At 59.6% G+C, this 57,671-nt stretch carries 48 protein-coding genes and 2 pseudogenes (1 of these 50 running past the window's edge); 32 read left to right on the top strand and 18 right to left on the bottom strand.

What is annotated here, in order from left to right; translation table 11 throughout:
* The 7 genes from SB753_RS31860 to SB753_RS31830 all read left to right on the top strand — a co-directional run.
* Positions 1-1,031: the 3' portion of a porin gene (locus SB753_RS31860; RefSeq protein WP_410803828.1), read on the top strand. The gene continues 76 nt to the left of window position 1, outside the view; the window shows 1,031 of its 1,107 coding nt (coding positions 77-1,107); the start codon falls outside the window, past its left edge; its stop codon occupies positions 1,029-1,031.
* A gap of 134 nt (positions 1,032-1,165) precedes the next feature.
* The gene (locus SB753_RS31855; RefSeq protein ID WP_410803827.1) at positions 1,166-1,543 is read left to right on the top strand and encodes a carboxymuconolactone decarboxylase family protein; all 378 of its coding nucleotides are present in this window, start codon (positions 1,166-1,168) and stop codon (positions 1,541-1,543) included.
* A gap of 122 nt (positions 1,544-1,665) precedes the next feature.
* Positions 1,666-2,592 (top strand): NAD(P)-dependent oxidoreductase, encoded by a 927-nt coding sequence (locus tag SB753_RS31850; RefSeq protein WP_410803825.1) that lies wholly within the window; start codon positions 1,666-1,668, stop codon positions 2,590-2,592.
* Positions 2,593-2,960: 368 nt separating this feature from the next.
* Entirely contained in the window at positions 2,961-3,875 is a 915-nt protein-coding gene (locus SB753_RS31845; RefSeq protein WP_410803823.1) for an SMP-30/gluconolactonase/LRE family protein, read from the top strand.
* A 57-nt stretch (positions 3,876-3,932) separates the two neighbouring features.
* The gene (locus SB753_RS31840) at positions 3,933-5,315 is read left to right on the top strand and encodes an MFS transporter (RefSeq protein ID WP_410803821.1); all 1,383 of its coding nucleotides are present in this window, start codon (positions 3,933-3,935) and stop codon (positions 5,313-5,315) included.
* A 146-nt stretch (positions 5,316-5,461) separates the two neighbouring features.
* Positions 5,462-5,749, top strand: coding sequence for a DUF4148 domain-containing protein (locus tag SB753_RS31835; protein ID WP_410803920.1), 288 nt, complete (start codon positions 5,462-5,464; stop codon positions 5,747-5,749).
* A 145-nt stretch (positions 5,750-5,894) separates the two neighbouring features.
* Positions 5,895-7,010 (top strand): amidohydrolase family protein, encoded by a 1,116-nt coding sequence (locus SB753_RS31830; protein ID WP_410803820.1) that lies wholly within the window; start codon positions 5,895-5,897, stop codon positions 7,008-7,010.
* A 107-nt stretch (positions 7,011-7,117) separates the two neighbouring features.
* Here the strand turns inward: SB753_RS31830 and SB753_RS31825 are convergent, their stop codons facing one another.
* From SB753_RS31825 to SB753_RS31760, 14 genes are all read right to left on the bottom strand, one after another.
* Positions 7,118-8,092, bottom strand: coding sequence for an SMP-30/gluconolactonase/LRE family protein (locus SB753_RS31825; protein ID WP_410803818.1), 975 nt, complete (start codon positions 8,090-8,092; stop codon positions 7,118-7,120).
* A gap of 134 nt (positions 8,093-8,226) precedes the next feature.
* Positions 8,227-9,357: a zinc-binding dehydrogenase gene (locus tag SB753_RS31820; protein WP_410803816.1), complete on the bottom strand. Its 1,131-nt coding sequence runs from the start codon at positions 9,355-9,357 to the stop codon at positions 8,227-8,229.
* A 23-nt stretch (positions 9,358-9,380) separates the two neighbouring features.
* Positions 9,381-10,820 carry an aldehyde dehydrogenase family protein gene (locus SB753_RS31815; protein ID WP_410803814.1) on the bottom strand — a complete coding sequence of 480 codons (1,440 nt, stop codon included), beginning with the start codon at positions 10,818-10,820 and terminating at the stop codon, positions 9,381-9,383.
* Between the two features lie 39 nt (positions 10,821-10,859).
* Entirely contained in the window at positions 10,860-11,996 is a 1,137-nt protein-coding gene (locus SB753_RS31810; protein ID WP_410803812.1) for an alcohol dehydrogenase catalytic domain-containing protein, read from the bottom strand.
* A 197-nt stretch (positions 11,997-12,193) separates the two neighbouring features.
* A complete protein-coding gene (locus SB753_RS31805; protein ID WP_410803811.1) occupies positions 12,194-13,549 on the bottom strand; it encodes an MFS transporter in 1,356 nt (451 codons plus the stop codon).
* A 148-nt stretch (positions 13,550-13,697) separates the two neighbouring features.
* A complete protein-coding gene (locus SB753_RS31800) occupies positions 13,698-15,131 on the bottom strand; it encodes an MmgE/PrpD family protein (protein WP_410803810.1) in 1,434 nt (477 codons plus the stop codon).
* A gap of 42 nt (positions 15,132-15,173) precedes the next feature.
* A complete protein-coding gene (locus SB753_RS31795; protein ID WP_410803808.1) occupies positions 15,174-15,965 on the bottom strand; it encodes a crotonase/enoyl-CoA hydratase family protein in 792 nt (263 codons plus the stop codon).
* A 126-nt stretch (positions 15,966-16,091) separates the two neighbouring features.
* Positions 16,092-16,802, bottom strand: a complete 711-nt coding sequence (locus SB753_RS31790; RefSeq protein WP_410803806.1) for an ABC transporter ATP-binding protein — start codon at positions 16,800-16,802, stop codon at positions 16,092-16,094.
* Positions 16,789-17,556 carry an ABC transporter ATP-binding protein gene (locus tag SB753_RS31785; protein ID WP_410803804.1) on the bottom strand — a complete coding sequence of 256 codons (768 nt, stop codon included), beginning with the start codon at positions 17,554-17,556 and terminating at the stop codon, positions 16,789-16,791. Before SB753_RS31785 ends, SB753_RS31790 begins: the two co-directional genes overlap by 14 nt.
* Entirely contained in the window at positions 17,543-18,598 is a 1,056-nt protein-coding gene (locus SB753_RS31780; protein WP_410803802.1) for a branched-chain amino acid ABC transporter permease, read from the bottom strand. The genes SB753_RS31785 and SB753_RS31780 overlap by 14 nt, the downstream gene beginning before the upstream one ends.
* Positions 18,595-19,458 (bottom strand): branched-chain amino acid ABC transporter permease, encoded by an 864-nt coding sequence (locus SB753_RS31775; RefSeq protein WP_410803800.1) that lies wholly within the window; start codon positions 19,456-19,458, stop codon positions 18,595-18,597. Before SB753_RS31775 ends, SB753_RS31780 begins: the two co-directional genes overlap by 4 nt.
* A gap of 66 nt (positions 19,459-19,524) precedes the next feature.
* Positions 19,525-20,694, bottom strand: coding sequence for an ABC transporter substrate-binding protein (locus SB753_RS31770; RefSeq protein WP_410803799.1), 1,170 nt, complete (start codon positions 20,692-20,694; stop codon positions 19,525-19,527).
* 482 nt (positions 20,695-21,176) lie between these two features.
* A complete protein-coding gene (locus tag SB753_RS31765) occupies positions 21,177-22,064 on the bottom strand; it encodes an IclR family transcriptional regulator (protein ID WP_410803797.1) in 888 nt (295 codons plus the stop codon).
* A 133-nt stretch (positions 22,065-22,197) separates the two neighbouring features.
* Positions 22,198-22,806, bottom strand: a complete 609-nt coding sequence (locus SB753_RS31760) for a DUF2889 domain-containing protein (protein WP_410803795.1) — start codon at positions 22,804-22,806, stop codon at positions 22,198-22,200.
* A 527-nt stretch (positions 22,807-23,333) separates the two neighbouring features.
* Here SB753_RS31760 and SB753_RS31755 point away from each other — a divergent pair.
* From SB753_RS31755 to SB753_RS31685, 15 genes are all read left to right on the top strand, one after another.
* Positions 23,334-24,503, top strand: a complete 1,170-nt coding sequence (locus tag SB753_RS31755) for a MaoC family dehydratase N-terminal domain-containing protein (RefSeq protein WP_410803793.1) — start codon at positions 23,334-23,336, stop codon at positions 24,501-24,503.
* Entirely contained in the window at positions 24,425-25,798 is a 1,374-nt protein-coding gene (locus SB753_RS31750; RefSeq protein ID WP_410803791.1) for a CaiB/BaiF CoA transferase family protein, read from the top strand. The genes SB753_RS31755 and SB753_RS31750 overlap by 79 nt, the downstream gene beginning before the upstream one ends.
* 86 nt (positions 25,799-25,884) lie before the next feature.
* Positions 25,885-27,504, top strand: coding sequence for a class I adenylate-forming enzyme family protein (locus SB753_RS31745; RefSeq protein WP_410803789.1), 1,620 nt, complete (start codon positions 25,885-25,887; stop codon positions 27,502-27,504).
* Between the two features lie 2 nt (positions 27,505-27,506).
* On the top strand, positions 27,507-28,670 hold the full coding sequence (locus SB753_RS31740; protein ID WP_410803918.1) for an iron-containing alcohol dehydrogenase family protein: 1,164 nt from the start codon (positions 27,507-27,509) through the stop codon (positions 28,668-28,670).
* A gap of 11 nt (positions 28,671-28,681) precedes the next feature.
* Positions 28,682-30,097 (top strand): aldehyde dehydrogenase family protein, encoded by a 1,416-nt coding sequence (locus SB753_RS31735; protein WP_410803787.1) that lies wholly within the window; start codon positions 28,682-28,684, stop codon positions 30,095-30,097.
* Between the two features lie 52 nt (positions 30,098-30,149).
* On the top strand, positions 30,150-31,199 hold the full coding sequence (locus tag SB753_RS31730) for an NAD(P)-dependent alcohol dehydrogenase (protein WP_410803785.1): 1,050 nt from the start codon (positions 30,150-30,152) through the stop codon (positions 31,197-31,199).
* A gap of 578 nt (positions 31,200-31,777) precedes the next feature.
* On the top strand, positions 31,778-33,568 hold the full coding sequence (locus SB753_RS31725; protein WP_410803784.1) for an acyl-CoA dehydrogenase: 1,791 nt from the start codon (positions 31,778-31,780) through the stop codon (positions 33,566-33,568).
* Between the two features lie 16 nt (positions 33,569-33,584).
* Positions 33,585-35,279 (top strand): electron transfer flavoprotein-ubiquinone oxidoreductase, encoded by a 1,695-nt coding sequence (locus SB753_RS31720; RefSeq protein ID WP_410803782.1) that lies wholly within the window; start codon positions 33,585-33,587, stop codon positions 35,277-35,279.
* Positions 35,280-35,331: 52 nt separating this feature from the next.
* Entirely contained in the window at positions 35,332-36,519 is a 1,188-nt protein-coding gene (locus SB753_RS31715) for an acetyl-CoA C-acyltransferase family protein (RefSeq protein WP_410803780.1), read from the top strand.
* 39 nt (positions 36,520-36,558) lie between these two features.
* Positions 36,559-37,416 (top strand): 3-hydroxybutyryl-CoA dehydrogenase, encoded by an 858-nt coding sequence (locus tag SB753_RS31710; RefSeq protein ID WP_410803778.1) that lies wholly within the window; start codon positions 36,559-36,561, stop codon positions 37,414-37,416.
* Between the two features lie 419 nt (positions 37,417-37,835).
* Positions 37,836-38,927, top strand: a complete 1,092-nt coding sequence (locus tag SB753_RS31705) for an alpha/beta hydrolase (protein WP_410803777.1) — start codon at positions 37,836-37,838, stop codon at positions 38,925-38,927.
* Positions 38,928-39,075: 148 nt separating this feature from the next.
* Positions 39,076-40,080, top strand: a complete 1,005-nt coding sequence (locus SB753_RS31700) for an alpha/beta hydrolase (RefSeq protein WP_410803775.1) — start codon at positions 39,076-39,078, stop codon at positions 40,078-40,080.
* A gap of 52 nt (positions 40,081-40,132) precedes the next feature.
* Entirely contained in the window at positions 40,133-40,963 is an 831-nt protein-coding gene (locus tag SB753_RS31695; RefSeq protein WP_410803774.1) for an SDR family oxidoreductase, read from the top strand.
* Between the two features lie 159 nt (positions 40,964-41,122).
* On the top strand, positions 41,123-41,614 hold the full coding sequence (locus tag SB753_RS31690) for a carboxymuconolactone decarboxylase family protein (protein ID WP_410803772.1): 492 nt from the start codon (positions 41,123-41,125) through the stop codon (positions 41,612-41,614).
* Complete coding sequence (locus tag SB753_RS31685) at positions 41,611-42,096, top strand: cupin domain-containing protein (protein WP_410803770.1); 486 nt, start codon at positions 41,611-41,613, stop codon at positions 42,094-42,096. The genes SB753_RS31690 and SB753_RS31685 overlap by 4 nt, the downstream gene beginning before the upstream one ends.
* Here SB753_RS31685 and SB753_RS31680 read toward each other — a convergent pair.
* Positions 42,084-42,977 (bottom strand): LysR family transcriptional regulator, encoded by an 894-nt coding sequence (locus tag SB753_RS31680; protein ID WP_410803768.1) that lies wholly within the window; start codon positions 42,975-42,977, stop codon positions 42,084-42,086. The genes SB753_RS31685 and SB753_RS31680 overlap by 13 nt on opposite strands.
* 637 nt (positions 42,978-43,614) lie before the next feature.
* On the opposite strand from SB753_RS31680, the gene SB753_RS31675 reads away from it, so the two are divergent.
* From SB753_RS31675 to SB753_RS31660, 4 genes and pseudogenes are all read left to right on the top strand, one after another.
* On the top strand, positions 43,615-44,466 hold the full coding sequence (locus SB753_RS31675) for an aldo/keto reductase (protein ID WP_410803766.1): 852 nt from the start codon (positions 43,615-43,617) through the stop codon (positions 44,464-44,466).
* Between the two features lie 157 nt (positions 44,467-44,623).
* Positions 44,624-45,052, top strand: a complete 429-nt coding sequence (locus SB753_RS31670) for a cupin domain-containing protein (RefSeq protein WP_410803764.1) — start codon at positions 44,624-44,626, stop codon at positions 45,050-45,052.
* Positions 45,053-45,667: 615 nt separating this feature from the next.
* Positions 45,668-47,047: an MFS transporter gene (locus SB753_RS31665; protein WP_410803917.1), complete on the top strand. Its 1,380-nt coding sequence runs from the start codon at positions 45,668-45,670 to the stop codon at positions 47,045-47,047.
* 488 nt (positions 47,048-47,535) lie between these two features.
* Positions 47,536-47,823, top strand: a pseudogene (locus tag SB753_RS31660) (DUF1016 N-terminal domain-containing protein); the annotation flags it as partial.
* Between the two features lie 435 nt (positions 47,824-48,258).
* On the opposite strand, the gene SB753_RS31655 reads toward SB753_RS31660, so the two are convergent.
* A complete protein-coding gene (locus SB753_RS31655) occupies positions 48,259-48,414 on the bottom strand; it encodes a hypothetical protein (RefSeq protein WP_153141799.1) in 156 nt (51 codons plus the stop codon).
* 463 nt (positions 48,415-48,877) lie between these two features.
* On the opposite strand from SB753_RS31655, the gene SB753_RS31650 reads away from it, so the two are divergent.
* From SB753_RS31650 to SB753_RS31625, 6 genes and pseudogenes are all read left to right on the top strand, one after another.
* Positions 48,878-49,306 (top strand): antitoxin Xre/MbcA/ParS toxin-binding domain-containing protein, encoded by a 429-nt coding sequence (locus tag SB753_RS31650; RefSeq protein ID WP_046565320.1) that lies wholly within the window; start codon positions 48,878-48,880, stop codon positions 49,304-49,306.
* Complete coding sequence (locus SB753_RS31645; RefSeq protein ID WP_408329068.1) at positions 49,303-49,776, top strand: RES family NAD+ phosphorylase; 474 nt, start codon at positions 49,303-49,305, stop codon at positions 49,774-49,776. The genes SB753_RS31650 and SB753_RS31645 overlap by 4 nt, the downstream gene beginning before the upstream one ends.
* A 634-nt stretch (positions 49,777-50,410) precedes the next feature.
* Positions 50,411-51,892, top strand: a pseudogene (locus tag SB753_RS31640) (ISNCY family transposase).
* Between the two features lie 379 nt (positions 51,893-52,271).
* Positions 52,272-52,556, top strand: a complete 285-nt coding sequence (locus SB753_RS31635; protein ID WP_408528561.1) for a type II toxin-antitoxin system Phd/YefM family antitoxin — start codon at positions 52,272-52,274, stop codon at positions 52,554-52,556.
* On the top strand, positions 52,556-52,897 hold the full coding sequence (locus tag SB753_RS31630) for a type II toxin-antitoxin system RelE/ParE family toxin (protein ID WP_410803760.1): 342 nt from the start codon (positions 52,556-52,558) through the stop codon (positions 52,895-52,897). Before SB753_RS31635 ends, SB753_RS31630 begins: the two co-directional genes overlap by 1 nt.
* A gap of 348 nt (positions 52,898-53,245) precedes the next feature.
* Complete coding sequence (locus SB753_RS31625) at positions 53,246-53,515, top strand: DUF1488 family protein (protein ID WP_410803758.1); 270 nt, start codon at positions 53,246-53,248, stop codon at positions 53,513-53,515.
* Between the two features lie 141 nt (positions 53,516-53,656).
* Here the strand turns inward: SB753_RS31625 and SB753_RS31620 are convergent, their stop codons facing one another.
* Both SB753_RS31620 and SB753_RS31615 read right to left on the bottom strand, forming a co-directional pair.
* Positions 53,657-54,703, bottom strand: a complete 1,047-nt coding sequence (locus SB753_RS31620) for a PDDEXK nuclease domain-containing protein (protein WP_410803756.1) — start codon at positions 54,701-54,703, stop codon at positions 53,657-53,659.
* Between the two features lie 299 nt (positions 54,704-55,002).
* On the bottom strand, positions 55,003-56,694 hold the full coding sequence (locus tag SB753_RS31615; RefSeq protein WP_410803754.1) for a phage integrase family protein: 1,692 nt from the start codon (positions 56,692-56,694) through the stop codon (positions 55,003-55,005).
* Positions 56,695-57,671: the final 977 nt, after the last annotated feature.

The following is a 57,671-nucleotide window of genomic DNA, read 5'->3' as shown; positions in this document are numbered from 1 at the left end:
CGCAGAGCAGCGTGACCCTCTACGGCATCGTTGACGCCGTCATTGACATTTCGAATCAGGGGAAAGGAACGCTGGTCAGGGAGATGAGCGGCGCTCCGCTTGGCTCCCGGTTCGGGCTTAAAGGCTCGGAAGATCTGGGCGGCGGGTACAAGTCGATCTTCACTCTGGAAGACGGTTTTGGCGTGAACAACGGTGCGATCCAGCAGGGCGGGCTTTTCTGGGGACGGCAGGCGTGGCTGGGTATCTCCGGACCGACTGGAACATTGACGTTCGGACGGCAATACTCACCGGAGTTCTGGGCGTTCGCCGGGAACGATCCGTTCGAATTGGGGTTGGCCGGGGGGCTTTCCGACATCTCGCGGACGCTGCCGAATGGTTCCGTCACCGGACTTCTGAATGGCTATATCGCCACCTCGAGAACCAGCAACTCGGCCGTGTACATGTCGCCCGAAATCCATGGTCTAACCGTCCGGCTGATGTATGGCTTTGGTGGCGTTCCCGGCAGCATGCGCGACGGATCGACAGTTTCTGCAGGCGTTTACTACACGACGGCTTCATTCGCCTTCAATGGTGGCTACGTGAGAAACGTGAAAACTGACGGAACAGGGGAGTACATCGCCTATACGATTGGCGGGACGTACACGGTCGGACCTGCTCGAATCTACGTGAACTATGCCAGGGACACTGATACAACCGCGAACACCGCGACGAAGGCCGGTCCTAAAGTGCAGTATGGGCTGGCGAGCGTCGGCCTGCGATACCAGATCAGGCCCGACATTCAGGCCGATGCACAGGTCGAGAAGATTATCGATACGTCTGAAGGACACAGTCCGAGCCAAAATGCGTATGTAGAGTCGCTCGCGCTTATTTATTCCCTATCGAAGCGCACGACGCTCTATACGTCCTACGGCCAGGTTCAAAGCAAGCATGCAGCGGCTTATTCATTGGGCGCAGCGCTCTACTTCGGGGGCGCGGCGACGCCAGGCTCGACGGGCCGGACATTCCAGCTTGGCATCAGAACCCTCTTCTGAATTCATCCGCGATGCGTGGCTTAGACGATCGACTGCCTAACGATCGCGAACCAATTGCGCCGTTCTCTAGCAATAGAAAGCACCTGTTTTGATTTGGTAACTGAAGCCTTTAGAAAAGGAAAGGAGCGTAGCAAATGCAGAACCTGGACCAAGGTCGTCGTGTCATGACGGAACTGCTCGGCGAGCAGTACATGGAAGCAAAGGACAAAGCCCAGAATGCCTTTAACGAGGCGATCAACAGTTACTCGCAGGAGGTCTGCTTCGGACGTACGTGGTCGCGCCCAGGGCTCGAACGAAAGTATCGCAGCATGCTGAATGTTGCAATGCTGACGGCGTTGAACCGACCGAATCAGCTGAGACTGCACGTCGGTGTAGCGATCGACAATGGCTGCACCGTCGATGAAATCAAAGAAATCCTGCTGCAGGCGACGGTCTATTGCGGCTTACCTTCCGGAGGTGAGGCGTTCAAGGTCGCGGAGGAGGTACTTAAATCGCGCGGCCTCGTTGGCTGACAGGCGTCGAACATTTGTTCTGCTCAGTGCGCGACGCGAGCGTTTCGAATGTACGCAATTAATGCGCGGTAGCTAGATACGAATCGTGTCCTTCCGCTTTTATCAATGCTTGGGAGAACCACATGAAGATTGGATTTATAGGACTCGGCAGGATGGGCTCGGGAATGGCTCAGAACCTGCTCAACGCCGGTTACGAGATGACGGTGTTTGATGTCCAGCCTGAAAACTGCAAACCGTTCGTTGCCCGAGGTGCACTGGCCGCGGCGTCCGTGAGCGAGCTGGCGCGCTGTGTCGACGTTGTGTTTACGTCGCTACCCGGGCCGAAAGAGATGCAGGACATTGCCATGCGCGAGGACGGGCTGTTTTGCAACATGCGTGAGGGTACGATCTGGTTCGACCTCACTACCAATTCGCCGACGGTTCTCAAGCAGATCGGCAAGCAGTTTGCCGAGCGGCATATCACGCTGCTCGATGCGCCGGTCAGCGGCGGACCGGGCGGAGCGAAGTCGGGAAAGCTTGCCATTTACGTTGGCGGCGACCGTGTGGCCTTTGAAAAGCATAAACCAGTACTCGACGCTATCGGTGATCAGGTCATGTTCGTTGGTGCACTCGGCACTGCTACTGCCGCCAAACTGGTGCACAACACGGCCAGCTTCGTGATGCGAATGGTCATTGCCGAGGTGTTCGCTCTGGGCGTGAAAGCAGGTGTAGAGCCACTTGAATTGTGGCATGCGATTCGGATGGGCGCGATCGGCCGAGCGCGGACATTCGACGTGATCGGTGACCACTACCTCCAGTCGAAATACGACCCCGCTTCGTTTGCACTACGTCTTGCGCATAAAGACCTGACGCTGGGCCTGGACCTCGCTCGCGATCTCAACGTACCGATGAAGTACACGCAGGCCGCTTTCGAGGACTATGAAGCTGCGCTTGAAAGGGGATGGCACGATCGCGATTCCCGCTCGCCAATGGAAATTGTAAATGAACGAGCCGGGGTTCACATAAAGGAGTCCGCCGAGGATGTCCAGCGGACGCTCGCGCGCGGCTAGACGCGCTTTGATTGCAGCCGGTTTGGCACACTCGGACCGGCGTGCCACTCATCACGCGAGCACGGACTGAATCAGAGGAAGTCTAGTCCACGCTTTCAGGCGAGAGAAGGGGCGAAGTTTGTTGCGACAAGTTCTTGCATAGATCCCCGGTAGAAACAACGGGGCCTCAGAGTCGGCATCCGGATGCGCAACGTTTCGCGCAGCAATCGAAGACCGCGGAGCCTCTTTTGGGATTCATTCATTGTGCGTTGAGTCGATTCGACCGCAAGTGTCGTCGCTGCAAGCGTGGCTAAGAGGGACAACGAAGCACGCCGCCCGACAAAAAAGAGGTTCGAGGGCCGAGCTACTAATTTGAGGGAGCGCTCATTGTGAAGGTAATTGCAGACGATCTCTGGTTCCCTGAGGGTCCCGTGTGGCTTGGAGACGGAAGTCTTCTCGTTGTGGAAATCAGGCGTCAGACGCTGACGCGCGTCTGGCTTGATGGTCGGAAGCAGATCATCGCTCATCTGGGCGGAGGACCAAACGGCGCGGCGCTGGGTCGTGACGGTTATTGCTACGTCGCGAACAATGGGGGCGTTCAGTTTATTCAGCGCGAGGATGGGTGCTGGATATCCGGTGGCGTCCCAGAAAGCTATGCCGGTGGGTCCATTCAGCGCGTAGACATCAGGACAGGAAAGTATGAGGTGCTGTACGACTCCGTCAGCGGCCGGCCTATCCTCGGAGCAAACGACATTGTGTTCGATCGCCACGACGGGTTCTGGTTCACCGATCCCGGAAAGTCGCGCAAGAGGGACAGCGATCACGGTAGCGTCTGTTACGCGAAGGCCGATGGATCTTCTGCCCGCGAAGTTATCTTCCCAATCCACAAGCCGAACGGGGTCGGCCTCTCAGGCGATGGTCGTACGCTTTATGTAGCTGAAACTGACACGGCAAAACTATGGGCCTGGAGTCTTAAAGCCCCAGGCGAACTCTCCGCCCCAGTCAGACCGTCGCCTGATTCGCCACACGGCGGGAGGCTTGTCTATGGCTGGCCGACGTATGCCCGTTTTGACTCTTTGGCGGTCGACGCTAACGGAAACATCAATGTCGCGACTCTCGACCGGGGAGGCATAACAGTCTGCGCGCCGACGGGTGGTTCAGCGAAGTTCGTTGCCGTGCAGGGCGATACTCACGTGACCAATCTTTGCTTTTCCGAACCTTCCCAGGACAAGGCATACGTGACTCAGTCATACGCGGGACGGCTCGTTGAAATAGATTGGCCGCCGTGCCAACTGACCGGCTAGAAAACACAAAGCGTTGTAGGCGGAGCTATTCCCCCACCGGCGCATCAGGAGACAGTGATGGACACGACTCAGCAAGTCGAACTGAAAGACCTTATCAATCAGCAAACCTTTGGGCGTTTCCTGTTCACGTTGGTCGCGCTCTGTTTCACCGGAATTATTCTCGACGGATTCGACATTTCGGTGATGGGGCTGGTCGCGCCGGCACTGCGTCAGGAATGGAACCTCTCGCACGAAACGCTCGGCTGGATTCTCAGCACTGCGTTGATTGGGCAAACAATCGGAGCCCTTATCGGTGGAATTCTCTCAGACCGATTTGGAAGAAAGCCGGTCATGGTCGCAAGCGTCTTTTGCATTGGAATCTGGACGCTGGCCACGGGGATGGCGGATCATGTTCCTTTCATGATTGCGAGCAGGTTTTTCACCGGCCTCGGGTTAGGGGCGATCATTCCCAGCACGACAGCGCTGGTCGCCGAGTACGCGCCTCGCAGGATGAAGGCTCTTCTGGTGACACTCACCTTGTGCGGCTTTACAGTGGGTGCGGCTGGTGGGGGGTTCCTCTCAGCGTTCATGCTTCCTGCACACGGCTGGCGCCCTATCCTGGTGATCGGTGGGGTAGTGCCCGTGTTACTCGGGATCGTGCTCATGAAGGCGCTACCGGAGTCGCTCAGTTACCTCCTGTCTCGCGGCAAGGCGAAGCAGTCTGTGACTGATATCGTTGAACGTATGTCCCGAGGGCATTCATCCGGGTTTCGTGAAGTGATCATCCGGCAAGACGAGGTGCGTCATAAAAGCGCTGTGAAGATTGTTCTCGCCTCGCAATACCGGACCGGTACGATGTTGTTGTGTCTGGCTGATTTTTGCGTGCTGTTCCTTATCTTTCTCTTCAATAGCTGGTTACCCACTCTCGTGAAGGAGAACGGTGGATACAGCCTGTCCCAGAGTGCAATTGCTACATCGATGTTCCAGCTTGGCGGCCCGGTAGGATCCTTAATCATCGGATGGGCGATGGATCGATGGCGGCCGAACGCAATTTTGACGCTAAATTTTATGTTGGCCGCGTTCAGCGTGGGCGCTATTGGGCAGGTGGCAAGTCATTACGCGATTATTTGTAGCCTTACGTTTGTCGCGGGCTTCTGTCTCGGCGGTGGAAGTGTAGGCCTCGCGGCGTTCGCAGCTGAGTTCTTTCCGACCGAAGCGCGGGCAACCGGTACAAGCTGGATGCTCGGTCTAGGACGGCTTGGGGCAATATTAAGTGCACTGACGGGCGCCGCGATGCTGACACTCGGTTGGAGTCTGTCGCAGATTTTTCTTGCGCTCGTCATTCCAGCGTTGATCGTTTCGCTCATCATGCTCGCGTTGAGATTGCCGCGACACCTGCAAGGCACCGGTGCGGCACCCGTGGTGGCGTCCAATGAGGCTAGGATCAAGTCAGCCAACTGACACCTCTTGGCTGACCTCAACACTTTGTCATCAGCCAAGGGTGAATTGCCCAACGAGTGAAGCAGGGCGCTCTTTCACGCGCAGCAGGGTTTTCCCGTATATTGACTCCTTTGCAAGCTGTCTTTGGCGTTCAAAACGCCAAAGACATGGTCAACAATCAGGAAAATCCCGTGAAATCGCTTATCTCTATGCTTCTCGTTGCCGCCAGCGTATCGGCGCCGAGTGCTTCGTTTGCTGACGCTCCACAGTCCATTAGTCGAGCTCGCGTGCGCGCTGAATTGGCGCAACTGGAAGGGGCCGGATACGACCCTGCGCATCCGTCTCCGGATTATCCGGCTGATCTACAGGCAGCAAATGCTCGCATTGCCGCTGGTCACGGTGCCGGAGCGGGCAGCGCGCGTGGGTCGTTCACGGCCGACCCAGCCCACGAATAGGCTGGCGACGCACCTAGGTTCGGAGCGTGCCGTTTCTCTGCACGCCCATCAAGGTAACCAACCTTGACAGTAGCACTGTCACAAGATTAGAGTTGGTCGTATATAGAATTAAATGTTCGTATATAGGAACAACACGGAGGAGACAATGAGCCTTGAGGCGTTCGGTGCGACTGCCTGTTTCACTGACTATACGGGCAATTTGCCAAGAAGTAACAAGGAGCTTGCCGACTGGCATCGTGGCGTGCCGCAGGACGCGGTGCTAGACCCGAGGATGCCAATAGTCGACGCGCATCACCATCTCTTTGGCTCATTACAGGACAGATTATTTTATCGTTTGGAGGATCTTCATCAAGACATAGATTGCGGACACCGCGTCATCGGCTCGGTTTATGTCGAGGCATACGAATCCGGCTGGCGAAGCGCAGGGCCCGAGTCTCTGCGGCCGGTTGGCGAAGTCGAAAAGATCGAACAGATCACTCGTTGGCCGGATGCGCCGTCGGATGACAGTTGTCGCGTTGCTGCGGGCATCGTTTCATATGCGGATCTTACCCTCGGGCATGCTGTAGGAGAGGTGCTGGACCAACAGATCGCGGCCGGTGAAGGGCGCCTGCGTGGTGTTCGCTACCGCACGGCTACCGACACCGGTACGGTAGGTAAACTGATTGATCACCCGCCGCGCCCGCGTCTTTTAGGAGAAACAGCTTTCAGGCAGGGCTTTTCCGAACTCGCTCCGCGAGGGCTCAGTTTCGATGCGTGGGTTTATCACACGCAGCTACGTGAGTTGCTTGAGCTTGCAGACACGTTCCCGCAGACAACGATCGTGCTGAACCATGTTGGTGGACCGATCGGCGTCGCCGAATACAGATCGAAACGCGACGAAGTACTTGGGCAGTGGACGCGAGGTATGCGCGATCTGGCGGCTCGGCCGAATATCCGCGTGAAAATAGGCGGTATGGGCATGGCTGTTTTCGGATTCGGATTCGAACGAAAAGATCGTCCCGCGAAGTCAAGTGAGCTTGTCGCGGCCTGGAGACCGAGTATCGAAACCTGTATTGGCCTCTTTGGAACCGAACGTTGTATGTTCGAGAGCAATTTCCCGGTTGATAAGCAGACCTGCAGTTACGCCGAATTATGGAATGCGTTCAAAGCTTGCACGCAGGGCCTCGCATTTGAGCACCGGCAGAACCTGTTTTATCGAACAGCCTGTCAAACCTACAGACTGACGGAGTTGGAGCAGCTAGGCAACAGGCTTTGCACCTGAATAAACCGCTGCTGCGGGCGATGCCGCGACTGCCGTGCGGTCTTGACGCATGACAGTCGTGAGAGGCACACCGTTGTGGAGTCAAACCTGCACCGCCTCATTCGATTTTACTGATGCGAAAACAGGCGTACGCCTTCGGCCAACGCTTGCGCCCGGAATATCATCGAGCCGCCGGTCCCGTTCTCGTCACGCGAAACGATCAGTACATCACGCGATCCCGGCACGAAAGCCAGGCTGGTACTTTTCAGGAACTGGTTGTCTTCCCGGCCCGGCAGCAGGATCTGGCCGATCGGCATGCCATACGGATTGAACGCGAGGATCCTTCCCTGCTGGTACATCGCGACATAGACATTGCCGTTCGCGTCCGTGCGCATTGAGTCCGGTGAACGGCCGATGAAATGATAAGGAACCGTCGAGCCGAAATGCCCGATCGTTGTCGGACTTGCCAGATCCATGCGGTGCAGGCGTCCCGCGCAGAACTCGGTGGCCCATAGAACCTTGCCGTCAGGACTCAGCGTCACGCCGTTTGCGGCGCACACATTCGGCAATACGGCGGTGATGGTCTCGAAGTCGGGAGAGACGTAATAAACGCCGCCTTCCGGCCGGGTCGCGCCACCCTTGAAGTCCGTAAAGTAGAACCCGCCGTCTTCATCGAAGACCAGATCATCCGGCACGAAGCCGGCGCTAGCGGGAACGATAGTGTGGCAATGGCTGCCATCCGGATCGATTGCGACTACTTTGCCGGCCGCGAAGTCTCCCACGCCGGCGACAAAAATACGGCCGTCTTTATGAATGGCGATCCCCGCAGGGCCCAAGGTCGTGTCGGTATAAAAGACGCTCAGTGTCTGACCGGTGCTAAGGCGAAGAATACGCCCGCTGTAGACGTCGACAAAGAAGAGATTGCCGTTCCGGTCGAATGCGGGACCTTCCAGCGCAATTGCCTCGTCGGCGACCTTGAAATAAGGCTCGGCGACCGCAGTGGGCAAATGCTGTTCGGCAAGCGGCACTGGAACGAAACTCCGGGTGGCGTCCGTGTACGACAGAACGCCCTCGGGACTGACCTGCAACGCATTCGTCAACATCCTGTATCTCCTTGATGGCAGCTCGCGGGCCTGGAACGGGTGCGGCCGCCAGTGTCTGTTATGGATCGCGCGGTCATGCGTGATGTCAGCAGAACTGCGCGGTTTCAAGCTTGCGTCGCAGGTGCGAATTGCAGCTAGCCGTTCGGCAGCAGCACCTGTCGCAGCACTTCGCCCCGATCTAGCAGATCAAGGTTTGCGTTCAGCTGATCGAATCCCATTGTCCCGCTCATCAGACGGTCGACGGCCATGCGCCCTTCCTGGTAGTAGCGCAAGTAGAGAGGAAGGTCACGCCGGGGCACGCAGCTTCCCATCAACGAGCCGCGGAAGACTTTTTCTTCCGAAACCAGCGCAGTATGCGCGTACTGATAGAGATCGGCGGATGCGCCGAGGCCGACGCAAACGACTTCGCCGCCTTTGCGCGTCACCGCGATCGCGGTCGTCATTGCCGCCTTGCTGCCGGATATCTCGAACGCGAAATCGACGCCGCCATGAGTCAGATCTCTCACCTTTTCGACGAGCGTTGGGTCGAGCGCCGACAGCGCGTGAGTGCACCCCAGTTCTGCCGCCAACGGCAGCTTGCTCTCATTCAGGTCGATGCCAATGATGGTGGACGCCCCAGCGATTTTCGCGGCCATCACCGAGTTGAGTCCGACTCCGCCTAATCCAAAGACGGCGACGCTTTGTCCGGGGCGCACCTGCGCGGCATTGAATACGCTGCCCGCGCCCGTCACCACCGCACAACCGAACATCGATGCGATCTCGAGCGGTACCGAAGGATCGATCTTCACCAGTGTGCCGGGCACCGTCACCGCATACTGCGCGAACGATGACACACCGCTATGGTGGAACAGCGCCTGACCGTTACGCCTCAACTTGCGCGCGCCATTGGTCAACACGCCTTTGCCGCGCGATGCAGCAACCGTATCGCACAGCACCGGGCGGCTGTTCACGCAGAACGAACAGTGTCCACAGCCCGAGCCCACGGTCATCACCACGTGGTCGCCCGCCCGGAATTCGGTCACACCGCGGCCCACTTCGCGCACGATACCCGCGCCCTCGTGACCCATCACAACGGGCACAGTGCGCTTGCGCAGCCCCGCAACCTGCGAAAGGTCGGAGTGACAGAGTCCCGCTGACTTGACCTCAACGAGCACCTCGCCCTCGCCGGGCCCTTCGAGCTCGACCTCTTCGATCTTCAGCGGACTGCTCTCGGCATACGGCGCGGGCAGCCCCTGTTCATACATGACGGCGGCAATCATTCGCATTGTTACGCTCCAGCTATTGCGGTTCAGTTGAGAACGAAGAGCCGCTCTTCGGTCATGTCGCGGATTGAGAACTTCGGCCCTTCGCGTCCGATTCCGCTATCTTTGACGCCACCGTAGGGCATCTGGTCGGAACGCCAGCGCGATGTGCCGTTGACGATCACACCGCCGGTACGCACAGTCCGGATAGTCTTCAACGCGAGATCCAGCGAGTTGGTGAATATGCCGCATTGAAGTCCGTAAGGGCTTTCGCTAATCGATTTGAAGATCGGGTCGATCTCGTCATAGGTCTGAATGGTCATCGCAGGTCCGAAGATTTCCTCGCAGACCACCTGCATATCGGGTTTGACGTTGGTGAGGATCGTGCCGTTCAACTGCGCGCCCTGGCGTTGCCACCCGCGAAGCGGCTGCGCGCCGGCCTCGATCGCTCGCTGGATCATGCCTTCGACGCGCACGGCAGCCTGCTCGTCGATCAGCGTGCCGACTTCGGTGGCCATATCCAGTGGATCGCCGAAGCGAATCACATCCATCTCGCGGCAGACCGCCTCGACAAACGCGTCGTGCGCATCGCGGTGAACGTACACGTTTTGCACCGACACGCAGCTCTGTCCGGCGAGCAATACCGCATTACGCGCGCAGGCCTTAGCGGCAGCCGCGAGGTCCGCATCGCGATGCACGAACGTCGGGCCGACGCCGCCCAGTTCGAGGGCAACCCGCTTCATACCCACCGAATCGCGGATCAGTTTGCCGACCTGGATGGATCCCGTGAAACTGACGAAGTCCACGCGCGGGTCGCGCACCAGTTGTGGCGCCACGTCGTCTCCGTAGATCGTATTGACCGCGCCGTCGGGCACGCCCGCGTCCATGACGGCCTCGATCAGCTTGTGCACGCACAGGGGGGCCTTGGGCGACGGCTTGATCACAAAGGCGTTACCCGCGGCAAGGGCGGGTCCGAGCTTGTGAGCGGTCAGACTGATAGGGCCGTTGAACGGCGTGATAGCCCCGACGACGCCGACCGGAAAACGCATCAGCATGGCGATTTTGCCCGCACCGATGGCGCTTGCGTCCATCGGAATATGTTCGCCCTGGATGCGTACGGCTTCCTCGGCGCAGAGGTGGAGCAGTTCCGCCGCGCGCTGCGTTTCGACCAGCGAGTCGCGCAAAGCTTTCCCGGTTTCGATGGTCATCGCGCGGGCAATCTGTTCGGTGCGAGCCTTGACGTTGTCGGCCGCGCGATGAAGCAGAGCCGCGCGCTCATAGCCTGGCATCGCGGCCATGACGGTCTTCGCCTTGTTCGCGGCGTCGAGCGCGTCGTCGCAATCGCGGCGGGTTGAAACTGGCGCATAGGCGACGATGTCGCCTCGATAGGGATCGCGCACTTCGGTGAACTGTTCAGCGTACCGTGTACTTGCGCCGATGCGCATCGCAATGCGTTCGGGTTCTGTCTGATTGAGTGGCGATTTCATAGTCGATTGATGGTTCGCAAGAGAGAGAAGAAGGTGTTTTCAGAGGCTGTGGGGAAGCAGGATCTGACGGATTGCGTTGCCGCTGGCAAGCAGATCGAAGCCGCGATTCAGTTGCTGAAAGCCGATGTGCTCGCTGCGCAACTTCTCGACGGGGAGTCGTCCGCGTAAATAGAGGTCGACGTACTTTGGGATATCGACTTGCGGCACGGAACTTCCCATAAAAGAGCCGCGTAGAACCCGCTCTTCGCAGACCCATGAGAGTTGCGCAACGTCGAAAACGGCGCTGGATTTGCCAATCCCTACGCCGACGACCTCGCCGCCGCGAACGGTGATCGCCTGTGCCATGATGAGCGCGTTCAGGTTTCCGGAGATTTCGAATGCGTAGTCGACGCCGCCGTAAGTGAGATCGAGTACCTGTTGCACGGCCTGCGGATCGCGGGCGTCGACACAGTCGGTCGCGCCGACGGTTTTAGCGAGATCGAATTTGGCAGGCAGGACGTCGATGCCAATGATTTTCTCCGCGCCCGCTTCGCGCGCGGCCATGATTGCCGTCAGTCCGACGCCGCCCAGTCCGATCACCGCGACAAACGAACCGGGGCGCACCTTTGCACTGTTGAATATGGCGCCGGCGCCCGTGACGACTGCGCAGCCGAATAGCGCTGCAATGTCGAGCGGTACGGCGGGGTCGACCTTCACGAGCGAACTCGGCGCGACCACCGCGTATTGCGCGTACACCGAGATGCCGCTGTAGTGATTGAGCCGGCCGCCGTTGGCGAGGCGCAGGCGGCGAGAACCGGTCGAAAGCATGCCCTCGGCCCGCGAGGCCGTCACAGCCTGGCAGAGGCCAGGGCGGCCCGCGAGGCACGTCCGGCAATGGCCGCAGCCTGCCACGGCGGCCATTGCGACGTGATCTCCGGGGGCGAGCTCGTTCACGCCTGCGCCCACCTCGCGCACGATACCCGCGCCTTCGTGACCGCCGACGATTGGTAACGGGCGCTTGCGCAGTCCCTCGACAACGGAGAGGTCCGAATGGCAGAGTCCGGCGCCACGGACTTCGACGAGCACTTCGCCGGGGCCCGGGCCGTCGAGTTCGACATCCTCGATCCGGAACGGCTGGCTATCCGCGTAGGGCGCGGGAAGCCCCTGTTTGTACATGACAGCGGCAGTCATTTTCATGCGAGGCACCTCACGGATAAGCCGGGAAACAACGAGCCCAAAGCGCCGGATATGCAATCTTGCAGGTTGCTGTATGCAACGCTCGACGTAGCGGTCGTATATAGGAACCTATGATCGTATATAAGACTAAATATTAAGCCGTCGCTTCATAAAGGGTATTGGGGTTTATGCCCAGAGATACCCCGATACGGAAGCCGTCAGACACGCCTGCGAGGCGTATTGAACATATCGCGCGGGGCAAGCAGCACGATGGCACCCGAGGCCAGCATGAACGCGGCGAGAACGTAGGTGCCGTTGCGCACATCGCCGGTCAGGTCGATCGCAAGACTCGATACGTAGGCGCCGACGATTCCCGAGAAGTTGCCCGCCGTATAGATGATTGCAAGGCCCGCTGCGGCGGCGGACTCCGAGAGAAATCCGCTCGGCAACGTCCAGACGACGGTCATCACGCACATCAGGCCACTGACGCCGACCGTCAGAAAGAAGATGGCGACGGGAATCGTGTGGGAGAACACGACACTCAGAATCAGACCGCATCCGCCGACAAAAGCGGGAATCGCGCTATGCAGTCTTCGTTCGCCAGTGGCCCGCGAATGTTTGGCGTGGATCAGCATGGCGATGGATGCGCCGACATACGGAATGGCACTCAGCAGTCCGACATCGAGATTGGTCTTCACGCCCGATGAGTGAATGATCGTGGGAAGCCAGAATCCGACACCGAAGATGCCAGTCACGTACGTGAAGTAGATTGCCGACATGATCCAGGTCCGACGGTCCGTGACAGCCGCCCAGAAATTGTGCTTCTTCGTCTTGTCTTCCTCGCTCAGATTTCTTTTTATCAGGAGCTTTTCTTCGGGGCTCAGCCAGCCCACCTGGTCCGGCCGGTTCTTGAATGTGAGCATGACAGCGATCCCAAGTATGATCGCTGGCGTACCTTCGAAGATGATCATCCACCGCCAACCTTGAACCCCCAGCCAGTTGTTCGTGGAGTCCATGATCCAGCCGGACAGCGAAGCGCCAATCACGGAACTTACCGGAATGGCGAGAAGAAACCCCGAGAGCGCGCGGGTTTGCCGATGTGACGGAAACCAGTAGCTCAGATAAAGCATGACGCCCGGAAAAAACCCGGCTTCGCATACACCGAGCGCGAAGCGAAGAATGTAGAACACGATGCTCTTTTCCATTCCCAGGGCTGAGGCGATCGGAGCGGTGAACGCCACTGCGGTTGACGCTATGCCCCAACTGATCATGATCCGCGAGATCCACGCACGCGCGCCGACCCGCGTCATCATGAAGTTGCTGGGGACCTCGAAGATGATCAACCCCCAGAACAGTACGCTTGCGCCGAAAGCGAAGGCCGCATTGCCGAGTCCGAGATCGTTCAGCATCTGCAGTTTCGCGATGCCGATATTGATCCGATCCAGATACGCCACGATGTAGCAGACAAACAGAAAAGGGATCAGCCTCCATGCGACCTTCCTGTACGTGACGTCGTCACGAACGTCAGCCTCCTGCGGCGTGCTGCTGATTTCGCCTTCTCCCATGATGCTCATGTCTGTCTCCGTACCGTTGTCGTTTATCGGGTTCGTTTTCTCCGGACGCGCCGCTGACGCGCGTGCGGATACGATCCGCGTGCCTGTTCGGCGCACGGTTGATGCACTTGTTCATACGGCGAGGCCGGTCGATGGCCGGCGTCACGCTTCAGGAGGGCGTCATGATCTTCAGCAGTTCTGCGCTATCAGCAAGCGTCTCTAGCCGGTGCGCCGTTTCGATGAGCCGCGCGGCGGTGTCGGCGGATAAGGCGGCCGCGGCAAAGGTGGCGCAGTCAATCGTCTTGGCGGCAAATTCAGCGTCAGACATGGCGTTTCTCGGATGCCCTTTCGGGTAGTCGACGCGCTCCTCGATCGTTTCGCCATCTCGAAACTGCACGATCACTATCGCCGGCGTGACAAAGCGGCTCCACTCCCTGTCGATTTCCTCATCGACATACGGCTGGACCCGGGCGGCCAGGGCGAGCACGTCCGAGCGCTGCAGTCCTTCGTCGGAAAACTGACCCATTCCCAGCGTACCGTCGATCCAGGCCGAAGCGACGGTATAGGGAATGCTGAATTGGGCTTCGACGATGGTGCGCGGCGCGAGTCTCACGGCCTCGGGGACGCACACCATCTGATAGCCCGGCGCGGTGACGCCGACCCGGATCGTTTCAATATCGCTAGCCGGCCTCGGGCAGCGTGCTCGCGCGCGCAACACCGCGTCGACCGCGGCGTGCGTGTCGCGGCAGCACGGATAGGGTTTGTAGCTCAGATTGAGCAGTTCGAAGCGCTGTCCCAGATCGCGGCGCGCCACATCCGTGTCGACACGATCGTGCAGATAGACGCGAAAGAATCCGTCGGCGCCTTCAAAGACATGCTGGGCGCCGCGAATGCCACGCTGCGCGAGTTGCACGGCAACGACCGCCGCCTGTGCGGCGAGCCCCGGTTGCAAGCGCTTCATCAACGAGGCATCGCGCGTTACCTGATGGTTGCCCGCCACCGAACTGTAGACAATGCCGAAAGCGTTCAACATCTGCTCTTCGTTGAGGCCGAGCGCGCGTCCGGCTGCAGCCGTCGCGCCGAAATAGCCGAGCAGCGACGTGTAGATGAAGCCGCTTTCCACGATGTCGACCTGGATGGCCACGCCCAGCCGGCACGTGATTTCAAGGCCGGCCGCGACAGCCGCGATCAGGTCCACGCCCGAAACGCCGCCGCGCAGTTGAGCCGCCGCAATCGCGGCGGGTACGGCGGTGACGCCTGCATGCAGGATCGCGCCGTCGTGCGTGTCGTCGTAATCGCGCGCGTGCGACATGCCGCCATTGATCCAGGCGGCGTGATGCGCGGGAAATTTGCCGCCGAACACGAACATGTCGGCCTGCGGCGCGCCGGCCCATTCGCGCACCATGCCGGAAACTTCCGCGATCGCTTTCGCAGACGAACCGGCCAGAGCGCACGATAAGGTATCGACAATGTTGGTCTTGACGGCCTTGACGACAGTGTCGTCGAGGCCGGTGGCATCGAGGTTCGCTGCGAAGCGTGAGAAATCGACGGCGAGATCGGGCGCTCTTTGCTGGGTGTTCGAATCTGCAGCAGCGGATGTCATCTTCTCTCCATTAAAGCAGGGCGCGCGACTGGCCCGCCCGCGTCAACCGAAACGCGGTGCGCGCTTTTCCAGGAACGCGTCGACAGCCTCGCGATGATCGGCGGTTTTGTGCGAGATGGCCTGATAGACGGCGGACAGTTCGAGCACGCTGTCCAGGCGCGCGTGCAGCGCTTCGCGCATCAGCCGCTTGGTCAGGCGCACCCCGTGCGACGCGTGCTGCGTGATGCGCGATGCCAGTGCCCGGGCGGCCTCCATCAACCCATCGTGCGGCACAACGTGCGAAACCAGATCGAATGCGAGGGCTTGCTGCGCATCAATCATGTCGCCGGTAAATGCCAGTTCGGCCGCCCGCGACATGCCGACCACGCGTGGCAGCAGCCACGCGCCGCCGTCGCCGGGAATGATGCCGAGCTTGATGAAGCTCTCGGCGAATTTCGCGTGTTCGGACGCGATGCGGATATCGCACATGCAGGCGAGATCGAGGCCTGCGCCAATCGCATGACCATTGACGGCCGCGATCACCGGCACTTCGAGATTGAAAAGCCTGAGCGTGAGGCGCTGAACGCCGCACCGGTATTCGTGGCGGATGTCCATTTCCGAAACGGCATCGGTGGATTGACGCTTCATGTCCGCGATATTGCCACCGGCGCAAAATGAAGGGCCGTTGCCAGTCAGGATGACGCAGCGCACCTGCTGGTCGTCGTGGATGCGATCGATCGCGGCAAGCAATTCGGGAATCGCCGTGTTACCGGTCAGCGGGTTGCGCTGTTCGGGCTGGTTCATCGTCAAGGTGACGAGAGGACCGTCTTGTTCGTAGATCAGGAAGTCGGGCATGTGAATGGTCTGTTTGGCAGGCAGGAAAGGAATGTTGAGTACGGTCGCCGCGATGGCGGCGTTCGCGCGCGGTGAACCGCCAGAAGGGTATCGTCCGGCGTCGCGTTATCCGCGGAGGCATTCAGGTCAGCCTCCCAGATAAATCTGTTGAACATGTTCGTTCGACAGCAGTTCGTCGCTTTCGCCATGCAGCGACACGCCGCCATGTTCGAGTACGTATCCACGATGCGCGATCCGAAGCGCAAGCCGTGCGTTCTGCTCGACCAGTATCACGGAGATGCCTTCGCCATTGATTAGCTTGACCAGTCGCGCGACCTCGTGAATCATCTTTGGCGCGAGACCGAGGGTCGGTTCGTCCAGCAGCAGCAACTTCGGCTGGCTCATCATCGCCCGAGCGATTGCCACCATTTGCTGTTCGCCGCCGGACAGGCTGGACGCCAGTTGCCGGGCGCGTTCGGATAATTTCGGAAACATGTCGTAGAGCATCTCGAGGCGGCGCCGGATGGTGCCGGTGTCGCGGCAGCTATAAGCACCGAGCCGGATGTTCTCGGCGACGGTCATGTCGGGAAATAGTCGGCGACCTTCGGGGCATAACGTGACGCCTTCGCGCAATACCTGTTGCGGCTTGAGCGTGGAGATATCCCGCGACCCGAAGCGGATTTTGCCGGCGCGCAGAGGCACGAGTCCGACAATGGTCTTAAGGAGTGTCGATTTCCCCGCGCCATTGGCGCCCAGCACGGCGACCACCTCCGATTCGCGTACCTCCAGATCCACGTCGTGCAGCGCAACGACGTCCTGATAGGCGGCGCTCGCGCCCGTCACGCTAAGCAAACTCATAGTCGGCTCCAAGATAGGCTTCGATCACGGCAGGGTGGGCTTTGACCTCGTCCGGCGTGCCGATGGCGATCATCCTGCCTTGATTGAGCACCATCACGCGATCGCAGATGCCCATGATCAGTCGCATGTCGTGCTCCACGAGCAGAACATCGACGCCTTGCTCATCGCGAATGCGGCGAATCACATCGCCAAGGCGGCGTTTTTCAGTGGGATTGAGACCGGCAGCCGGTTCGTCCATCAACAGGACTTTGGGTGACTGCATCATTGCCATGCCAATGCCCAGCAGCTTTTTCGAACCATAGGGCAGACCGCCTGCCGTGGCGTGCAGCACATCGCTCAGGCCGACGAGTTGCGCAATCGCTTCGCAATCGGCGGCGCGTGAGGCGGGTTGCCGACTCAAGGCGTTGCGCATGTAGCGCAGCGGATCGCAGGCATGAGCGAGCAGGGCGGCGCGCCGCAGGTTGTCGAGCGCGGTGAGATCGCGAAACGCATGCACGCCCTGAAACGTGCGCCCGATGCCGATGCGGGCCACAGCGTCGCTCGGCAGACCCGTGATGTCGCGGCTTTCGAATGCAACGCGTCCGGCCGAAGGTCGGAACAGGCCCGCGATCAGATTGAACAGCGTCGATTTGCCCGCGCCGTTCGGTCCGATGATGCCGAAAATTTCACCGCGCTCGACCGAGAAGGAAACGTCGTCGACCGCGCGCAGGCCGCCAAAGCGCCGGCCGAGACGGGACACTTCAATGCCTGGCATGACGACGACCCTCCACGATGCTGACAAAACAACCCATGATCCCCTGCTTGAAGAAGAGCAGGCAAACCAGCAGCAGTACGCCATACGCGAGCAGTTCGTATTCCTTCACGCCGCGCAGCAATTCGGGCAGCGGAACGACCACGAGTGCCCCGACGATCGGCCCCAGCGTGGACAGCACGCCACCGATGATATTCATCACCAGCAAATCCACGGAAAGGGTGAAGCCGAAGGTCGACGGCGAAAGAAAATTGAGGTGATGCGCGTAGAGGCTTCCGGCGATGGCGGCCATGGCGGCGCTGACACCGAACACGGCAATCCGCCACATCGGGGCGTTGACGCCTAAGGAGCGGGAAAACGGCTCGTCCTGCTCGATCGAACCCAGCACCTCGCCGATCTTCGACGTAACGATCGATCGCACCATCAACCACGCCGCGGCGGCGCATCCGAGTGCGAAGACATAGTAGGTCGCGGGCTGAGTAATGGCATAAGTGAAAACTGAGAACTTCGGGATGCCGTGCATGCCGTTGTTGCCACCGGTCAGTGAGGTCCACTCCTGCAGCGTGAGATTCACGATCTGCCCAAAGGCGTAGGTCAGCAGCACGAAAAACACACCCTTGATGCGCAGGATCACCAGCCCGAGCAAGCTCGCGACTAGGCCGGTACCGAGAGCGCCGACGACCAGCGCGGCACACGGTGAGAAGCCCAGGCGCACGGTGAGCAATCCCGATGCATAGGCGCCCATCGCCATGAACGCGCCATGTGCCATTGAAATCTGGCCGATCCGCAACATCAGGTTCATGCTCAATGCGAGGATTGCCATGATGGCGACCATCGTTGCGACGTGCTGCACGTAGCGGCCACCAATGACAGCTGGCAGGAGTGCGAGGGCGAGCAGCGCGACGAAGGCGAGCCATTGCCAGCGTGCGCGGCGCGACACGGGCCCGGCCTCGTGGACCGGCGTATGCGTGCTCGGCATGTCCGCCGCCGACATACCGGCGACAGGCTCCCGAACCGGGCGAGGATGAAGAGCGTTGTGACTCATTTATAGGCCTTTCCGAGCAAGCCGCGCGGGCGGACGATAATGACGAGAAAGACGATCACGAATGACGCGATCAACGCAGCGGTGGAATCGAACAGGGTGGCGAAAACCGATTCGCTGAGACCGAGGAGGAGGCCCCCTGCCACCGCGCCCGGAACGCTGCCGAGGCCACCGAGAATCACCACCACGAACGATTTGAGCAGCGGCAGTTCGCCCATGTACGGTCCGACCGAATAGATCGGCGCCATCAACGCGCCGGCCACGCCGGCGAGCGCACTGCCGATCGCAAACGAAGCGAGATAGATCGTGTTCGATTCGATCCCCATCAGGCAGGCCGTCTCTCTGTCCTGGGCCACAGCCTGCATCGCCAGACCCATGCGTGTGTAGCGGGTGAAGAGATAAAACGCGACGAGCGCGACGATCGAACAGGCGGACACGGTTGCGCGATCCAGCGAGATGACCGTGCCGGCCAGGTGCCAGACACCTTCGACGGGACGAGGGACGGTTTGATCGTCGGGGCCAAAGATCATCAGCGCGAGCGATTGCAGGATGATCGCGACGGCAAGCGACATGATCATGCCGCCGAGTTCGTTGCCGACGAAGCGGCGAAACAGCAGCCGTTCGAGCAACGCGCCGACGAGAGCGGAACAGGCTACGGCGATGCCCAGCGCGACGAAGTAATTGATTTCGTAGCGGCCGTGGAGCACCAGCATCACGTACGCGCTGATCATGTACAACTCGCCATGCGCAAAATTGACGATACGCATGATGCCGAAAATCAGCGTGAAGCCCAGCGCCATGATCACGTAGACGAACCCGGAGAGCAGGCCGTTGATCAACATCTGTTCGATCATTGCGTTCATACCGTTCCTTTACTGCAAGGCGACTGAAGACGGCGCCGCAAAGCGCCGCGGACAACGGTTACTCCGTCACTGGAGCTTGCCGATCGCAACCGGGGCGCCATTGCGGATCACGCCGATATAGTTGACGGTAATCAACTGCGTGTTAGTGCCGTAGTACTGCATACCGCCGAGACGGATCTGATCGCCCTGAACTGACTTCATCGGCAAAGCCCTCGAAAAGGCGGCGGCCACCTTGCTGGTGTCGTCGATCTGGCCTGACAGGGCGATGGCGTGGAGCAGCACATTGAGGCCGTCGTAATACGGCACCATGATTTCATTGCCGTCCTGGCCTTTCGCCTTCTTGTACGCGGCGGCAAGACGCTGGTATCCCGGATTCGACGGGTCGGCATACAGCACGTTGATGGTGCCTTCGGCGGCCTTGGCGCCGGCTGCCGCGACGATATCGCGTGGCCCGCTTCCCCCCGACTTGGTGAACAGCTTGTCATACCCGAGTTCACGCGCCTGGCGGACGATGAGGCCGGCGACCGCGGGCGGTGTGGAACCGAGGTCGATTATGTCGGGCTTCATTGCGATCACTTTCGTGAGCATGGGCTGGAAATCTTTCTGGCTGCGCTCGAACAACTCCTTGTCGACGACCTGAAAGCCGCTTGATGTCAGCGTGCGGCTACTGACGTCGGCGACATGCCAGCCGGTCTCGTCGTTTGGATTGATCGTCACCACCTTGCGGCCCGGCTGGTTCTTTTTCACCCAGTCCACGAACGGGCCCACGTATTGGTCCGGATCGCTGTAGAAGCGGAACATGTAGTGCGAATTCTTGTCGAGCGTGTTGCCGGTGTACGAACCGGTCAACGCGAGAACCTTGTCGTCTTCCACGTTCTGTTTGAGCGCGGCAGTGGCGGCGCCCGTGAGGATCATCACGTATTTGACGCCGTCCTGGTTGACGAGACGGTTGTAGGCCGATACGGCTTCCGACGTGTTGTATTTGTCGTCATAGCTCACGATTTCGACCTTGTACCGCTTTGGGCCGACTTGCAATCCGCCGGCCGCATTGGTTTCGTCGGCAAGGACGCGGCCCGCTTCTACGGCGGCTTGTCCCCACGCCGCGCCGCCGCCGCTCAGCGGTCCGATGATGCCGATCTTCAGCGTATCGGCCCGCGCGGCGTGCCCCACAAAGATCGGTGCCAGAACTAACGTCATGGCGATTCGCGCGGTGATCTTCACGACTTGGGATTGCATGTTGTCTCCTGGTTTTTTCAACGGTCCCGATCGGTTCGCTTCCTCGACGACGCGGCGACGACGAAAACTTCGCGTCCGGAACGTGTGCGTCCTTCGATTCGTTCTTATATATGAACTCAAGATCGTATATACGATATGTGAAAGATATATCCGCAACTCGGCTACTGTCAAATCGGGTTGTCCCGGATAGGGTTGGGATAATGGTGCCGATGCCACTCGGACGGCCGTTCGCGAGGCGTCTGAAGGACGCTCGCGGTCGAAAATAAGTGTCGGTGGACGGCCATTCAGACCGATATATGATATGAAGTTCTTATATACGAACTCTGAGGCAGCAGAGGTCGGGTTTTGGTGCGTTTCGACGAAGCGGGTTACCGGGAGGGGATTGACTCTGCAGGCCGACCGGATCGGATCCAGGGCGGCGCTACGCCGCTCGAAAGCGGCGTGAAGTAAGGCAGGCGAAGGGCGTTCGGACCGGTATCAGGTTAGATCGCCTCTCTCGGCGACACCGCGCGTTTTGCCCACGCGTCGACATTCTTGATCAGCAGATTTCCGAGTTTGTCGACCCGCGGCTGCAGCTTGGCGGTCGGCCCGACGAGGGTCACCGAGGCGACGGGCTCGCCGGACAGATCGTGAACGAGCGTGGCGATGGCAAAGCGTGCGCCGCCCCGCCTCAAATTCGTAGCGATGCGTGTTTTTCTGATGGTGTCGATATCGGCAAGAAATTCATCGACCAGTTCCCTGCCGGCACTGTCGTGGCGGCGCAAAAAAGCGTTGCGCTCGGGGTCCGTCTTGGCGGCAAGGAGAATCTTTCCGCCCGCAGTTTCCAGAAGCTTGCGGCGAATGTTGGAGCGTGCTTCGAAGCCCTCGACAGAATCTGCGCCAGCTTCGGAAATATAAATAAGGTGATCGCCGGCCTGAACCCCTAGAAAGACCGCAAGGCCGGTGGCTTCGTGCAACGCGACCAGATCGGCATGCGTGACCAGTCCCGCCCGAATGTGCCCGCTCGCCAAGGTCAATCCGTACACCGCTGGACCGAGATAGAAGCGGTTGTGATCTTCGTACAGCCATCCCTTGGCAAGAAGGCCTTGAATGAAACCATAGACGGAACTCTTCGCGGCGCCCAACGCCCGGACGAGCTCGGCGAAAGTCATGCCGGGATTGTAGACAACTTCTTCGAGGATGCTCGTGACACGGTCGACTGTGCGGTGGGGTTGCGGCTCGCGCTTCGCCTTTGCATTCTCGTCGGACTGCAGTTTGCTTTCTTCAATCATCGGTCTTTGCTCGCTTGATTTTGTATCGTGATCGGACTTATCGCCGTCATCCGTATGGCATGGAGTCGTAATCGAGCTAATTTTCGATCGTACCCGCATCAATTTTCGCCGTGCGCCCTTGTCTTCTTGCGGGCGTCATCCCACGCTGGCAACCGGTGCATTTCGTTGTATTTCGCGCTGAATTCCGCATGTCGCCCGGGTGCGACCGGAGGTCTTCGCAGCGGGAACGGTCTCAGCGTTCTTTGCCCGGCGCGCGGTAGAACCGCGGCCATTGGCGCATCACGAGCTCACGCTCCGCGGAATACGCATAACAGCTGTCGATTTTCTTGGGTCGTCCGCTTGCGTCGAGCGCATCCGGCTCGCGGGAGCGCAGCGCGCTCATTGACTGGAGCGCGGTCGTGGCAAGGGGAATCAGCAGTTCCTTCAGGTGCGCGCAGCTGTCGGCGTTGTCAAGACGTGCGCGCACTTCGCGTCCCCAGCCGGCGCCAATACGCAATCCCTTGATCGATTGAAGTGCCTGGCCGCCCTCGGGACAAATCTCGTAAGGCGCCGCTTCAGTAAAGGTATGAACTTCGTGAACGATCATCGCCTGATCGAAGACGAGTCTCACCCCGAGGTTATGCACTGGCTCATGCGCCGGTACCATGAGACCGCCGCTCGCGGGCGTAAAGTCGGTCGGCTTTCTGTCAACCACCCGACCCTCGACCTCGAACAATCCGTCTTTGCGGCGGAATCCCCGCATGTCGATGCGCCGGAAGTGCAACTCTTCGCGATCGGCGCACGAGGACGGTGCGCAGTCCTGCCGGGTGTCATCTGTCAATCCATTTCTCCGTGGCCGCATCGTCAGTGACGCCGGGACGCTGGTTGATCTGCTCGACGTGTCCGTGAGGTGCATTTCCACCATGAAGACACATGGGCGATCAATTACATTGATCGTAAATGCGAACTATGAAACGTATTTACGATATAGCTTGGTTCGGTCCGTGTCAACGTAGGCGTTGGGTTCGCGGAACCAGCCAAGCATGGCAGTCACCGCGATGACGACTTCTATCATTCAGACCGCGCAGCCCGATGCTCCGGGTTACGCCGCCCGATGAAATTGAAGGTCGGGTATTCCGCCTGTGTACGTACATCCGGGCACGTAATCGCTTGGAAGAATGCCAGTCGTACTTGTAAGTGCTGCGGCCCGCCGGTGTGAGCCGGCCTCCACTCGGGCGAGGCGCGAATTGACCGGGACGGCTAACAGGTAGCGTATAGCGTCTCCCCCAGGAAATCCCCATTGACATTAGCCCCCCTGCAGGCCTACAGTGGGCATCAGTCGTATATACGATCATCGGTTCGCATATAGGAATAAATGGAGAGACACCTATGACAGATCCCGTTGCTGTTCCCGCAGGCATCACCAAAGAACTGGCTCTCGGCAAGTTCACCGACAAGATGTTGGATGACATGCGCGCGCTCATCGGCACCGAACTGCGCACCGAGTCCTGCCTGAATAACGAGTACGCCACGCGGTTGGCCGTCATGCGGTTTTGCGAGGGCATCGGCGACGACAACCCGCTGTGGACTGACGCCGAATATGCCAAAACCGGTCCCTTCGGTATGCTGGTGGCGCCCCCCAGCTTCATTTTTGCCTGTCTCGGTTCAGTGCAGGTCGGCTGGCCTGGTCTGGGCGGCTTTCACGCCGAGACCAAGATGACCTTCAATGAGCCGATTCGGGTGGGCGAGAAGATCACCGCCAGGGTGGTTTTCGATGGCTTCGATGGTCCGATTGCGGACAGTAACTTCGGGGGCCGCCGCATCAAGGACTACCTGCGCCAGGAATACCGCAATGATGACGGCGAGCTCAAGGCCACCTTTATCTGTTCGCGGATGCGCTTCGAGCGTGGCGAAATGCAGAAGCGCCGCGAGGGCCGCACGATCGAAGTGCCGCACCCCTGGAAGGATGAGGAGATAGCCGAGATCGAGGCGCAGATTCTGGCCGAGAGACCCCGCGGCGCCGAACCGCGTTACTGGGATGACGTGCAGGTCGGTGACGAGATGGAGGTCATCACCAAGGGACCACTGGGCCTGACCGATTTCATCGCCTTTATCGCTGCGGGGGCGGCGCCGATCCCGCGGGTTGCGGCGCATGCGGTCTCGCTCAAGCGCTACCACAAGCATCCCAAATGGGCCTTCCGCGACCCGCGCACACATGCACTGGAGCCGGTCTACTCGGTTCACTACAACGACTATGCAGCACAGTTGCAGGGCGCGCAGATTGCCTACGACGTGGGCATTCAGCGTACCTGCTGGCAGATCCATTCGCTGACGAACTGGATGGGCGATGACGGCCGGTTGCTCGCGCTCACGGGCCAGTACCGCGCTCACGTCTACCTGGGTGACGTCGTGCGCCTCGGTGGTCGCGTCGAAGGGAAGGAAATCGACGCCGACGGCCGGCACGTAGTCAAGCTCACCACGTGGGCCACGAACCAGCGCGGCCAGCAGGTGATGCCCGGAACAGCGGTGGTGGCGCTGCCCGAGCGCCCTGCTGCTTGAGTGGGCGAGTCCTTTCCATGAACGAAGCAGGAGACGAAATGACCACGGCCACATTCGGCGAAACGTCGACCGCGCAAGCGACGGGCGACGAACGTCATGCGAGCGCATCCGCCGAGTCGGCGCGCGACGATGGTGATCGCGGACAAGAGGACGCATCGCTGCCGCTCAGCGGGGTACGCGTTCTCGACTTGACACGCTACCTCTCTGGGCCATACGCGACGCTGTTGCTCGCAGAGATGGGCGCGGAGGTGATCAAGGTCGAAGTGCCCGAAACCGGAGACGACACCCGACACATTGCGCCCCTCCAAGGCGACGTGAGCTTCTATCACTCCACCGTCAACCGCAGCAAGACTTCGGTGGAAATTGACTTGAAGTCCGAGGAAGGCAAGAAACTCATTCACGCGATGATTGCGGATTGCGACGTCTTTATACAGAACTTCCGCACCGGCGTCGCCGAGCGGCTCGGATTCGGATACGACGTCCTTTCCAAGCTCAATCCGGGGTTGATCTATTGCTCGATCTCTGGCTTCGGGGGAACGGGGCCGGAGAGCCGGCGGGCTGCCTTCGATCTGATCGTGCAGGCCGAATCGGGCGTCATGAGCCTCAATGGCGAAGGCGACAGGCCACCCAGCAAGCTGGGTCTCCCAGTGGCGGACCTGACATCCGGAATGTTCTCGGTTCACGGCATCCTCGCCGCACTGCTGCGGCGCTCGCGGACAGGCAAGGGCGGGCTTGTCGAAGTCAGCATGATGAGTTCCCTGCTGTCGCTTTCCGTCTATAACGCAACCCGGTATTTCGTGACCGGCGAAACACCCAAGCGGATGGGTTCGCGGCATCCGGGCGTGGTGCCATATGGCCAGTACGCGGCGTCGGATGGAAACATCCTCCTTTCCACCTTCAGCGATGGCTCATGGAAGAGGATCGTTGACGCCATGGGCCGCCCCGAACTTGCGGAAGATCCGCGATTCGTGACCGCGGCTTCCCGTGTCGTTCATCGGGACGCGTGCGACGCACTGCTTAGCGAGGTGTTTTCCGGATTCACTTCCGAGGAAATCGTGCGGCGGTTGCACGAGGCGGGGATTCCCTGTGGCGTGGTCCGTAGCCTCGGAGAGGCGCTGGAACTTGAAGCCGCGAGCGGTTCTGGCGGGATCACCGACGTCGAGTATCCGGGCGGGGTCGGCGCAATTCGAAGCGTGCGCATACCGATCAAGTTCGATGGCAAATGGTGTCCTGCCAAACCGGCGCCGGCGCTCGGCCAGGACAACAAGATCCTTGATCGTTACAAGAAGTCCTGAACATTCGTGAGAGGGCGTACGCCTCCTCAGGCCGCGTCGTGATCGCCAGCCTGGAGTGCACCATCACACCGAGAGTGGAGACATTGATGTCAACAACAGCAGCACAGTGGGGCAAGGAAATCGCGACGGAAACGATCGGCGGGATTCCGTTCCGGATGTATATAGAGCGTCCACGCCGGGTTGAAGGGCTGCTCGATTTTGCGGGCCGATGGGGCAATCGGCCTCACATTATCCAGGGCGGGCGGGTCGTCACCTTCGAGGAACTGCACCACGGCGCGGTTGCCAAGGCGGCCCAACTCGCCGCTCTGGATATTCGCCGGGGTGATCGCATCTTCATCCTCGGCTGGAACAGTCCCGAGTGGGTCGTCAACTTCTGGGCCTGCCTTCTCGTGGGAGCGGTGCCTGTCCTTGCGAACGCCTGGTGGAGCGAGGTGGAAGTCGGCAACGCTCTGGCGGCCCTGCAACCCGCCATGACCTTGGCCGACGAGCGCTGCGCAGCGCGTGTGCCAGCAGGATCCTCGCGCCTCGGGCCCTGGGGCATCGATTGGACATGGTCGCAAGGCAGCGATACCCCCGCGAACGCGGAAGGTGCGCGTGACGAGGAGGAGACCGCCCTCATCATCTTCACCTCGGGCACGTCGGGCCAGCCCAAGGCGGTGGTGCTGTCGCATCGTGCGCTGCTGGCGCGCCTGCAGATGACGTTGCACGTCACGCGCAAGTTGCCGCACCAGATTGACGAGACGGCGCACGACGTGACGCTGATCACGGGGCCCCTGTTCCATGTGGGCGGCATGCAGACCCTCATGCGGGCAGTTGTCGTTGGCGACACATTGGCGGTTCTGGAAGGCAAGTACGACCCTGCCGAGGTGCTCGCGTGTATCGAACGCAACAAGGTCAAGCGCTGGAATGCCGTACCGACCATGGTAACGCGGCTGTTGGATCATCCGGACGTGCCACGCAGGAACCTGAGCAGTCTCAAATCCATCAGCATCGGCGGCGCGCCTGTGCATGCGGAGCTGATGCAGCGCATCCGCACTCAATTGCCCAGCGTCAGCCCGAGAATTCCCACGGGCTACGGTCTGACAGAGAACGGCGGACAGGCCACTGCCGCCGCTGGATCGGAGGACATTGAGGAACTGGGATCCGCCGGCAAGCCGCTGCCATGTGTGGAGATCCGCTTTCTTGACCATCCTGGCCTGCCTGACGGGGAGATCCTGTTGCGCTCACCCACACAGATGTCCGGCTTTTATGGGCTGGATGAATCGCCAATCGACGAAGAGGGGTGGCTGCACACCGGCGATCTGGGCAGGCTGGACGACAAGGGTAATCTCTGGATCACGGGACGCAGCAAGGACATGATCATCCGCGGCGGCGAGAACATCGCGCCGGTCGCCATCGAGCGCGCACTGGTCGCGATTCCTGGCGTAGTGGAGGCGGTGGTTTTCGGTGTGCCGCATCCGGACCTCGGCGAGGAGGTCATGGCAATCGTCGTGGTCGAACGCGACTTCACGCCGCAGCAGCTCCAAGGGACACTGCGCTCGAATCTGGCCTCCTTCGCGGTGCCGAGCCGTTGGCGTATCCAGAAGGACCCGCTCACGACCAACCATACCGGCAAAGTCGACAAGCCGGCACTCGCCGCGCAGGCGCGCGCCGAGGTCGCGCAAGAACGCGCTAAAGCCGGCGAACGACAGACGGACGAGGAGTGAAGATGCGATCGTTCCAACACATTACACCGCCGTTGCGTCTGTTTAGCGGCCCCGATAGCTTCGATGCCCTGGGCCGCGAACTTGAGCGACTAGGCAGCCGCCGTGCTGCTGTTATTTGCGGACCATGGGCTGAGGGGCCGCTGTTGAATGCAGTGCTCGCCGGGATCGGAGACCGGTGTGCGGGGGTCTACACGGGGGTCCTTGCGCATAGCCCGGTGGCGTCTGTCGAGGAGGCCGCCGGCGAGCTCCGGCGCTTTGAAGCGGATGCGGTAGTCGCTCTCGGTGGCGGCTCGGCCGTTGTGACCGCACGAGCGGCGAGTATCCTCCTGGCGGAGAATGGCGATCCTCGCAGCCTGTGCACCACGCGAGACGCAAACGGGCAGCTGCGCAGTCCGAAACTGCTCGCGCCAAAGCTGCCGCAATTCATTGTGCCGACGACTCCCACAACGGCGATGGTCAAGGCGGGCAGTGCAGTTTTCGACCCTGCCACCGGCGAGCGCCTCGCGATGTTCGATCCCAAGACGCGCGCCCACGCTATTTTCATCCATCCGGACGCGATTCTGTCGTCTCCGCGCGAGCTTGCTATAAGTGCGAGCCTGAACACTTTCTCGATGGCGATCGAAGGATTGACATCGCGCTCGGGCGATCCGATATCGGACGCGCTACTCATGCATGTTGTACGACTTGCGGCCCAGCATCTGCCCGGTCCGCAGCTCGCCGACGATCCCGACGTGCGTGCGGAATTGATGCTTGCAGCCGTGCTATGTGGCCAGGGCACAGACCATACGGGGGCTGGCATCACAACCGTCCTTGGTCACGCGATCGGCGCGCGCCACCACCTGGACAACGGTATTGCCAATGCCATTGTGCTTCCGCACGTCCTTCGGTTCAACGGCACTGCTGCAGAAAGCGGCTTGCAAAAGGTCGCTATGGCGCTGGGTCTGCCTCAAGCGAATGGCTCGGCATTGATCGAGGCAGTCGTACATGCCGTCGACGCGTTATTTGGCAGGCTCGGCATTCCCCGCCGGTTGCACGAAGTCGGTATTGCGCAGGACGCATTGCCAGAAATTGCCGCTCATGCCATTGGTGACTGGTTCCTGCGCGGCAATCCGCGTCCCGTTCACAATGATTCCGAATTGCAACAGGTCCTGCAAGCGGCCTGGTGAGGAGACCTTCAATGATTGAACGTAAGCAGATTTTCATTGGTGGCAGGTGGATCGATTCCACTGGCACCGGTACGATCACGGTCGTCAACCCGGCGACGGAGGAACCGATCGCCACCGTTCCGAGAGGATCGGTGGAGGATGTCGATCGTGCTGTGCAAGCCGCAGTCAAGGCTTTCGTGAGCTGGTCGCAGTCCACTGTAGAGCAGCGCACAGAAGTGTTTTCCTCGCTTGCTCGTCTGACTGAGGCGCGTGCCGAAGAGATTACGCGCACTATTGTCAGTGAATTGGGGTATCCGAGCGCATGGGTGGCCAAATCGCAGACGGCGGGCGCGGTGGACGAACTCGAAATCATCGCCCAATGTCTGCGCGAAATTTCGTGGGTCGAAGAAGTCGGCACGACACAGGTCCGCCGCGAACCCTCCGGGGTGGTAGGCGCCATCACTGCGTGGAACGCGCCGCTGCGCTCAATCATATCGAAGGCCGGCGCCGCCATCGCTGCGGGATGCACAGTCGTGTGCAAACCTGCCGAAGTCGCGCCGCTTACCGCGTTCATCTTTGCCGAGATTGTGGCCGAAGCCGGTGTCCCCGAGGGCGTCTTCAATCTGGTTTGCGGCACCGGACCCGAGGTGGGCGAAGCTATCGCGTCGCATCCGCTGATCGATATGGTGTCGCTGACCGGCTCAGTGGGAGCCGGCCGCCGTGTCATGCAGCTTGCTTGCGAGTCGATCAAACGGGTCCACCTGGAGCTTGGCGGCAAATCGGCCAACATTATCCTGCCCGACGCCGATCTCGAGCGCGCCGTGAGTGACGGTGTTGGTGACGCGCTCAGGAACGCCGGACAGGTGTGCGGCGGACTCACTCGCATGCTGGTGCCGCGCGAACGGCTGGCGGAAGCCGAGGCCTATGCCGTGCGTAAGGCCGAGAGCTACGTGCTGGGCGACCCCCTGAACCCTGAAACGACGCTTGGACCTGTTGCAACCGCCGCGGCGCGCGAGCGCGTGCGCGGCTACATCCGTTCCGGGCTGGAACAGGGTCTGCGCATGTTGACCGGCGGCCCGGAGGCACCGGACGGGTTGCCGCGCGGTTGGTACGTAAAGCCGACCATCTTTTCCGGCGACAATTCCAGCCGCATCGCTCGGGAAGAAATCTTTGGGCCGGTCGTCGTGATCATTCCTTTCGACGACGAAGCCGAAGCCGTCGCGATCGCCAACGACTCCATCTACGGACTCGCCGCCGGCGTGTGGAGTGCGGACGCGGAACGCGCGAGGGGCGTTGCGAACAGGCTGCGCGTCGGCCGCGTGCGCATCAACGGCGCTCCAATCGATAAACGCGGCACGCATGGCGGCTTCAAGCTATCAGGCGTCGGACGCGAGTGGGGCCGCTTCGGCATTGAAGAGTTCATGGAGTACAAGTCGGTCATTGGCTAAGCGTTGCTTTGCCGGAGATGCTTTCGATTCAAGTCAGTAGGAGACGAACGCCTTGTTTACTGTCAACGCCCGCTGCACCTGCGGTCCCCATGAACCTTTTAAGGCCTTCAAAGTTGAGCGGCGCGACGTGGGCCCTCGCGATGTCGTGATCGATATCGCGTACACGGGAATCTGCCACTCCGACCTCGATCACGCGTATAGCACGCGCGGCAAGACCATTTACCCGCTCGTGCCGGGGCATGAGATCGCCGGCGTCGTCAGCGCAGTTGGATCGGAGGTGACGAAATTCGCGGTGGGCGATCGGGCTGGCGTCGGTTGCATGGTCGATTCCTGCCGGGTCTGCAGTAACTGTCTCGAGGGTCTCGAACAATATTGCAGTGGAAAGCGCGTGATGACTTACGGTTCCATCGACCCGGAAGGGAATCCGACCCGCGGCGGGTACAGCGAAAAGATCGTCGTAGACGAACATTTTGCGTTACGCATTCCGGACAGCATTGCTCTGGAAAATGCCGCGCCGCTATTTTGCGCCGGTATCACGCTCTATTCGCCGTTGCGTCATTGGGAAGCGGGGCCAGGAAAGCGCGTTGCCCTCGTTGGGTTCGGTGGCCTTGGACATGTTGGCGTGCAGATCTCCCATGCAATGGGCGCGCACACGACGGTCCTGGATCTCGATGCCGCGAAAAGAGAAGACGCCCTGCGCATGGGAGCGGACGACTATCGGGTTACCACTGACCGTAAGACGTTCGAAGATCTGGCCAACTCATTCGACCTCATCATATCGACCGTGCCGGGTAACCTCGATCTCGATGCGTTTCTAGGGTTGCTTGCGCGCGATGGCACGTTCGTCAATCTTGGCGTGCCGACCGCGCCGCTGAGCGTGTCGGCGGTTTCATTGCTGGCGAAGCGCCGTTCGATGGCGGGCACGCTGAGTGGTGGGATTCGCGAGACTCAGGAAATGATCGACTTTTGCGCCGAGCATGGCATTTGCGCGCAGGTAGAAATCATCAGTGCGGACCAGATCGACGATGCCTATGCGCGGCTTCACGCGGGCGATGTGAGGTACCGGTTCGTAATCGATGTGAGTACTATGAAGGACAGCTGAACGTTATCCGCTCGCAACCGGGTCACAGACTTCGTGACTGTGCGAACTGTTCACGATTGCCCGCGGATGATTGAGCTGCTCTGAATTGCTGTTTGAGTGACGGGGTTTTCGACATGGCAATGGATAGACAGTCACTGAGACGAGTCGTCGAGAAATGGTTTGGCTCTACTCTGCCTGGAAGTATCCGCGTCGCGCGCGCTGGGGCACGTGCACCTGTGTGCTGCCGCTATGTCCGGGTCGAAACAACGTGCCCGAATCACCCGCTTTCGATCGTTTTTTTCCGTCATGAAGACGGGTCATGGAACGTGTTTCCCCCGAACGGCAGGCGCCCGGAAATATGCGCCGAATGAACTCTCTTGGAAAGTACTAAAAGTCTGTGCAGTTCAACGCCTGTGGACCCTTTGATCTCCCCGTGGCCGTCGCTGTTCAGCGTCTTTCGAAGGTGGTTGGCGTCCGATTCTATCAATCAGGACTCTGACGGAACTCCTCGCCACTTCAGAAACGAACGCACATTTTTCGGCCATTTTCGCTGGACGTCGTTACATCACAGCACACAATATCTGACAGGTATGTCGATCATGAGTTATGTTGCGCCCGTAAAGGAAATGCTGTTCGTACTTAAGGAACTGGCCGCGCTCGAAGAAATTGCCAGTTTGCCAGGCCTCGAAGACGCGGGTATGGAGACGGCGCAGGCCGTACTCGATGAGTCGGCCAAATTTTGCGGTGAAGTACTGGCACCGCTCAACGCAGGAGGTGACCGCTATCCTAGCGCGTTGAGCGATGGGGAGGTCAGGTCGTCGCCCGGGTTCAAGCAGGCGTTCCGTCAATTTTCCGAAGGCGGCTGGCAAGGCGTGCAGCATCCAGTGAAATACGAGGGACAAGGACTGCCGAAGTCGATCGCGACCGCTTGCGCCGAAATGCTGCATGCATCGAATATGGCATTTGCGTTATGTCCCATGTTGACGGACGGCGCGATTGAGGCGCTCCTCGTGGCAGGAAGCGACCAGCAAAAGCAGATTTATGTGCCGAAGCTCATATCGGGCGAATGGACCGGCACCATGAACCTGACCGAGCCTCAAGCCGGCTCGGATCTCTCATTGATCCGGACACGAGCGGAGCCTAACAACGACGGCACTTATCGCATCTTCGGCACGAAGATATTCATCACTTGGGGAGAGCACGATATGGCCGACAACATCGTGCACCTGGTGCTCGCGCGTACGCCTGATGCGCCCGAAGGCGTGAAGGGCATCTCGCTCTTCACTGTTCCGAAGTTCCTCTTGAATGCGGACGGCTCCAAAGGCGTGCGCAATGACGTTCAGTGCGTGTCTCTCGAACACAAGCTCGGTATAAAGGCGAGTCCGACCGCTGTACTCCAGTTCGGCGATAGCGGGGGAGCGATAGGCGAACTGGTGGGAGAAAAGAACCGTGGCCTTCAATACATGTTCGTCATGATGAATGCGGCCCGGTTTGCAGTCGGTTTGCAGGGTGTCGCGATTTCGGATCGCGCCTACCAACTCGCGGCTTCGTACGCAAAAGACCGGGTGCAAAGCCGGCCAGTGGATGGCTCGACTCCAGAAGCTGTCGCAATCATTCATCACCCGGATGTGCGCCGTATGCTCGGAACGATGCGCGCGCTTACTGAAGGAGCGCGGGCGCTTGCATATGTCACGGCGGCTCACTGTGACATGGCGCATCATCATCCCGAAAGCGCAGCACGTGCCCATCATGAGGCGATCTATGAGTTCCTTGTACCGATCGTGAAGGGCTGGAGTACCGAGTTGTCGATAGACGTCGCGAGCCTCGGATTGCAGATCCACGGTGGAATGGGCTTTATCGAGGAGACCGGCGCTGCGCAGCATTACCGTGACGCCCGAATCTTGCCGATCTACGAAGGAACGACTGCCATTCAGGCCAATGACCTGGTGGGACGCAAGACTGTGCGAGACGGCGGTTCCGTTGCAAAAATGCTAGTCCACGAAGTCGGGCTCACGGTAGAGGCGCTGCACGGTAAAGACAACGCGGCCCTTGATTCGATGAGGCTACATCTTGCCCGTGGGCATCGCTCGCTCGAGGCAGCCGTCAATCACGTACTGGCCAACGTAAAGGAAGACCCCAACGGTGTGTTCGCGGCGGGCGTACCTTATCTCAAGTTGACGGGAATCGTGCTATGTGGCTGGCAGATGGCCCGTGCGTTACTTGTCGCGGTTGAGAAACATACTGAGGATCCCGACTTCTACTCGGCGAAGATTGCAACGGCGCAATTCTTTGCGCAGCATGTTCTTCCGCACGCCACAGCTCTCGAGGCCGCGATCACTGGTACCAGCGGTAGCGACGGCATACTCGCGCTCGACGCATCTTTGTTCTGATAAGGACGAACTTCGGATGATCGTCAACTGGCAAATCGATCCATCGCTTCGATGGCTGGAAGAGTACGGCCCGCGCGAGTCGATGGAATACGACGTCGTGATCGTCGGCGGCGGCCCGGCAGGCTTGTCCGCGGCGATCCGCCTGAAGCAGCTCGCGGTCGGCAAGGGCGTCGAGCTTGGCGTCTGCGTGCTGGAAAAAGGCTCGGAGATCGGGGCGCACATCCTCTCCGGCGCGGTGATGGACCCGCGCGCGCTGAATGAACTGATTCCCGACTGGAAGGAAAAAGGCGCGCCGCTGACGGTCGATGTGACCGAAGACCGCTTCCTGTTCCTCACCGAAACGGGTTCGAAAAGCGTGCCGAACTGGGCGCTGCCGGACAATTTCAAGAACCACGGCAACTACGTGATCAGCCTCGCGAACGTCACGCGCTGGCTGGGGCAGCAGGCGGAAGCGCTGGGCGTCGAGATTTTCCCCGGCTTTCCGGCGGCCGAAGTGCTCTATAACGACGACGGTTCCGTCAAGGGCGTCGCGACCGGCAACCTCGGCATCGGCAAGGACGGCCAGCCGACCGAGAACTTCCAGCTCGGCATGGAGCTGCACGCCAAATACACGCTCTTCTGCGAAGGCGCGCGCGGGCATCTCGGGCGCCAGCTGAACGACAAATTCAGGTTGCGCGACGGCGTCGATCCGCAGGTCTATGGTCTCGGCATCAAGGAATTGTGGGAAATCGATCCGTCAAAGCACAACCCGGGACTGGTCATCCACACGGCCGGGTGGCCGCTCGAGACCGACACCTACGGCGGCTCGTTCCTCTATCACATGGACAACAGCCAGGTGGTGGTCGGCTTCGTGGTGGGCCTCGGCTACACGAATCCGTATCTGTCGCCGTTCGAGGAATTCCAGCGTTACAAGACGCATCCCGCGATCCGGCATTTTCTGGAAGGCGGTAAGCGCGTGTCGTATGGCGCGCGCGCGATCACCGCGGGCGGCCTGATGTCGCTGCCGAAGCTCGTATTTCCGGGCGGCGCGCTGGTAGGCGATGACGCGGGCTTTTTGAACGCATCGCGAATCAAGGGCTCGCACGCGGCGATCAAGACCGGCATGCTCGCCGCCGACGCCGCGTTCGAGGCCGTGCAGGCAGGCCGTACCAGTGACGAACTGACGGCTTACCCGGAAAGCTTCAAGACATCGTGGCTGCACACAGAGCTGTACAAGGCCCGCAACTTCAAGCAGTGGATGAGCAAGGGTCTGTACCTGGGCACGCTGATGGTGGGCATCGAGCAGAAGGTGTTCGGCGGCAATGTGCCGTGGACGCTGCATCACCAGCATTGGGATCACAAGATGCTCAAGCCTGCGTCGCAATGCAAGCCGATCGTGTATCCGAAACCGGATGGCAAGCTCACGTTCGACCGGTTGTCGTCGGTGTTCATCTCGAACACGAATCACGAAGAAAACCAGCCTCCGCATCTGACGCTGAAGGACCTCAGCGTGCCGGTGAACGTGAACTGGCAGACGTATGCCGGTCCGGAGTCGCGTTACTGCCCGGCTGCGGTGTATGAGTTCGTGAAGAACGACGACGGCGGCGATCGACTCGTGATCAACGCGCAGAACTGCGTGCACTGCAAGACCTGCGACATCAAGGATCCGACGCAAAACATCGTGTGGATGACGCCGGAAGGCGGCGGCGGTCCGAACTATCCGAACATGTAGTTTGCAGCACACCACGCGGGCCTCGCGCTTCAACAATTGAAAAGGGTGAATTATGAGCAGGGAAGTCGTTGTTGTGGATGGCGTTCGCACCGCAATTGGAAAATTCGGTGGAGGCCTGAAAGATTTTGCGGCGACGGATCTGGGCACGGCGGTCGTCCGTGAGGTGCTTGCGCGGTCCGGAGTGTCTGGTAAAGACGTAAGCCATGTGGTCTTTGGCAATGTTGTGGCCACGGAGCCGAAAGATCTGTACTTGTCCCGAGTCGCGGCACTTAATGCTGGAATCCCCGAAACGACACCGGCCTTCAACGTCAATCGTCTCTGCGGATCAGGCCTGCAAGCGGTTGTTTCCGCCGCACAAAGCATTTTGCTTGGCGACGCGGAAGTCGCGATTGGTGGAGGCGCGGAGTGTATGAGTCGCGCACCGTACATAGCGCCTGACGTGCGCTTTGGCGCGCGAATGGGAGATGCCCGCCTTGTTGATATGCTGCTTGGCGCGCTCACGGATCCCTTTCATTCTGTGGCAATGGGAGTAACCGCGGAAAATGTCGCGCGAGAATTCGGGATCTCCCGCGAACAACAGGATCTCCTTGCCTTAGAGTCGCACCGCCGTGCGGAACGTGCAATAGCAAACGGGTATTTCAAAGACCAGATCGTGCCAATCGTGAGATCGGTTAAGGGGCGAAGCGTCGTATTCGACACTGACGAGCACGTACGCAACGGTGCCACGATCGATGACTTTTCAAAGCTTACCCCCGTTTTTGCGCGGGAAAGCGGCACCGTAACCGCAGGCAATTCTTCTGGAATAAATGATGCCGCCGCGGCGGTCCTTTTGATGTCGGCGCAAACCTCGGCGCAGCGCGGTATCAAACCCATGGCACGTCTTGTCGCATACGCTCACGCCGGCGTAGCGCCCGGACTCATGGGTATCGGGCCAGTGCCGGCGACTCGGCTTGCGCTCCAGCGCGCCGGGCTCAGCGTCGAGGATATGGACGTAGTGGAGTCGAACGAGGCGTTTGCAGCGCAGGCATGCGCGGTCGTGCAAGAACTCGGACTCGATTCGGCCAAGGTCAACCCTAACGGCTCGGGAATCTCGCTTGGTCATCCAATCGGTGCAACCGGTACGCTCATCGCCGTTAAGGCTCTTTACGAACTGCGCAGGATAGGCGGTCGTTACGCGCTGGTGACGATGTGCATCGGAGGCGGCCAAGGCATTGCAGCGATCTTCGAGAACCTTGATTAACAGCACGTAAGCGCGTGGATTGCGACACAAAGGCCAGTCATGAAAATTGAGACATTAGGTGTGGTGGGTGCGGGGACAATGGGCAACGGTATCGCGCAGGTCGCTGCCGTTGCGGGATTCAAGGTGGTGATGATCGATGTCACGGAAACCGCGCTGGAAAAAGGCATCGCCACGCTGACAGCCAGCTTGGAACGTCTCGTGGCGAAGGGGAAGCTGGATGTCGCGGCCCGGCACGCCGCCGTTGCGAATGTCGAAGCGTCTACCGACTACAGCCGGCTTGCTGTTGCTGATCTCGTCATCGAGGCTGCCACCGAGGCTTCCGAACTCAAGCTGCGCATCCTGAGCCAAATTGAGTCGGTTGTTAGCGATGACACGATCATCGCGTCGAATACGTCGTCAATTTCAATCACCGCGCTAGGTGCCGGGCTCAATCACCCCGCTCGCTTCCTGGGGATGCATTTTTTCAATCCAGTCCCACTGATGTCACTGGTGGAAATAATCTGCGGCTTGCATACCGGTGAGGAAACGGCGCGCGCCGTTCATCAATTCTCGCTGGACCTTGGCAAGTCACCAATTACGGTCCGCAATTCCCCCGGTTTTGTCGTCAACCGCATCCTCGTTCCGATGATCAACGAGGCCTTCTTCCTTCTTGCCGAAGGCGTGGCGACTGCCGACGAAATTGACTCTGGCATGAGGTTAGGCGCCAGCCATCCGCTCGGGCCACTAGGCTTGGCTGATCTGATTGGACTGGATGTATGTCTTTCGGTGATGGACGTTTTGACACGCGATCTGGGCGACCAGAAGTATCGCGCGTGTCCGCTCCTGCGGGAATACGTCGCTGCGGGATGGCTGGGCCGCAAGGCGGGGCGAGGCGTGTTCGACTACAGGAAGCAATGAAAACAATCTGCCGCCGGGGAACGGCCCGTCGCCAAGTCAAATTCGTAGTATTTCGAACGATCCGGCTCTAACCACTGATTGGCAAACCGCCGAAGGCAATCTACGGTCGGGCGTGTATACGTTGGTTAAGCGACGTCTGCGTGAGTCTCGACGGGTTGCGCCAGCCAACGACCACGGTCGGCTGCCAATGGTGCGGCAGCAATGCCGGCGTTGTTGGATTGCTAGGTGGCCGACCGCGCGAGGTTGGAGTCCAGACAGACGGGCAATCGTGCCCGGTTTCCTATGCGGAGCCCTGACTTGCGATTGGGCCGGTCTCACTTATGTGATTTCGGTATGGGCGCTATCCGACTAGTGACCTTTATCGATGACTAGCCCGAAGGTAGATTGCTCTCTTGTGATTTTGAGCTAAAAGGTAGTTCATGCACCAGCGCACCTTCCGAAGATTCAAGTCAGCAATCAAGACAGCCCTCGTTTGGCTAGCCGTGAGCACCTGCGCCGTCGCCAGCGCCGGCGACCGGGGTCCAATACTCATCGAGGAGCAAGGGAGCTTCGCGGCGGGCGGCGCCGTGACCACTGCCGACGGAACGTTCGACCCGCGCAAGCCGTTGGACCCGGCCGGCCAGAGCTACCACGGCGATCATGCCTATGCCTTCTACCAGATACCCCTGAATGCACGGAAATATCCGATTGTCATGTGGCATGGAGCGGGACAGTTCTCGAAGTCGTGGGAGACTACGGCCGACGGTCGCGAAGGATTCCAGACCATTTTTCTGCGCCGCAAGTTTGGTGTGTACCTGGTCGATCAGCCTCGTCGCGGCGATGCGGGTCGCGGCATGCTCGGGACGACTATCAAGCCAACGCCCGACGAACAGCTCTGGTTCAATCAGTTCCGCATCGGTCTATGGCCGGACTGTTTCCAGCACGTACAGTTCTCGTGCGATTCGGATGCGCTGAATCAGTTCTTTCGCGCCATGACGCCGAACACTGGCCCGTTCGACATCAATGTCGTCTCGGACGGTGTTGCGGCCGTCTTCAGGAGGATCGGCCCGGGCATTCTGTTCACGCATTCGCAAGGCGGTGGCCCCGGTTGGCTCACGGCCATCAAGAGCGCGAACGTCAAGGCAATCGTGGCCTTCGAGCCTGGCAGCAGCTTCGTCTTCCCGGAGGGCGAAGTACCTCCCGCGATACGGAGTGCGTTCGATACTGTCGAGGGTGCGGCCGTCCCTCTGACCCAATTCATGGCGCTGACGAGGATTCCGATCCTCGTCATCTACGGCGACAACATTCCCGATCATCCAGTAGACCTGCCCGCCCAGGACAGTTGGCGTGCGCGGCTACAGATGGCGCGGTTGTGGCGGGACACCGTCAATAAGCATGGCGGCGATGTAACTCTGGTGCATCTGCCGGAAATCGGTATCCGGGGCAACACACATTTTGCATTCTCTGATTTGAACAACGCTCAAATCGCGGACCTGGTGTCGAAGTTCCTTGCCGAGAAACATTTGGATTAACGCGCCTCTCACGGGGTCGTGCGAGACCATCATTCGCAAGAACGGCATAGGGATTTAAATTGGCGATGAAGTCGTCAAAAAGAATCGGCGCGAGTTTCTCGGAAGGTCCGCGCTTGGTTTCTCATATGCACTTATAGGAGTTCCGGCAATGACCACTGGTGCTGTTGCAGCAGACTACAGGAAGAATCCGTTCACACTGGTCTACGGCGGCGCGATCATGAAGAACGAGCCGGGCAAGGTCAACATCCACCCGGTCAACTACGATCTCAACGGCGTGAACATCGTGGCCAACGTCTATACCCCGGCCAATCTTGATGCCGAGAAGAAGTATGCCGCGATCGTAGTCGCCCACCCCAATGGCGGGGTGAAGGAACAGACTGCCGGCCTGCATGCACAGCGTCTCGCCGAACAGGGCTACGTCACGATCGCCGCGGATGCGGCTTATCAGGGTGGTAGCGGTGGGGCGCCGCGCAGCGTGGACAAGCCCCAGTTCCGCACCGAGGACATCCACGGCATGGCGGACTTCATCACCCGCTATCCGGGTGTCGATCCCGAACGCCTGGGGCTGCTCGGCATCTGCGGTGGTGGCGGCTATTCGTTGCACGCCGCCAAATCCGACAAGCGCTTCAAATCTGTGGCGACGCTGAGCATGTTCAACTCCGGTCGCGTTCGCCGAAATGGCTTCGAGGATTCGCAACTGAACACGATCCAACAGCGTCTCAAACAGGCCACGGACGCACTCGCGCAGGAAAAGGCCGGCGGAAAGATCCTTTACGCCGGCGACGCTGACGTGACCGACGAACAGATCGCCGCGCTACCCTTCGCGATGTACCGGCAGGGCTACGAGTACTACTGGCGCACCCACGCGCATCCCAACTCGACCTTCAAGTACACCATGAGCAGCCTGCTCGACCTGATGCGCTGGGACGCCACCGACCAGCTCGACCTGGTTGAGCAGCCGCTGCTGATAATTGCCGGCAGCAAGGCCGACAGCCCGTACATGAGCGAGGAAGCCTTCGCCAAGGCCACTGGCGCGAAGGATAAGGAACTGTTCAAGATCGACGGCGCGACGCACATCGAAACCTACTGGGTCCCCAAGTACGTGGACGCCACCATCGGCAAGCTAACTCCGTTCTACGCGAAAACCCTGTGATCCAGCCTGCCATGCGTCGATTCGCTTTGCCGCCGCTAACTGGAGAAAGTTGATGACGAAACGTCCTACTAACCCGGACTCCGCCGTGGTCGCCCCGTCAGCCACCGTGCTGGTCGTGGGCGCCACCGGCAGCATCGGCCGCCTGTTGGTTGCCGAGGCCCTTCGACAGGGATACGCGGTTCGAGCGTTGATCCGGGACGAAGCAAAGGCTCGTCGCTTTCTGCCGCGAGGCGCACAACTGATCGTCGGCGAGGTCACATCTCAAGACGATCTGCCAAGGGCGGTCGAGGCCGTTGATGCCATTGTCTTTACGCTCGGCGCAGGAAGTGTGCGTGGTGAGCAAGCCGAGGCGGTCGACTACGGCGGTGTACGCAACGTGTTGACGGCTCTCGGCCATGCCAGGCCCCGAATCGCGCTCATGACGGCCATTGGCGTCACCAAGCGCGAAGATGCCCGCCTGGGTACGCTGGGAGGTCACGACTGGAAACGACGCTCCGAACGGTTAGTGCGCGCCAGTGGTTGCGTCTACACGATTGTCAGGCCGGGCTGGTTCGACTACAACGAACCCGATCAGCAACGGCTGCTATTACTGCAAGGCGATACCCGCTGGGCCAGCGACTCCAGCGATGGGGTTGTCTCGCGCCAGCAAGTCGCCGAGGTGCTGGTGCGCAGCCTGTCAACATCCGCTGCCGCGTTCAAGACCGTCGAACTGGTAGCGGAGCGTGGCCCTGCAACCCAGGACTTTGACGCACTGTTTGCGCCGCTGATAGCCGATCCACCCGGTGCCGTGGATGCCGTGCTGGACGTTGGCAACATGCCACTCGAAAAAGAACCAGCACCAATTCGAGAACAACTGGCCGCGCTGCGCGCGGCGGAGCAGTGAAATCTTTCGCTCCGACGGCCCCACGAGACCTGTTTCAGGTTCCCGAATTTAAACGTCAGCGGACTCGGAGATCAGGTCCAGTAATTCCGCTAGGCAGCGCATCTCGGCTAATCTCTTCATTTCTCGATGGACAATGCCTGCGCAATACGGAGCAACGCAATGAAACTATTTACAGGGAGTCTCACGCTAATGAGCGCAATTCTGGCTCAAGGCGTGAGCACTCCGGTGCATGCTCAGGAAAAGGTGTCCCCTATGTCCGAACAGTCCGCACCGACCAGTAGCCAGCAACCCACCCGGGCTCAGCAGTTGATGGGCGACGTCGACCCCAAGCTCGCGGAGCTTACCGACAATGTGCTTTTCGGGGACGTCTGGGAGCGTAAGCAGCTCTCCAAGCGAGACCGCAGTCTGGTCACCGTCGCGGCACTCATCGCACTCAATCGCCCCGAGCAGCTTCGTTCGCATATGGCGCTGGCCATGCAAAACGGTGTGACCAGAGAGGAACTTGTTGAGACGATCACCCAACTCGCCTTTTATACGGGTTGGCCCAATGCTGTATCGGCGGTGCCGGTCGCGAGAGAGGTGTTCCGGACGTCCGATACTGCGGCGAGCCAGCGTGATCACAGTGCCCAAAAGCCTGAGCAGCAGAAATGAAATCCGCCATTGTCGTAGCCACGCTCTCGCTCTTGTTCGGCGCTTCTGCCGCGTGGGCTCAGGACAATCGGATGGTCACCGTGATGCACGCGGGTTCTCAGCCTTCCTCTGTAGGTTCTGCCGATCGGTTCACCGGTTCTGTACGGGTGGACTCGCGATTCCAGGCAGAGGCACCTGCGCGCGTAGGTGGTGCGACCGTGACGTTCGACGCAGGCGCGCGTACGGCTTGGCACACGCATCCACTGGGACAGACGCTGATTGTAACGGCAGGCGTGGGACTGGTTCAGCAGTGGGGCAGCGCGGTCCAGGTCATGAAAGCTGGCGATGTAGTCTGGATTCCGCCAAGGGTCAAGCACTGGCATGGGGCCACCCGCACGAAGGGCATGACGCATATAGCCATCGCGGAAGCACTTGACGGTAAGTCAGTCGATTGGTTGGAACTGGTGTCTGATGAGCAGTATCTGGAGAGTCAGCCACGGTAACGCAATGAATCTCGCAGCACAGTGAAGGCCGGTGAACTCTGACGCCGGCTCGGGTAGTAGAGGTCGTATCCCGGGATCGGTGGACACCAGTCCGAGAGCACACGTATCAATGCGCCGTCCTTGACATGCGCCTGCACCAGATCCTCGGGCATGTATGTCAAGCCCAGCCCCTTGAGGGCTGCATCCAGACGCATGGCGATATTGTTGAAGACAAGCTGGCCTTCGATGCGCACCTTGAGCTCTTCCCCTCTCTTCTCGAACTCCCAGGGGAAGATGCCGCCGTAAGTCGGCAGGCGGATGGCGATGCAGTTATGCCGGATAAGATCGCGGGGGGTTTTGGGGCGAGGATGCCGGGCGAAGTATGCCGGTGAACCAACTACGGCCATCCGGACGTCGGGACCGATACGCACGGCGATCATGTCTCTCGCGACCTGCTCGCCCAGCCGGACGCCGGCGTCGTAGCCTTCGGCCACGATATCGGTGAGCCCGTAGTCGACTATAACCTCTAGCTGGATATCCGGATGGTCGGGTAGTATTTTGACGAGCGCAGGCTGCAGGATCGTGACCGCCGGATGTTCGCCAGCCGTGATGCGCAACTTGCCCGCAGGCTTGTCCCGGAATTCGCTAAGAAGGGCAAGTTCAGTGTCGATTTCTTCGAACCGGGGAGCAACCACCCGGAGCAAATGTTCGCCGGCCTCCGTGGCCGAAACGCTACGGGTGGTGCGGGCCAGGAGCCGGATTCCCAGCCGGTCTTCCAGTTGCCGCATGGCCCGGCTCAGCGCCGGCTGCGACATGCCTAGCTTGGCCGCGGCGCGGGTAAAGCTGCGCTCGCGCGCGACGACCGAAAAAATCGCGAGTTGCTCATAGCCCTCGATGGACATTAATCCACTCCTGTTATAAACCCTTTCCGATTATGACATCTAGTGTCGTCAATCGTTCGGGTCTAAAGTCGTATCAATACGGTCTATCGACGGCGCGTCAGCTTAGCCGCCGATACGGCGAGTTTGCAGCAAGAGTAGGCTCCTTGGGTATGCCTTGCGCCGCGCCAGGAATGCGCTTCGCTACACCGTCGAGGAGTTGCTGCCTGCTGCTCTCGGCCAACAGCGAAGCCGAACCAGTGGCGGTGGCCGCCTTGCCAGGACGTCGAACGCACCGGCTGCGTGAGAAGCTCAGCGCCGCAACGGTGGAGTCGTGTCCGGCGAGCACCTGCGCACGATCGCCAATGTTCCCCAAACTGGTCGAGGTGTAATGGGACCGGGGCCGGCGGCGCATGTGGCGGTAGGTAAGCAGAGCCTGAGAAGTCTTACTGCGTATGGATGCGGCGTCGGCTTAGCCACCGTGTTCGCTGCTCATGCACTGCGGACAGAAGCCGTATAGCACGCCTAATGGGAGGCCGGTTGAGAGCGCAAGGCGGGATTCCGTCAAAAAGCGACTTGACGAGGCAGGCTCAAACAGTGTATCGAGCGCGTCCTGGACGTCATTTCAGGCCGCCATTGACCTCACCGACAAGGTACGACCATGCAACATGTGACACTGAACAATGGAATCACGATGCCGATCCTTGGCTACGGCGTCTTCCAGATCTCCGACGAGGCGGAATGCGAACGCTGCGTCGTCGAGGCCGTGCAGGCGGGCTACCGCTTGATCGATACGGCAGCGTCGTACAAGAACGAGGAGCCCGTCGGCCGTGGCCTGAAGCGCTGCGGAGTTCCGCGCGACCAACTTTTCGTCACCAGCAAGCTGTGGGTTGAAGACGCGAGCTACGAACGTGCTCGGTTGGCCATCGACAACTCGCTTAAGCGTCTGAGGCTCGACTATCTCGATCTGTTTCTCATCCATCAACCGTTTTCGGACGTTCACGGCGCCTGGCGGGCGATGGAGGAGGCACATCGCGCTGGCAAGCTGCGCGCTATCGGGCTAAGCAACTTCCAGCCCGATCGCCTCATGGACATCAAGGCTTTCAACGAAGTGACGCCGGCCGTCAACCAGATCGAACTCAACCCCTTTCACCAGCAAGCTGAAAGTGTCGATTTCATGCGTGAACTTGGCGTCCAGCCGGAGGCGTGGGCTCCGTTCGCAGAGGGTCGTAATAATCTGTTCGGGAACGAGCAACTGATGACGATCGCACAGCAGAAGGGTAAGACCGTGGGGCAGGTTGTGCTGCGTTGGCTGGTTCAGCGGGGTATCGTCGCGCTCGCAAAGTCGGTACGCAAGGAGCGGATGCTGGAAAATCTGGCCGTCTTCGACTTCGAACTATCCGACGACGACATGCAGGCGGTCGCAATGTTGGAGACCGGCGTTAGCAGCTTCTTCTCGCATCGCGATCCAAAAATAGTTCAGTGGATGAGTGAACGAAAGCTCGGCCTTTGACGAACACTCCGGCAAGAGTACGAAACTATTGTGCACGGACGGAGCCTTGGGCTGACGTCCAGCAAAGGGACTAGCGGAGCGGTGCGCCGCTCCGTCGAGACTTGTCCCGAGAGCGCAGCGACTACCACCCCAGCATCATAGTTGAAGAGATTAAATCATGAGCAAAGATAATCAAACCATCGTTCGCAATGGGGCAAAGCCTTCCATCAAGGGTCCTCAAGATTGGTTCACTGGCTCTGTCCGGATCGACAGCCTTTTTCAAGCCGAGGAACCCGCGCGCCTCGGTGGCGGCATCGTGACGTTTGAGCCCGGCGCGCGTACCAATTGGCATACGCACCCTCTGGGACAGACCCTCGTCGTGCTTAACGGCGTCGGCTGGACCCAATGCGAAGGCGGCCCACGGACGGAAATCCGCCCAGGTGACATCGTCTCGTGCTCGTGCGGAAAGCGACACTGGCATGGAGCGGCCGCGACCACGGCAATGTCCCATCTCGCGCTTACCGAAATGCTTGATGGAAAGGTCGTCGAATGGATGGAGCCAGTGACGGACGAGCAATATCAGGCAGGACCGCTGGTCACCGACTAGGCGGTGCGCTCGGCCAAGAGCTTAAATAGTCGACATGTGCCCCAGCGGCCCACACGATGATCGGCAGCTTGCAGATCACGATGCTACGAGCTGACGGCCACTGCGATGCACAGCGCGTCGTCCGCCACAACCGGTCGGTGGGCAGTTGATATCGGTGACCGGTTTTCGCCCGTTGCCTGCTGTACCAGGCAAGGGATGGGCGAAGTCCCAACGTCCATTAACGGCTTCGATTCAACGTTGCTTGCTGTTTCAGACATCTAAGCAAAGCCGCGGCCGACAGGTAATTTCGCCATCAACTGCCGGCGGCGCTACCCGCAGCCGCTACGGCTTCTGCTGCAAGGACGATAACGCGAATACCGTCGAGGATGTCTGCACAAGGGCTACTTGCGCCGCATCGATAAGCAGCGATTGTCGCTGCCCGCACACCGCCGTCGAGCAACGGGAACGCCGACGCGCGTTCTGAAAGCGACAACAAAACATCAGCTACACGATAAGCGAGGATTGCAGATTCCGCGATTGATCTCGCCGTCGCACCGTCAACACGGAGTCTCCTAATTGTCAGCAACACCGCTCACTACTAACACCGAAACGCACCGCGGCACTGTCCTCACAATAGTGTTGGTCAGTTATCTCATGATCGTACTCGACATCTCGATCGTGATTACTGCGCTGCCCAAAATTGAGACCGGTTTGCGATTTTCGCATACCGGATTGTCATGGGTGTCGAACGCCTATACCCTGGCCTTTGGAGGCATGCTGCTTCTGGGCGCTAGGGCCGGCGACATCTTCGGCCGGCGTCGGATGCTCATGACGGGCTTGACACTGTTCTCCTTTGCCTCGCTCGCCATCGGCGTGGCGCAGTCTCCGGCGTGGCTCATTTCTGCTCGAGCGATTCAGGGCATCGGAGCATCGATACTGGCGCCATCGACGCTAGCCCTCCTGTCGGTTACTTTTCACGACCCGAGGGAACGTACACGTGCACTTTCGTACTACGGGGCTACAGCGGGAGTCGGCTCGACTATCGGACTGGTGCTCGGCGGAGTCTTTGCGGATTGGTTGTCCTGGCGCGTCGGTTTCTTCATCAACCTGCCTATCGGCTTGGCATTGATGCTTGGCGCAAAGCACTATCTTCCCGAGACGGTACGCCATTCGGGCGAACTTGACATTGTCGGCGCAGCATCATCGACAATCGGCATGACACTGCTCGTCTACGGTATCGTTCACTCCGCAACGTACGGTTGGACCGACGCTACTACCACTGCCTCACTAGTTGCATCGGTTGCGCTACTGAGCTTTTTCGTCATCAACGAATGGCGCGCGAAGCAGCCAATCCTTCCTTTACGCCTTTTTGCGAGTCTGGAGCGCAGCGTGGCTTACGGCACGCGGATGCTGTTCGTAGGCGCCTCGGTGGGGTTCTACTTCTTTGCGACGCAGTATCTTCAGGGTGTACTCGACTACACCCCGCTTGAGGCCGGTGTTGCCTTCTTACCAACGACAATCGCCAACTTCGCTGCAGCTATGTCAATTCCTTGGCTGACGCGGCGGCTCGGCAATGGCGGCCTCCTGGCTTTAGCTCTACTTCTCTCGGTGATAGGTATGGTTATGCTCAGCGACGCGTCAGCCCATACTTCGTATTGGTTCCATGTGGCATTACCGATGGCCCTGATCGGTGCGGGACAGGGCGGGACGCTCAGCCCGCTCACCGTGGCTGGTGTCGCGAATGTAGACCCTAAGGATGCAGGCGCTGCTTCGGGATTAGTGAATGTGGCACACCAGCTTGGCGGCTCGCTGGGACTGGGCATTCTCATCGTCGCCTTCGATGCGGCGGGCGCGAGCATACACAGCGACGCTAAAACGCTGCTTGCTGCCCGTGTCAGCGCGGCCTTCACAGCAGCTGCGGTCATGCAGATATTGGCGCTTTTGCTAGTACTGCTTTTGGTCTATCAGTTTCGCAGGGATGCTGTCAGTCGTCGCTTGACGAGTACATCCACCTAGGTCTGTCGGCCATCCACGTGGGTCATCTGGGACGCAAAACAAAGGCTGGTTATCGGCGTATGTTGCGTGAGTTTTCGCGACGGCGATGCGATCGCACGTATGCGATCCGTGGACGTGCCTTGCTTCCTGCCGGTTCTGCGTGCCTGCGTGGAGCGGGCCGCCTAATCGCTGGCACCGCAATTTGGAGCATTAGAGCGGACTGTCAGTCGTGCATCTGGCGCCGACTTCCGAGCCAGATGCGGCGTTCCGCGTTGACCATAATGTTGGTGTCTGGCCAAGTCGAGTCAGCAGATTCCCAGAGGTAATTAAGCCTGTCGCGGTCGATAGGACGACAAGGATTTTTGCTCTTAATGCCTGGGTTGCCCCAGTTACCGTAATGACCGGATGACGATGCATGATCAATGGGAGTCACAGAGACCGCGTGACCGAAGCCGCCCAACGGCTCGTGGGGCGTAGAGTACAAGCGCTGGCTCACTGAACTCAAGCAGAGAGTCGGACAGGCCCGGCATCGCGCAGTGGCCAGTGCGAAGTGCGAACTCATGATGCTCTACTGGCAGGTCGGCTGGGAGATTGTGGGTCGTCAGCAGCGCGAAGGAGGGGGCGCGGCAGTAGTTGATCAGCTTGCGCGAGACTTGCAAGCAGCGTTTGCAGACATGCGCGGGTCTTCGCCGCGCAGCCTGAAATATGTCGACGACGTTGGTTCGTCTAATTTGTTTTCCAGCGCGCAATCTCCTGATGCTAAGTCATTTTACATAATTAAAGTGATCGACGTTTAATTCGCAATCCTTAGTTTACCAAGCCGAAGAGGCTTCAATTTGTGCAGGAGGCTGCCGCACAAATTCTGGATTCGCCCATGCCTTCAGGTTGCGGTGACAATTTGCGCAGGGCGGGGAGGGCTGGCTTGCGCTGGATCAGTGTGGCGACACGCTCTTCAAGTTTCTGATAATCGAAACGTCGAAGGGGAAGATTACCTGTCTCACGAGGCCACGATGAAGCGTCTCGAATTGACGATTGGTGACCTGCCAGGGTGTTGGATGCCGTCGCCATGGAGGCTGGCTGGTCGCTGGAGGAGCCTGAGCAGGCGTCAACTCCGTTACCATCGCCTGGTATGTGAATCCGAAATCAGTAGCTCAAACCCGCCAGTTCTCTTCGGAGCCTGCCGGGTTTTTCTTTGCCTGTGGGGCGCGAGCTACATACGGCGGTGGACTCGCTCAACCGTTCAGTTGCGATTCGACGTTCAGGACGATCCGTGCGACCGGGTTGTTGTCCGCGGATTGCGGCGCGAACTTGATCTGGGCGAAGGTGACGATACCGAGAGCGACGACCAGGAGTGCTCCAGACGCGGCGATGCGGGTAAGGTATTTCACAGGGACCTCATCTTGATGATGTAGACAGAAACTGGACGTAGCTGACAGGCGTGTCGACTCAACTTCAGGGGCATCTCGTCCGCAACCCGGCAACGCTGGACGCGGTCCTCGCATCGCGCTTGCCAATCGGACGAATTTTGTGCAACGCAATATAACACAATTATCAGAGCGCATCTACCGATCACACGGGCTTGTGCAGCGCACTATAAACGGTTTATCCGTGTGCCCGGTGCGACATCCCGTCGCGAGCGGATGCTTATTGCTTGAGCATTTCGTCTATGAAAGATTTCTGTAGGCCGCACCGGGCCGTGATGCTATGTGGGCGATTCTCGCAGGCACGGACGATGTCGAGGAAGCCGTCTCGGCAGTCTCCCCGCTGGCGCCTGCTAGTTAAAGATGGGGTTGCGGACAGTATCAATTGCGCTATGATTGGGTATCAACTGATACTTTAGTCGGGAGTCGCATGTCACTGATTACGCCTGAGGCAGTGGCCGCAGTCATGGAACTGCGGCAGGTCCCGCACACGCTCGCGGAACTCGAAGCACTTGTCCGCGACGGACTGCCCAAGTCCGCGCTGCGCGCAGGCGTCGAACATGCGACGCAGGGTGCTGACGCCCGGCGTGCGCTACTTGCCCGCATCATCCCCGAAGCGACCTATAAGCGGCGTCGCGATCGGCTGACGCCAGACGAATCGGAAAAGACTGAGCGGCTGGCCAGGATCGTCGCGACGACGGCCTACGTCTGGAACGACGAAGAGGACGCGCGGGAATTCCTGTCGACGCCGCACCCGGAGCTCGAGGGGCGGGCGCCACTCGATGTTGCGCTGACCGAGCTCGGCGCGCGCCGGGTCGAAGAGCTGCTCTGGAAACTGTTTTATGGGTTGCCGGCGTGAAGTTGTTTCGAATCGCCGACACTCGACATACGGTCTGGAGCGGCACCGGCGCGATGCTGGTGGGCGGCCGCTTCAATAGCCCGGGGCGACCGGTCATCTACGCCGCGTCGACCTTCGCCGGTGCGATGCTCGAGGTTCTTGTTCATGCCCGCATCGGCAAGGTACCGAAGACACACGGATGGGTCGAAGCAGCGGTTCCCGACGATATTCGCGTCGAACTCCAGTCGGCTGAATCGTTGCCAGGGGGATGGGATGCGCCAGCACTGCAGGCGGCAAGGGAGTTCGGCGACGCCTGGCTGACCGAGTCGCGTACCGCGCTCCTGATGGTACCTTCCGTCGTCGTCCGTGCAGAGTTCAACGTGCTGGTCAATCCCGCACACCCCGACGCGACGCGGATTGTTGTGACCGAGCCGCAACCCGTGGTGTGGGATGAACGCCTCTTTGTGATGCCGACGGTCGGACACTCCTAGATTACGATGGGGGTCGGCTAGCCCCGCCTCGACGCTTTGGTTTCTCCATGTCTGGTTGCCAAAGCCGACACGGCCGTTGGTCTGCATAAATTCGTTCCCGCAAAGGTCCCGTCCGCAGGGGAGGTCCGAACCTTCAGGAACAAATTTACGAGAAATGGACGGAAGCAAAATTGTTCCGACGAGCGGTGGTGCAGGAAATTTTTTATAGTCGCTCCGCACGACAATGAAGCCTTGTGCGGTTCGGGAGAAGGCGTTGCTGATAGCCGCGTCCACCAAACTGACGCCCTCCGAAACGTGCCGCGCACCGAAGTCGTCTATTTTCGATGCTTCCGGTACCGCAGCTTCACGCGCCGATGTGCCATTCGACTGGGCGCAACGACGTTACGCCGCCTGCAAGCCTGGATTACCGTCTGGGGCTAGGGAACAAAATTACTTTGAAAGCGGAAACGATTTTACTTGCACTAACGGCCCCGTATGTACGTTAGAGGTCCTATCCAATTTGACATAAGTAAAGTGATCGATTTTTTGAGTTGTAGAGGCTAAGTTGTAATGTCCGCTTTTAGCCACGTTCAAATGTCCGCTTTTTCGCAGCGTAAGCTGACCAGCCGCCGGCGTCCCGGCGCGGGAGGCTTCAATGGCTGCGACCGAACGGATCACGATGACGATGCGCGAACTGGACAGGTTCAAGGTCATTCAGGACGTCGCCGACGGCAAGCTCAAGCCGTGGCGCGCGGCAGAACGGCTCAGGCTGACGCCGCGGCAGATTCGGCGGCTGGTTGCGCGACTGCGCGAGCATGGACCGGAAGGCCTCGCGTCGCGTCGGCGCTCGAGGCCCAGCAACAACCAGCTGGACGCGGTGACGGCCGATCGGGCACTCTCGATCATTCGTGATCGTTATGTCGATTTCGGGCCCACGCTGGCCTGCGAGAAGCTGTACGAATGTCACGGCATCCGGCTTGCAAAGGAGACGGTCAGGCGTCTGATGACGGATGCAGGTCTCTGGGTGCCTCGCCGGTAGCGCCCGCCGAAGCTCTACCAGCCGCGTGCGCGGCGCGCGTGTCTGGGCGAGCTGATCCAGATAGATGGCAGCGATCACCGGTGGTTCGAGGAACGGGCGCCGGCCTGCTCGCTGCTGGTGTACGTCGACGATGCGACGAGCCGGCTGATGACGCTGCATTTCACAGCCACCGAGTCGACCTTCAGCTACTTCGAGGCGACGCGGGCGTACATTGAACGCCACGGCAACCCTGTCGCGTTCTACAGCGACAAGTACAGCGTGTTTCGCAAGACGGGTGCGAACAAGGATGGCAACAGCGTGACCCATTTCGGCCGGGCGATGTACGAGCTGAACATCGACACGTTCTGTGCGAACAGCAGCTCAGCGAAGGGTCGCGTCGAGCGCGCCCACCTGACGCTGCAGGACCGGCTCGTAAAAGAATTGCGGTTGCGTGGCATCAGCACGGCTGCCGCAGCCAATGCGTATGCGCCGGCCTTCATGGCAAATTACAACGCGCGCTTTGCGAAGCCTTCAAAGAGCGGATTCGATGCTCACCGTCCACTCAGGGCTGACGAGAATCTTGATCTGGTGCTCACGTGGCGCGAGCCGCGCAAGGTGAGCAAGTCGTTGACTGTGCGGTATGACCGCGTCACGTATCTGATGGATGACACGCCCGGGCACCACAAACTGATCGGCCGGTATATCGAGGTCTGGGAGTACCCGGATGGGCGTATCGAACTGCGCGCCGATGGTCAAGCACTGTCATGCAGACAGTACGACCGGCTGACCGAAGTTGACCAGGGCGCGGTCGTTGAGCATAAGCGGCTGGGTCACGTGCTTCAGGTCTCGCAGGTGATCCAGGCTCAACGCGATAACAGTCGGATCGGAAAAGCGCCTTCGCGAACCCACCTGGGCGTTGCAACCAGGGTTCAAAGCCGCTCGCCAGGCAAGAAGAAGCAACGCGAGTTCACGCAGGCCGATATCAATGGTGTGATTCTGGAACAGTCGCAGCAGCGGCAAATGCAACAACCACGCAAACCTGGCCGTCGGTCTGCAAAGGTGATCGACGCAGACGTAAGCGCCCTGCCAGTTCAGGCGTCGTCCTTCAACAATGTGTGAGACAAAGGCGTTAGAAACAAACCCCTTTAACCCGGACATTTCAACTTAGCCGGAAAGCGGACATTTCAACAAAGCCTCGACAATGGATGGACTTTTTAGTTCAAAATGTGCGCTGTCACTTGTAGCCCGCCTGCCGATTGGTTCCGCCACTTGAGCACTTGGGGCCTCCGCCAATGCGCTGCCTTGCCCGTGACGCGCGAGGGGGCGAAGCAGGACAGGGCGGCGCATTCATGGAGACCGACGCCGCAGCGTATTTATCGGCGGGCAAATCGAGCCTCTTGGCGACAGATCACATGGCTGCTGGCTGATTCAGGACTTTGTATAGAACCGAATTTAGTCTATATTTGGCCTGAATGTGGTGACGAACGGAGGATCAGACATGCGCCTAGCAGACCACGTAAAACCAATCAGCTACCTGAAAAGCGACGCAGCGCAGATCGTCAAGGATTTGACGGCTTCTGGCGAGCCGCTGCTTATCACGCAGAATGGCGAAGCGAAGCTCGTCGTTCAGGACGTGCAAAGCTATGAGGACACCCAGCAAACGCTGGCGCTACTCAAAATTCTGGCCTTGGGCCAGAAGGACATCGAGCAGGGGAAATTCAAGGATGCCGACGAGTTTCTCGCCGAACTCGACGACCTTGACCGGAAAGAGCAAATCCGCTGATGGGGCAGACGAAGTTCAAGCTCCTGGTTCTCGAAGAGGCGCAGGAGGATACGAAGGATTTGCGTCGCTACATCCTCAAAAGCTTCGGTGCCCAGACGTGGAAGCAAACGTCCGCGGACTTGGCCGTCACGTTTGGCAATATCAGACAGTTCCCACAGAGCGGTCATGTCCCGGCTGAGCTTTCAGATTTTGGCGGCCTGAATTTCCGGGAAGTGTTGAGCGGCCAGAACCGGGTTATATATGAGGTGCGCGACGACACGATTTACATTCACGTCGTCACCGATACGCGCCGGGATCTACGAACGCTTCTTCAGAAACGACTATTGCGTTCCCGTTGGTAAATTCAGTCCTATCGGTGTTTTCACGCTGTAGTGCCGGACCACTCGTCAGATAGTGGCACGCGGCTGCTCTCGAAGAAGCTCACCATAACGGGGAATGTTGATTTCCAATACGCAACTAACTGTCTATGCCGGCTACGTACACCACAAAAAACAAAACCGCCTCCAACACAACGGCCGCCCGAAAAATAACGAGCACGCACGTCGCCAGGCGATTTTCGATAACGGATACCTGGCGAGACTGAACCGTTGCGTCATTGACGATTGTGCTGCTTTCAACTTCTGGTAGATTTATCGTTGCGCGGCGCAGTACAAATACAAAGACCGCGAACGATATTGTCGAGGTACGTCATGGAAGTTCTTGATCGCGCGCCCGCCGTCTCGCCGGACGGACGCGCCGTGGTTTTCATGCTGTCGATCCGCGGCCGCGAGGTCGAAGGCGCAATTGCGCGTGACGCACTCGAAGAGCATTTCTGGCTACCACATGGCGCCGACGCGACGCGCACGCTCAAAACATTTGAAAACGGCCGCAACCGCATCGTCGCGGTCGCACAAAGAAAGTTACTTGCGCGGCCCGACGAGCTGCTGTGGCTGACCGTCAGCGATTTCCTGGCCCGGTAACCGGACGTTGGCTGGCGATGATTGTCGCGTCGGTGCGCGCCTGAGGGGTACAAAAAGCACGATCGTTCAAGTGTTGATCATAAACATTATGTCAACTTTAGTCCGCTGCATCAGAGTTTGGTCATGCGTCCGCAGGTGGTGCTAGGCGTCGTCGGGCAAATCCGGCCGAAGCTCTGCTTCAATCTGGTCGATCGACGGCAGCTTGGTTTCTAATGATTCTGGTACCTGTCGAAGCAGCTGATACTCGGCTACGCCCATCGGCTTGGCAACGCCGCGCAACGCATATTCCGCGACAAGTCGGTTCTTTTCCTTGCACAGGAGCAAACCTATCGTGGGTTGATCATCCGGCGCCTTCACTTGCGCATCGATCGCAGAAAGGTAGAAGTTAAGCTGGCCCGCGTACTCTGGTCGAAACGGGGTCGTTTTCAGTTCGACGACCACGTAGCAGCGCAGCTTCAGATGGTAGAACAGGAGATCAATAAAAAATTCGTCGCCGCCGACGTCCAGCCGGTATTGCCGCCCTACAAACGCGAATCCCGCGCCCAACTCAAGAAGAAACCGGGTGATATGACGGGTGAGCGCCTGCTCGACGTCACGTTCCTGCGCATCTTCCGTGAGGCCGAGAAAGTCGAAGATGTACGGATCCTTCAGGGCATCCCGCGCAAGATCGGACTGTGGCGGAGGTAATGTTTCTTTGAAATTGGTCACAGCGCTGCCGGCTCGGGCATGGGCGGCTGTTTCGATCTGCATCGTCAGCACCTGACGCGACCAGCCGTGTTCGAGCGTCTTGTCGGCATACCAGCCTCGTTGCTCCTGATCCTTGACCTTGTCCAGCAAGGTACAGAGATGGAACCACGGCAATTGTGCAGCAGGCTGCTGCACAAATTCCACGTCGGGCCAAGCCTGCGCCAGCGCGCGCATGTATTTCAGATTTCGTGGCGAAAATCCGCGCATGTCTGGAAACGCGGCCTTCAGGTCTCGGGCAAGCTGGTCAATTACGCCCGCGCCCCACCCTTCGCGTTGCTGCCGGTCCAGTATCTCCCGGCCAATCTGCCAGTACAGCGTCACGAGCTCGCGGTTCACGCTGGTGGCTGCGCGAACCCGCGCTGCCTCGACCCGCTGTTTGAGTTCAGCGAGCCAGCGCTTGTAGTCTTCGCCCCACGAACCGTGGGGCAGTTTATCGGTCATGCGGTCTCTACGGTTCCCATTGATTACGGTTCATTATCCGGTGATCAACAACCTTGGGCAATCCCGCGCTTCAAGAGCCACAGATCCTCGTCGTCTTACAGAGACGCGATGCGCGTGACAATGACAGAAAGACGCCAAATAAAAAAGGGGCAAATTATGTTATGTCAAATAGAAAGATAGAGAGCAGCGGACTTTTAATCCGTCGTTGGTTTGCATAAATCTGTTCCCGTTTTTTGCAGAATTTTGTTCCCGGCCCCCTGGACGGGAATCAGAGCCGCACCCGCTCGCCGACCCATGACTCATTTGCCTCCGAATGCCTTCCTTAGCTGTTGCGCTCTTGTGTCGTCGTCAGCATGCAGGTAGATGGACGTGGTTGACACCGATGCATGGCGAAGGTTGTCGCGCACGGTTATGAGTTCGGCGCCATTCGCGAGTGCATACGTCGCATGCGTGTGCCGCATCCAGTGCGGACTCGCACGGCGCAGTTTCTCGGCAAGCGGTGGATGCTCGGCGATCAACTCCGCCGCCTGCCGGAAAAAACGTCTCAGCACCGCCCACAGGCGCATGCCACTTATTGCAGCGGCGTCATCGACGTCCAGACTTCCAATGAGTGGTGTCCGCGGGTTCCATTGTGCTGGTGACACCGGTAGTCGCCGCGCGAGCAGATAGTGCGTCATTGCATCCCAGGCAAGGGGTGGCAGAGAGACTTTACCCGCCTTGTGCCCCTTACCTGTCACGCGCAGCCAGTGTTCGCCGCGGGCATCGGTCTGAATGTCGCCGAGCGTGGCGCCGACCAGTTCGCTGGCCCGCAGGCCCGTTGCGAAACCGACATCGAGCAGGAAGCGCAGCCGGTGGGCCGCGGGCGCAGACCAACCATACGACCACTCAAGGCCGTCTGCGATGGTTCTCACAAGCGACCACTCCCCTTCGGTAAAGGCGCGAGAGGTGTCAAGCGCCGTCGCGTGCACGCTGCCACGCACCTTCACGCCCGCAAACGGATTCGCGAGCACATAGCGCTGCTCGATCAGCCAGCGGTACAGCGCACCGAGGATCGATAGCGCATGGGCGGCAGAACGCGCCGACAGGCCGCCCGCGAAAGGGCGCCAGTCCGGCGAACTGCGCGGCCGCAGCGGGCCGACCCAGCGATCGCGTGGCGTGGGGCGGCGCAGGAACGTCCGGTAGGCGACGGCATCTTCCGTTGTCAAGGACGATAGCGCCCTTCCCCGTTCGACAATCGCCCACAGGATCAGCCGCTCGGCCTCCTTGCGGTATGTGCGCTGCGTCGCTGCGGATTCGTGCAGGGAAAGCCATGCCTGCACTGCTTCGTAGTCGTTGCTGGAGTCGAGGGTGCAGGTCGCCGGCGGTGCCCGGAACGTCCCCGCGGAGCCATCCACTTCCTGCGGCAGCCGCAGGCTCTCCCACGGCACGACGCTGCCCTGGTTGCTGATTGCAATCAGTGCCCTCGCCCGTTCTGCCAGCACCGGATGCGCGGCGAAGAACGCCTCGATCTGCTTTGCGCCGGTGGCGCCAAGATCAGGGATCGACTTCCACCATAGCCGCCGGCGCGGAATACGCACGGTCAGATCGGCCAGCGTGACGATGCCGGTCGCGTGCAACGCGCGTGCTGCTCTCGCCGGAAACCACTGCTCAACGGGATCGGCGATCTGCGGTTCCGGTGCTTGTGCGTGCTGCAGCACTTCGATCGCCTGCGCAACGGCTTTCGCGTGTCGCACCCGATCGCCGACCGCATGGTCCAGGAGCGCTATCAGATCGTCGCGATGCGCCCGTCGTGCAGCAGTGACGAGCGCGCGCCGGATCTGGCCCAGCACACCGCGCGCTGAAGGTTGTCGCCCCGCCCGGCCCGGCAGATAGCGCGCGACAGCTTCTCTCGTCGACAGACCGGCGTACCAGGCGCGCAGTGCCGCCAGCGCATCGGCGTCGGGGAACCCGTCGGATCCGAAGGAGGTCGCAAAGGTGAGACGCGTTTTCATGGACGCCAGTTTGACACGAAAATGCGTCTATAAAGATAACAATAGTTATCTTAATAGATCGCTTTTCGGAGCAGGGGCTGGCTGGCGATCAGGCCGAAAGTCGGCATAGAGTGTGTGCGGCAACAGGGGTTTGCGTCGTTAGTTAACTGGCCGCAAGGTTTTGGCGATATACGCCCTATCCTGCTCGGCCTGGGAAAGCGGAAGGATAACTTTTGCTTCTATCGGATAACTGGGCGTCCGCCATGGCGACGATTTTCCTGCGCTCGGACTTCGACAGCAATTGCCAGTGAAGTAGCAATCCGGCAAGGTCGTCGTCTTCACAATAAAAGTAAGCAGCGCGGGGAACTAAATTTCGGACTTTTTGGCTGCAAAAACCCGGAAAATCCGGTGCCGCAGCTTAGTACTGAGTTTAGTTCCAACACGGAATGAAAAGAGGCCCTTTAAGGGTGACTCTGCGACGACCGCCGCAGACATGCATCGAATTTAGTTCCGATCTGACCGCTAGCGGAGCTTTATTGCCCCTCCGTCAAGCAATGAGCCATAAAAATGCTGGAATAGCCAGATAGTTAAAATGATACATGGTATCTGCCATATAATTGAAATTTAAGCGCCGCGCCTGTTCAAGAAACAGAATGTCGCACAAGACTCCACAGCAACTTAGTCGGGTTTTTAGTTCCAAAAAACGCATACAGGTCCGGAATTTACTTCCCAAAGACGCAGATTGGTCAGAAATTTAGTTCCAGACGCGCATACGTCGCGAATTTAGTTCCAACAGACCGGCCCGTTCGCATGACGTGCGCAAAAACCCGATCGCCAAGACGCGCACGGCCCGGCGCCGTCGCTGACTCGTTCGCCGCAATCACGCCCGATGCGCTTCGCCGCGACAGTGGAGTCCCAGGCTGTTGATTTGCGCCGGAAACTGACCCACTTTTTGCATCTAGAATTGACCCACCCTTGATGCTCATAAACATCACTCT

It is taken from the genome of Paraburkholderia sp. SIMBA_053, assembly GCF_046534895.1.
Taxonomy (GTDB): domain Bacteria; phylum Pseudomonadota; class Gammaproteobacteria; order Burkholderiales; family Burkholderiaceae; genus Paraburkholderia; species Paraburkholderia caledonica.
Note: the sequence above shows the minus strand (reverse complement) of the source record. Positions and strands in the feature narration are given on the sequence as shown.

Bases quoted from the DNA above. Each gene is read 5' to 3' on its own strand.
- SB753_RS31855 (WP_410803827.1), top strand. From the start codon at position 1,166: ATGCAGAACCTGGACCAAGGTCGTCGTGTCATGACGGAACTGCTCGGC.
- SB753_RS31850 (WP_410803825.1), top strand. From the start codon at position 1,666: ATGAAGATTGGATTTATAGGACTCGGCAGGATGGGCTCGGGAATGGCT.
- SB753_RS31840 (WP_410803821.1), top strand. From the start codon at position 3,933: ATGGACACGACTCAGCAAGTCGAACTGAAAGACCTTATCAATCAGCAA.
- SB753_RS31835 (WP_410803920.1), top strand. From the start codon at position 5,462: ATGGTCAACAATCAGGAAAATCCCGTGAAATCGCTTATCTCTATGCTT.
- SB753_RS31830 (WP_410803820.1), top strand. From the start codon at position 5,895: ATGAGCCTTGAGGCGTTCGGTGCGACTGCCTGTTTCACTGACTATACG.
- SB753_RS31825 (WP_410803818.1), bottom strand. From the start codon at position 8,092: ATGTTGACGAATGCGTTGCAGGTCAGTCCCGAGGGCGTTCTGTCGTAC.
- SB753_RS31820 (WP_410803816.1), bottom strand. From the start codon at position 9,357: ATGCGAATGATTGCCGCCGTCATGTATGAACAGGGGCTGCCCGCGCCG.
- SB753_RS31815 (WP_410803814.1), bottom strand. From the start codon at position 10,820: ATGAAATCGCCACTCAATCAGACAGAACCCGAACGCATTGCGATGCGC.
- SB753_RS31810 (WP_410803812.1), bottom strand. From the start codon at position 11,996: ATGAAAATGACTGCCGCTGTCATGTACAAACAGGGGCTTCCCGCGCCC.
- SB753_RS31805 (WP_410803811.1), bottom strand. From the start codon at position 13,549: ATGAGCATCATGGGAGAAGGCGAAATCAGCAGCACGCCGCAGGAGGCT.
- SB753_RS31800 (WP_410803810.1), bottom strand. From the start codon at position 15,131: ATGACATCCGCTGCTGCAGATTCGAACACCCAGCAAAGAGCGCCCGAT.
- SB753_RS31795 (WP_410803808.1), bottom strand. From the start codon at position 15,965: ATGCCCGACTTCCTGATCTACGAACAAGACGGTCCTCTCGTCACCTTG.
- SB753_RS31790 (WP_410803806.1), bottom strand. From the start codon at position 16,802: ATGAGTTTGCTTAGCGTGACGGGCGCGAGCGCCGCCTATCAGGACGTC.
- SB753_RS31785 (WP_410803804.1), bottom strand. From the start codon at position 17,556: ATGCCAGGCATTGAAGTGTCCCGTCTCGGCCGGCGCTTTGGCGGCCTG.
- SB753_RS31780 (WP_410803802.1), bottom strand. From the start codon at position 18,598: ATGAGTCACAACGCTCTTCATCCTCGCCCGGTTCGGGAGCCTGTCGCC.
- SB753_RS31775 (WP_410803800.1), bottom strand. From the start codon at position 19,458: ATGAACGCAATGATCGAACAGATGTTGATCAACGGCCTGCTCTCCGGG.
- SB753_RS31770 (WP_410803799.1), bottom strand. From the start codon at position 20,694: ATGCAATCCCAAGTCGTGAAGATCACCGCGCGAATCGCCATGACGTTA.
- SB753_RS31765 (WP_410803797.1), bottom strand. From the start codon at position 22,064: ATGCGGGTACGATCGAAAATTAGCTCGATTACGACTCCATGCCATACG.
- SB753_RS31760 (WP_410803795.1), bottom strand. From the start codon at position 22,806: ATGCGGCCACGGAGAAATGGATTGACAGATGACACCCGGCAGGACTGC.
- SB753_RS31755 (WP_410803793.1), top strand. From the start codon at position 23,334: ATGACAGATCCCGTTGCTGTTCCCGCAGGCATCACCAAAGAACTGGCT.
- SB753_RS31745 (WP_410803789.1), top strand. From the start codon at position 25,885: ATGTCAACAACAGCAGCACAGTGGGGCAAGGAAATCGCGACGGAAACG.
- SB753_RS31740 (WP_410803918.1), top strand. From the start codon at position 27,507: ATGCGATCGTTCCAACACATTACACCGCCGTTGCGTCTGTTTAGCGGC.
- SB753_RS31735 (WP_410803787.1), top strand. From the start codon at position 28,682: ATGATTGAACGTAAGCAGATTTTCATTGGTGGCAGGTGGATCGATTCC.
- SB753_RS31725 (WP_410803784.1), top strand. From the start codon at position 31,778: ATGAGTTATGTTGCGCCCGTAAAGGAAATGCTGTTCGTACTTAAGGAA.
- SB753_RS31720 (WP_410803782.1), top strand. From the start codon at position 33,585: ATGATCGTCAACTGGCAAATCGATCCATCGCTTCGATGGCTGGAAGAG.
- SB753_RS31715 (WP_410803780.1), top strand. From the start codon at position 35,332: ATGAGCAGGGAAGTCGTTGTTGTGGATGGCGTTCGCACCGCAATTGGA.
- SB753_RS31710 (WP_410803778.1), top strand. From the start codon at position 36,559: ATGAAAATTGAGACATTAGGTGTGGTGGGTGCGGGGACAATGGGCAAC.
- SB753_RS31705 (WP_410803777.1), top strand. From the start codon at position 37,836: ATGCACCAGCGCACCTTCCGAAGATTCAAGTCAGCAATCAAGACAGCC.
- SB753_RS31700 (WP_410803775.1), top strand. From the start codon at position 39,076: ATGACCACTGGTGCTGTTGCAGCAGACTACAGGAAGAATCCGTTCACA.
- SB753_RS31695 (WP_410803774.1), top strand. From the start codon at position 40,133: ATGACGAAACGTCCTACTAACCCGGACTCCGCCGTGGTCGCCCCGTCA.
- SB753_RS31690 (WP_410803772.1), top strand. From the start codon at position 41,123: ATGAAACTATTTACAGGGAGTCTCACGCTAATGAGCGCAATTCTGGCT.
- SB753_RS31685 (WP_410803770.1), top strand. From the start codon at position 41,611: ATGAAATCCGCCATTGTCGTAGCCACGCTCTCGCTCTTGTTCGGCGCT.
- SB753_RS31680 (WP_410803768.1), bottom strand. From the start codon at position 42,977: ATGTCCATCGAGGGCTATGAGCAACTCGCGATTTTTTCGGTCGTCGCG.
- SB753_RS31675 (WP_410803766.1), top strand. From the start codon at position 43,615: ATGCAACATGTGACACTGAACAATGGAATCACGATGCCGATCCTTGGC.
- SB753_RS31670 (WP_410803764.1), top strand. From the start codon at position 44,624: ATGAGCAAAGATAATCAAACCATCGTTCGCAATGGGGCAAAGCCTTCC.
- SB753_RS31650 (WP_046565320.1), top strand. From the start codon at position 48,878: ATGTCACTGATTACGCCTGAGGCAGTGGCCGCAGTCATGGAACTGCGG.
- SB753_RS31635 (WP_408528561.1), top strand. From the start codon at position 52,272: ATGCGCCTAGCAGACCACGTAAAACCAATCAGCTACCTGAAAAGCGAC.
- SB753_RS31630 (WP_410803760.1), top strand. From the start codon at position 52,556: ATGGGGCAGACGAAGTTCAAGCTCCTGGTTCTCGAAGAGGCGCAGGAG.
- SB753_RS31625 (WP_410803758.1), top strand. From the start codon at position 53,246: ATGGAAGTTCTTGATCGCGCGCCCGCCGTCTCGCCGGACGGACGCGCC.
- SB753_RS31620 (WP_410803756.1), bottom strand. From the start codon at position 54,703: ATGACCGATAAACTGCCCCACGGTTCGTGGGGCGAAGACTACAAGCGC.
- SB753_RS31615 (WP_410803754.1), bottom strand. From the start codon at position 56,694: ATGAAAACGCGTCTCACCTTTGCGACCTCCTTCGGATCCGACGGGTTC.